The 51965-nt window shown below is 65.8% G+C and carries 50 protein-coding genes (1 of these 50 only partly in view); 26 read left to right on the top strand and 24 right to left on the bottom strand.

Going from position 1 to position 51965, the window contains the following annotated elements; genetic code table 11:
• A partial coding sequence (locus AC1DVM_RS02470; RefSeq protein WP_477251735.1) for an SLC13 family permease occupies positions 1-814 on the top strand: 814 nt, incomplete at its 5' end.
• A 52-nt stretch (positions 815-866) separates the two neighbouring features.
• Complete coding sequence (locus AC1DVM_RS02465) at positions 867-1067, top strand: hypothetical protein (RefSeq protein ID WP_477251733.1); 201 nt, start codon at positions 867-869, stop codon at positions 1065-1067.
• Between the two features lie 54 nt (positions 1068-1121).
• Here the strand turns inward: AC1DVM_RS02465 and AC1DVM_RS02460 are convergent, their stop codons facing one another.
• The 6 genes from AC1DVM_RS02460 to AC1DVM_RS02435 all read right to left on the bottom strand — a co-directional run bounded on the left by AC1DVM_RS02460 (position 1122) and on the right by AC1DVM_RS02435 (position 7959).
• Complete coding sequence (locus tag AC1DVM_RS02460) at positions 1122-1394, bottom strand: hypothetical protein (protein ID WP_477251731.1); 273 nt, start codon at positions 1392-1394, stop codon at positions 1122-1124.
• Between the two features lie 195 nt (positions 1395-1589).
• Entirely contained in the window at positions 1590-2759 is a 1170-nt protein-coding gene (locus AC1DVM_RS02455; protein WP_477251729.1) for a M20 aminoacylase family protein, read from the bottom strand.
• Positions 2760-2848: 89 nt separating this feature from the next.
• Entirely contained in the window at positions 2849-4054 is a 1206-nt protein-coding gene (locus AC1DVM_RS02450; protein WP_477251727.1) for a peptide ABC transporter permease, read from the bottom strand.
• A gap of 118 nt (positions 4055-4172) precedes the next feature.
• Positions 4173-5060 (bottom strand): 3-hydroxyisobutyrate dehydrogenase, encoded by an 888-nt coding sequence (gene mmsB / locus AC1DVM_RS02445; RefSeq protein ID WP_477251726.1) that lies wholly within the window; start codon positions 5058-5060, stop codon positions 4173-4175.
• A 168-nt stretch (positions 5061-5228) separates the two neighbouring features.
• A complete protein-coding gene (locus AC1DVM_RS02440) occupies positions 5229-6377 on the bottom strand; it encodes an isobutyryl-CoA dehydrogenase (protein WP_477251725.1) in 1149 nt (382 codons plus the stop codon).
• Between the two features lie 85 nt (positions 6378-6462).
• Positions 6463-7959 (bottom strand): CoA-acylating methylmalonate-semialdehyde dehydrogenase, encoded by a 1497-nt coding sequence (locus AC1DVM_RS02435; RefSeq protein ID WP_477251724.1) that lies wholly within the window; start codon positions 7957-7959, stop codon positions 6463-6465.
• Between the two features lie 129 nt (positions 7960-8088).
• On the opposite strand from AC1DVM_RS02435, the gene AC1DVM_RS02430 reads away from it, so the two are divergent.
• Both AC1DVM_RS02430 and tal read left to right on the top strand, forming a co-directional pair.
• Positions 8089-8979 carry a LysR family transcriptional regulator gene (locus AC1DVM_RS02430; protein WP_477251722.1) on the top strand — a complete coding sequence of 297 codons (891 nt, stop codon included), beginning with the start codon at positions 8089-8091 and terminating at the stop codon, positions 8977-8979.
• An 88-nt stretch (positions 8980-9067) separates the two neighbouring features.
• Positions 9068-10039, top strand: a complete 972-nt coding sequence (tal, locus tag AC1DVM_RS02425; RefSeq protein WP_477251720.1) for a transaldolase — start codon at positions 9068-9070, stop codon at positions 10037-10039.
• A 250-nt stretch (positions 10040-10289) separates the two neighbouring features.
• On the opposite strand, the gene AC1DVM_RS02420 is transcribed toward tal, so the two are convergent.
• From AC1DVM_RS02420 to AC1DVM_RS02410, 3 genes are all read right to left on the bottom strand, one after another.
• Complete coding sequence (locus AC1DVM_RS02420; protein WP_477251718.1) at positions 10290-11969, bottom strand: thiamine pyrophosphate-binding protein; 1680 nt, start codon at positions 11967-11969, stop codon at positions 10290-10292.
• A gap of 179 nt (positions 11970-12148) precedes the next feature.
• A complete protein-coding gene (gene amaB, locus AC1DVM_RS02415) occupies positions 12149-13711 on the bottom strand; it encodes an L-piperidine-6-carboxylate dehydrogenase (RefSeq protein WP_477251716.1) in 1563 nt (520 codons plus the stop codon).
• A 115-nt stretch (positions 13712-13826) separates the two neighbouring features.
• Positions 13827-14954 (bottom strand): saccharopine dehydrogenase family protein, encoded by a 1128-nt coding sequence (locus AC1DVM_RS02410; RefSeq protein ID WP_477251715.1) that lies wholly within the window; start codon positions 14952-14954, stop codon positions 13827-13829.
• A gap of 115 nt (positions 14955-15069) precedes the next feature.
• Here AC1DVM_RS02410 and AC1DVM_RS02405 point away from each other — a divergent pair, with 115 nt between their 5' ends.
• The 6 genes from AC1DVM_RS02405 to AC1DVM_RS02380 all read left to right on the top strand — a co-directional run bounded on the left by AC1DVM_RS02405 (position 15070) and on the right by AC1DVM_RS02380 (position 21241).
• Positions 15070-15498 carry an Lrp/AsnC family transcriptional regulator gene (locus AC1DVM_RS02405; protein ID WP_477251713.1) on the top strand — a complete coding sequence of 143 codons (429 nt, stop codon included), beginning with the start codon at positions 15070-15072 and terminating at the stop codon, positions 15496-15498.
• Complete coding sequence (locus AC1DVM_RS02400; protein ID WP_477251712.1) at positions 15495-16700, top strand: NAD(P)/FAD-dependent oxidoreductase; 1206 nt, start codon at positions 15495-15497, stop codon at positions 16698-16700. The genes AC1DVM_RS02405 and AC1DVM_RS02400 overlap by 4 nt, the downstream gene beginning before the upstream one ends.
• A gap of 193 nt (positions 16701-16893) precedes the next feature.
• Positions 16894-18204, top strand: coding sequence for a sn-glycerol-3-phosphate ABC transporter substrate-binding protein UgpB (gene ugpB, locus AC1DVM_RS02395; RefSeq protein ID WP_477251740.1), 1311 nt, complete (start codon positions 16894-16896; stop codon positions 18202-18204).
• Positions 18205-18328: 124 nt separating this feature from the next.
• Positions 18329-19210 (top strand): sn-glycerol-3-phosphate ABC transporter permease UgpA, encoded by an 882-nt coding sequence (gene ugpA / locus AC1DVM_RS02390; RefSeq protein ID WP_477251710.1) that lies wholly within the window; start codon positions 18329-18331, stop codon positions 19208-19210.
• A complete protein-coding gene (ugpE, locus tag AC1DVM_RS02385) occupies positions 19210-20055 on the top strand; it encodes a sn-glycerol-3-phosphate ABC transporter permease UgpE (protein ID WP_477251708.1) in 846 nt (281 codons plus the stop codon). Before ugpA ends, ugpE begins: the two co-directional genes overlap by 1 nt.
• A gap of 109 nt (positions 20056-20164) precedes the next feature.
• Positions 20165-21241, top strand: coding sequence for a sn-glycerol-3-phosphate import ATP-binding protein UgpC (locus AC1DVM_RS02380; protein ID WP_477251706.1), 1077 nt, complete (start codon positions 20165-20167; stop codon positions 21239-21241).
• A 25-nt stretch (positions 21242-21266) separates the two neighbouring features.
• On the opposite strand, the gene AC1DVM_RS02375 is transcribed toward AC1DVM_RS02380, so the two are convergent.
• Positions 21267-21794, bottom strand: coding sequence for a cupin domain-containing protein (locus tag AC1DVM_RS02375; protein WP_477251705.1), 528 nt, complete (start codon positions 21792-21794; stop codon positions 21267-21269).
• A 144-nt stretch (positions 21795-21938) separates the two neighbouring features.
• Here AC1DVM_RS02375 and AC1DVM_RS02370 point away from each other — a divergent pair, with 144 nt between their 5' ends.
• On the top strand, positions 21939-23570 hold the full coding sequence (locus AC1DVM_RS02370) for an HAL/PAL/TAL family ammonia-lyase (protein ID WP_477251703.1): 1632 nt from the start codon (positions 21939-21941) through the stop codon (positions 23568-23570).
• A gap of 54 nt (positions 23571-23624) precedes the next feature.
• Here the strand turns inward: AC1DVM_RS02370 and AC1DVM_RS02365 are convergent, their stop codons facing one another.
• Positions 23625-23924 carry a hypothetical protein gene (locus AC1DVM_RS02365; RefSeq protein ID WP_477251702.1) on the bottom strand — a complete coding sequence of 100 codons (300 nt, stop codon included), beginning with the start codon at positions 23922-23924 and terminating at the stop codon, positions 23625-23627.
• Positions 23925-24009: 85 nt separating this feature from the next.
• Here AC1DVM_RS02365 and AC1DVM_RS02360 point away from each other — a divergent pair, with 85 nt between their 5' ends.
• Entirely contained in the window at positions 24010-24531 is a 522-nt protein-coding gene (locus tag AC1DVM_RS02360; protein WP_477251701.1) for a GNAT family N-acetyltransferase, read from the top strand.
• On the opposite strand, the gene AC1DVM_RS02355 is transcribed toward AC1DVM_RS02360, so the two are convergent.
• The 8 genes from AC1DVM_RS02355 to AC1DVM_RS02320 all read right to left on the bottom strand — a co-directional run bounded on the left by AC1DVM_RS02355 (position 24528) and on the right by AC1DVM_RS02320 (position 32383).
• Positions 24528-24953: a GNAT family N-acetyltransferase gene (locus AC1DVM_RS02355; RefSeq protein WP_477251700.1), complete on the bottom strand. Its 426-nt coding sequence runs from the start codon at positions 24951-24953 to the stop codon at positions 24528-24530. The two genes, AC1DVM_RS02360 and AC1DVM_RS02355, sit on opposite strands and share 4 nt — an antisense overlap.
• Entirely contained in the window at positions 24950-26197 is a 1248-nt protein-coding gene (locus AC1DVM_RS02350; RefSeq protein ID WP_477251699.1) for an allantoate amidohydrolase, read from the bottom strand. Before AC1DVM_RS02350 ends, AC1DVM_RS02355 begins: the two co-directional genes overlap by 4 nt.
• A 56-nt stretch (positions 26198-26253) precedes the next feature.
• Positions 26254-27297: an NAD(P)/FAD-dependent oxidoreductase gene (locus AC1DVM_RS02345; protein ID WP_477251697.1), complete on the bottom strand. Its 1044-nt coding sequence runs from the start codon at positions 27295-27297 to the stop codon at positions 26254-26256.
• A gap of 85 nt (positions 27298-27382) precedes the next feature.
• Positions 27383-27697, bottom strand: coding sequence for a 2Fe-2S iron-sulfur cluster-binding protein (locus tag AC1DVM_RS02340; RefSeq protein WP_477251695.1), 315 nt, complete (start codon positions 27695-27697; stop codon positions 27383-27385).
• 107 nt (positions 27698-27804) lie between these two features.
• A complete protein-coding gene (locus AC1DVM_RS02335; RefSeq protein ID WP_477251693.1) occupies positions 27805-28515 on the bottom strand; it encodes an ABC transporter ATP-binding protein in 711 nt (236 codons plus the stop codon).
• Positions 28512-29285: an ABC transporter ATP-binding protein gene (locus tag AC1DVM_RS02330; protein ID WP_477251691.1), complete on the bottom strand. Its 774-nt coding sequence runs from the start codon at positions 29283-29285 to the stop codon at positions 28512-28514. The genes AC1DVM_RS02335 and AC1DVM_RS02330 overlap by 4 nt, the downstream gene beginning before the upstream one ends.
• On the bottom strand, positions 29282-31129 hold the full coding sequence (locus tag AC1DVM_RS02325) for an ABC transporter permease (protein ID WP_477251689.1): 1848 nt from the start codon (positions 31127-31129) through the stop codon (positions 29282-29284). The genes AC1DVM_RS02330 and AC1DVM_RS02325 overlap by 4 nt, the downstream gene beginning before the upstream one ends.
• A gap of 48 nt (positions 31130-31177) precedes the next feature.
• The gene (locus AC1DVM_RS02320; RefSeq protein WP_477251687.1) at positions 31178-32383 is read right to left on the bottom strand and encodes an ABC transporter substrate-binding protein; all 1206 of its coding nucleotides are present in this window, start codon (positions 32381-32383) and stop codon (positions 31178-31180) included.
• Positions 32384-32450: 67 nt separating this feature from the next.
• Here AC1DVM_RS02320 and AC1DVM_RS02315 point away from each other — a divergent pair, with 67 nt between their 5' ends.
• The 3 genes from AC1DVM_RS02315 (at position 32451) to AC1DVM_RS02305 (ending at position 35748) form a co-directional block, all read left to right on the top strand.
• Positions 32451-33770, top strand: coding sequence for an amidase (locus AC1DVM_RS02315; RefSeq protein ID WP_477251686.1), 1320 nt, complete (start codon positions 32451-32453; stop codon positions 33768-33770).
• 61 nt (positions 33771-33831) lie between these two features.
• On the top strand, positions 33832-34710 hold the full coding sequence (locus AC1DVM_RS02310) for an SMP-30/gluconolactonase/LRE family protein (RefSeq protein ID WP_477251685.1): 879 nt from the start codon (positions 33832-33834) through the stop codon (positions 34708-34710).
• A gap of 6 nt (positions 34711-34716) precedes the next feature.
• Positions 34717-35748 carry an aldose epimerase family protein gene (locus AC1DVM_RS02305; protein ID WP_477251683.1) on the top strand — a complete coding sequence of 344 codons (1032 nt, stop codon included), beginning with the start codon at positions 34717-34719 and terminating at the stop codon, positions 35746-35748.
• 212 nt (positions 35749-35960) lie between these two features.
• Here AC1DVM_RS02305 and AC1DVM_RS02300 read toward each other — a convergent pair whose 3' ends face one another.
• Complete coding sequence (locus AC1DVM_RS02300) at positions 35961-38039, bottom strand: M3 family metallopeptidase (protein ID WP_477251682.1); 2079 nt, start codon at positions 38037-38039, stop codon at positions 35961-35963.
• A gap of 173 nt (positions 38040-38212) precedes the next feature.
• On the opposite strand from AC1DVM_RS02300, the gene AC1DVM_RS02295 reads away from it, so the two are divergent.
• Positions 38213-40225: an AI-2E family transporter gene (locus AC1DVM_RS02295; RefSeq protein WP_477251680.1), complete on the top strand. Its 2013-nt coding sequence runs from the start codon at positions 38213-38215 to the stop codon at positions 40223-40225.
• A gap of 31 nt (positions 40226-40256) precedes the next feature.
• On the opposite strand, the gene AC1DVM_RS02290 is transcribed toward AC1DVM_RS02295, so the two are convergent.
• Positions 40257-40412 (bottom strand): hypothetical protein, encoded by a 156-nt coding sequence (locus AC1DVM_RS02290; RefSeq protein ID WP_477251679.1) that lies wholly within the window; start codon positions 40410-40412, stop codon positions 40257-40259.
• Positions 40413-40623: 211 nt separating this feature from the next.
• On the opposite strand from AC1DVM_RS02290, the gene AC1DVM_RS02285 reads away from it, so the two are divergent.
• The 8 genes from AC1DVM_RS02285 (at position 40624) to ptsN (ending at position 47138) form a co-directional block, all read left to right on the top strand.
• Positions 40624-41295 carry a hypothetical protein gene (locus tag AC1DVM_RS02285; protein WP_477251677.1) on the top strand — a complete coding sequence of 224 codons (672 nt, stop codon included), beginning with the start codon at positions 40624-40626 and terminating at the stop codon, positions 41293-41295.
• A gap of 89 nt (positions 41296-41384) precedes the next feature.
• Positions 41385-41999 carry a ribonuclease D gene (locus AC1DVM_RS02280; protein ID WP_477251675.1) on the top strand — a complete coding sequence of 205 codons (615 nt, stop codon included), beginning with the start codon at positions 41385-41387 and terminating at the stop codon, positions 41997-41999.
• Between the two features lie 65 nt (positions 42000-42064).
• Positions 42065-42850 carry an LPS export ABC transporter periplasmic protein LptC gene (gene lptC / locus AC1DVM_RS02275; protein WP_477251673.1) on the top strand — a complete coding sequence of 262 codons (786 nt, stop codon included), beginning with the start codon at positions 42065-42067 and terminating at the stop codon, positions 42848-42850.
• Positions 42847-43485, top strand: coding sequence for an LptA/OstA family protein (locus AC1DVM_RS02270; RefSeq protein WP_477251672.1), 639 nt, complete (start codon positions 42847-42849; stop codon positions 43483-43485). The genes lptC and AC1DVM_RS02270 overlap by 4 nt, the downstream gene beginning before the upstream one ends.
• A gap of 59 nt (positions 43486-43544) precedes the next feature.
• Positions 43545-44387: an LPS export ABC transporter ATP-binding protein gene (lptB, locus tag AC1DVM_RS02265; RefSeq protein WP_477251670.1), complete on the top strand. Its 843-nt coding sequence runs from the start codon at positions 43545-43547 to the stop codon at positions 44385-44387.
• A gap of 78 nt (positions 44388-44465) precedes the next feature.
• The gene (rpoN, locus tag AC1DVM_RS02260; protein ID WP_477251669.1) at positions 44466-45905 is read left to right on the top strand and encodes an RNA polymerase factor sigma-54; all 1440 of its coding nucleotides are present in this window, start codon (positions 44466-44468) and stop codon (positions 45903-45905) included.
• Between the two features lie 74 nt (positions 45906-45979).
• Complete coding sequence (gene hpf, locus AC1DVM_RS02255) at positions 45980-46555, top strand: ribosome hibernation-promoting factor, HPF/YfiA family (RefSeq protein ID WP_477251667.1); 576 nt, start codon at positions 45980-45982, stop codon at positions 46553-46555.
• Positions 46556-46679: 124 nt separating this feature from the next.
• Positions 46680-47138, top strand: coding sequence for a PTS IIA-like nitrogen regulatory protein PtsN (gene ptsN / locus AC1DVM_RS02250; protein WP_477251665.1), 459 nt, complete (start codon positions 46680-46682; stop codon positions 47136-47138).
• Here the strand turns inward: ptsN and AC1DVM_RS02245 are convergent.
• The 3 genes from AC1DVM_RS02245 to AC1DVM_RS02235 form a co-directional block, all read right to left on the bottom strand.
• Complete coding sequence (locus AC1DVM_RS02245) at positions 47135-47866, bottom strand: SIMPL domain-containing protein (RefSeq protein WP_477251664.1); 732 nt, start codon at positions 47864-47866, stop codon at positions 47135-47137. The two genes, ptsN and AC1DVM_RS02245, sit on opposite strands and share 4 nt — an antisense overlap.
• An 84-nt stretch (positions 47867-47950) precedes the next feature.
• Entirely contained in the window at positions 47951-49036 is a 1086-nt protein-coding gene (locus AC1DVM_RS02240; protein WP_477251662.1) for a polyamine ABC transporter substrate-binding protein, read from the bottom strand.
• Between the two features lie 105 nt (positions 49037-49141).
• Positions 49142-50296 carry an aminotransferase gene (locus tag AC1DVM_RS02235; RefSeq protein WP_477251661.1) on the bottom strand — a complete coding sequence of 385 codons (1155 nt, stop codon included), beginning with the start codon at positions 50294-50296 and terminating at the stop codon, positions 49142-49144.
• A gap of 355 nt (positions 50297-50651) precedes the next feature.
• On the opposite strand from AC1DVM_RS02235, the gene AC1DVM_RS02230 reads away from it, so the two are divergent.
• On the top strand, positions 50652-51650 hold the full coding sequence (locus AC1DVM_RS02230) for a FecCD family ABC transporter permease (RefSeq protein ID WP_477251659.1): 999 nt from the start codon (positions 50652-50654) through the stop codon (positions 51648-51650).
• Positions 51647-51965, top strand: the start of a protein-coding gene (locus AC1DVM_RS02225; protein WP_477251658.1) for an ABC transporter ATP-binding protein. It continues 464 nt past the right edge of the window; only the first 319 of its 783 coding nucleotides appear in the window; it begins with the start codon at positions 51647-51649; its stop codon lies beyond the right edge, outside the window. Before AC1DVM_RS02230 ends, AC1DVM_RS02225 begins: the two co-directional genes overlap by 4 nt.

The raw sequence follows: 51965 nt of genomic DNA, 5'->3' as shown, positions 1-51965 counted from the left end.
GAGCGGGGCATCCGCCGAGCGTTTTGCCCTGTACGAGCGCTATCAGGTCAACCTCATCGCCATCAGCCGCAGCGGCAAACGCTTCACCGAGCGGCTGCGGGACATCACGCTCGGAACCGGCGACGTCATCGTGCTGCAGGGCAATCTCACGCGCCTTCCCGACACCCTGAAGGATCTCGGTTGTCTCCCGCTGGCACACCGGGCGATCCGGTTGGGCAATGCCCGGCGCAGCCTCCTCCCCATCGCGGTGCTCGCCGTCGCGATGGCGCTGGTCGCGTTCAACGTGCTGCCGGTGGCCATCGCGTTCTTCGGCGCGGGCGTGCTCCTGATTTTGTTCGGCTCGCTGACGTTGCGCGAAGCCTACGCGACGATCGAATGGCCCATTCTGGTCATGCTCGGCGCGTTGATCCCGGTTTCGGAAGCGATCCGCACGACCGGCGGAACGGATCTCATCGCAGGTTGGCTTTCCGCCGCCGCCAATATGCTGCCGCCCGGCGGCGCGCTGGTGCTGATCATGGTGGCGGCCATGGCGGTGACGCCCTTTCTCAACAACGCCGCCACGGTGCTGGTCATGGCGCCCATCGCCGGAAGCTTCGCGACCCAGCTGGGCTTCAAACCGGACGCCTTCCTGATGGCGGTCGCCATCGGGGCTGCCTGCGATTTCCTCACGCCCATCGGGCATCAATGCAACACGCTGGTGATGGGACCTGGGGGGTATCGCTTTGGCGATTACTGGCGCCTCGGCCTGCCGCTTTCGATCATCGTGGTGGTCGTCGGCGCGCCCCTCATCATGCTGTTCTGGCCGCTGAGGTGAGGAACGGAGAGCGGGCGGTGCCGTTGAGAGCGGATAAGCAAGGAGAATCCGTATGACACGAGGCCCTGGCCCGTACGATCCCCAGCCCACTCCGCCGAGCCCTGCTCCCGATCCGGTTCTTCCCGGCCACAACCCTACCGAGGTCCCGGTCGAGCAGCCCTCGGAAATCCCCGCCACCGACCCCGACCGGGCGCCAGAGGGACCGCAGACCGATCCCAATCCGAGCCCTTCGCATCCGGGACCGCGGGCCTGAGCGCCCGAATCTCCCCCGAGAGAGCCCGGCTCGATGCCGGGCTCTTTCATGAGGTCAGTGGAAGATGGAGGTCAGCAGCAGCCCAAGCCCCGTCATCGACGAGCCCACCGCGACAATCATCGACCAGCAATGCAAACGGTCGCGCTCCTCCTGGTTGAGGAGGGGCCGCGTGCGGGCGTCCGAGCGTCCGAGAATGAAGGTCTGGTGCCGCGAAAGCTCTGCCGGCGGCGGCATGATCCCGAACCCCGCCCGCGGGGCGAGACGGGGCCGCTCGTAGCGCGAGGGGGCCGGCGTGAAGATCGGGTCGGGAGAAGTCTGCGGGCCCATATGCGTCATCGGTTGGAGAGATGCGTGATGGGGGCAGGTTCGGCCTCAACCGATGAACGGCCGGTAAAGCTCCGTCGCCGATCAAGTTCTTGGTAAACAATGCCTTTAGGGCCGGCGCGGGATGGCGCCGGCGCCGCTTTCCAGCGCCGAGCGCCAACGGCAGAGCCGAACCAACGGCCCTGCGCGATACGTTCTTCAGCGCGCGGGCATTCCCGACTCGATGATCTTCGCCCACAGCGACACGCCGTAGGGCGCCGCGGTGTCGTCGAAATTGTATTTCGGATGGTGCAAGCCCGCCGTATCGCCGTTGCCGACGAAGATGTAGGCGCCGGGTCGCTCGTTGAGCATGAACGAGAAATCCTCCGACCCCATCATCGGCTGCACGGCGGTGTCGACGCCGCTTTCTCCGGCGATTTCCTTCGCAACGCCGGCGACGAACGATGTCTTCTCGGCATCGTTCACCGTCACCGGATAACCGCGCCAATATTCGATGGTGGCGGTCGCGCCGAAGGCGGCGCAGACGTGGTCGAGAATGGCGCGGACGCGGCTCTCCGCCAGATCCTGCACGGCGGGCGAGAGGGTGCGCACGGTGCCGAGGATTTCGGCCGTCTGCGGGATCACGTTGAAGGTTTCGCCGGCCTTGATCATGCAGACGGAGACGACGGCCGATTCGAGCGGATCGACATTCCGCGATGCGATGGATTGCAGGGCCGTGATGACGTGGCTTGCCACGAGGATCGTGTCGATGCCGTCATGGGGACGGGCCGCATGGGCGCCCTTGCCCTCGATGGTGATGCTGAACCGATCCGCCGCCGCCATGATCGAACCGGGGCGGATGGCGAATTGGCCGACGGGAAGGCCCGGCATGTTGTGCATGCCATAGACCTCCTGCACGCCGAAGCGCTCCATCAATCCGTCCTTGACCATCGCGTCGCCGCCCGCGCCGCCTTCTTCGGCGGGCTGGAAGATCATCACGGCGGTGCCGTCGAAATTGCGCGTCTCGCTCAGATACTTGGCGGCCCCGAGCAGCATGGCGGTGTGGCCGTCATGGCCGCAGGCATGCATCTTGCCGGCCGCGCGCGACTTATAGGGCAGGTCGGACGCCTCCTGGATGGGAAGCGCGTCCATGTCGGCCCGAAGGCCAATGACTTTGCCCGAGCCCGACTGGCGCCCGCGGATGACGCCGACGACGCCCGTCTGACCGATCCCCGTCACGACCTCGTCGCAACCGAACGCCTTGAGCTTCTCGGCGACGATGCCGGCCGTGCGATGGACATCGTAGAGAAGCTCGGGGTTCTCATGAAAATCGCGACGCCAGGTGGCGATTTCATCGGACAGGTCGGCGACGCGGTTGATGATCGGCATGGAAGATCCCTGGAAAGTGACGTAAGGAAACACCCAAGCAGAGGAAGGCGCGGCCGGTCAATCGCAATCGCCCCGCGTCCGATGCCGCATCAATGGACCGGGCGGAGGATCGCCTTCGGGCGCGTGGTGCGGAACTGACCGCGTTCGATCGCGACGAAAATCAGCACCACCACGATCAGCGCCGTAAGCCACCAGATCTGCGCGGTGGCGACCCCGAGACAGCCCAGCGCATAGGCGCTGGCGAAGGCCGCCATGATGCCCGGCCCGAGCACCGGCCGCTCGCCGCGCGAGGCCGTGACGGCGGAATAAAGCAGGGTCGCACCCGCGACAGCTCCGACGAGACCGAGCTCGTACCAGATTTCGAACAGAAACGACCACGGCGCCGCGGGCGGCAACAGGCCGAACAGCCGGCCTCTCAGGGCCGTCTCGAGGCCATGGCCGGTGATCAGGCGCTGCGGCTCGGTCAGGATCACGTTCTTCCAGACCGCGAGGCTCGCCGCCGCGGGGGCCTTGGGGCCGAGGAACGCCGACGCCAGCGGTTCGAGAACGAAGGGCAGGAGGGGCGCGAGAAGCAGCAAGCCCGCCATGATGGCGGCCGTCAGCCGAGACCCCGTGACGGGCATGAAGGCCGTGACCGCGAAGGCCAGCGCGCCGATCAGGAGCGCTTGCAGCGCCAGGGTATCGGTGGCAAAGAGCGCACCCAGGGCCACGATGACGCCCAACAGCAGGGCCTCGAGGTTGCGGCCGCGGGAATGCAGCCACGTGATGGCGGGCCAGAGGAGGAGCACGAGCAGGATCATGCCGCGATCGAGGCTCTGCGTCTCGGCGACGGAGCCCTCCCGGAACAGCGCGACCATGCCCATCAGGGCCGCCATGCCGACGCCCACGGGCAGAATGTAGAGATTGGCCGAACGCATCCGGTCGGGAAGCGCCAGGTAGCCGACCATCGCCATGGCGGCCATGGCGAGAATGTTCAGAAGCCGCTCGGCGGCCTCCGCGACGAAGGGCGTCCAGAGAAGCGACAAGGCCGCCCAGAAAAACAGGATCCCGCCCGCGAGGCCGGCCGAGGAGAGCAGGACGGACAGGAGCTTGTCGAGGGGCCCGCGGGAGCCGCCATCGAGCAGCGCCGCCAGCAGGATCAGCGCCACGGCCACGGGCGCCACGATCACGAGGGCGCGCCGGGCGAAGAGGGCCGTCACCGGAACGGCGAAGAACAGAAGCGCGAAACCGACGCGGCGCAGCATGGCGGCCGCATCGGCGGAGGGGTTGGCCGTGGGGGCCTTGGAACGGACCATCGGTAACTCGCGCGCTCGCCAGTGAGCAATTCGGGAGCGCGGAGACTAGTAGAGGCCGGAAGCGAAAGCTGTAGGTGCAATGCAACACATGGCCGGCCATTTCGCCGGCAAGGTCGCGTCAGCCCCCCGAGCGTTCCCGGAGGAAATTGATGATCCCTGAGAAATCCACGCCTTCGTGGCCTGATTCATTGAAAAGCCCATAGAGCTTCTCGGCCTCGGCTCCCATGGGCGTCTCGGCGCCCGATGCGCGCGCGGCCTCCTGCGACAGGCGCAGGTCCTTCAACATCAGGGCCGCCGCGAAGCCGGGCTTGTAGGCGTTATTGGCCGGCGAGGTCGGCACCGGGCCCGGCACCGGGCAATATGTGGTGAGCGACCAGCACTGCCCGGACGAGGTCGAAGCGACATCGTAGAGCGCCTGATGCGACAGCCCGAGCTTCTCGGCCAGCACGAAGGCTTCCGCGACGCCGATCATCGACACGCCGAGAATCATGTTGTTGCAGATCTTCGCGGCCTGTCCGGCTCCGCCCTCCCCGCAATGGACCACCCGTTTGCCCATCTGCGCAAGGATCGGCTCGGCCCGGCCGAAAGCCTCCTTGGCCCCGCCCGCCATGAAGGTGAGGGTTCCGCCCTTCGCCCCGCCGACGCCGCCCGACACGGGGGCGTCCAGCGACTGGAGCCCCTTCTCCCGCGCCATCGCATGAGCCTTGCGGGCACTCTCCACATCGACGGTCGAGCAATCGATGACGAGCGCTCCCGCTTTGACGCCCGGCAGGATGTCGGACCAGACCGCGATCACATGCTTGCCCGCCGGCAGCATGGTGACGACCACATCGGCATCCGCGACCGAGTCCTTCGCCGAAGCAGCGATCGCCACCCCGTCGGCCCTGGCCTGCGCGCACGAGGCCTCGGAGAGATCGAAGCCCACGACCGCGTGCCCGGCCTTCGCGAGATTGGCCGCCATTGGGCCGCCCATGTTGCCGAGGCCGATGAATGCGATGGTGCTCATTGGTGTGCTCCGTTGTGGCGAGTGGTATGGGGCGAGTGGCGAATGGCGAATGGCGAATGGTAAACTGAGGGAAGCCAGGCTTTCAAACTGATCGGCCCGACCATCTATGCCTATTCCCTAGTCACCCCTCGCCCGGTCCCCCATTCGCCACTCGCCATTCGCCAAAACCTAATTTCCCCGCCCCACCAGATCCCGCGCCACGATCAGGCGCATCACCTCGTTGGTGCCTTCGAGAATCTGGTGGACGCGCAGGTCGCGGACGATTTTTTCGATGCCGTAATCCGCCAGGTAGCCGTAGCCGCCGTGGATCTGCAGCGCGTCGTTGGCGACGTTGAATCCGGTGTCGGTCGCGAGCCGCTTTGCCATCGCGCAGAGCTTGGGCGCATCGAGCGCTTTCGCGTCCAGCGCCGATGCGGCGCGCCACAGGAAGGTGCGCGCCGCTTCGAGGTCGGTCGCCATGTCGGCGAGCTTGAATTGCAGCGCCTGGAAATCCGCGATGCGTTTGCCGAAGGCCTTGCGGTCATTCGCGTAAGCCAGAGCCTTGTCGAGCGCGGATTGCGCGCCGCCGAGCGAGCACGCGCCGATGTTGATCCGACCGCCGTCGAGGCCCGACATGGCGATCTTGAACCCCACACCCTCGTCCGACAGAAGGTTCGTGACGGGCACGCGCACGTCCTCGAAGATCACCGCGCGGGTGGGTTGCGCGTTCCAGCCCATCTTCTTCTCAAGCGCGCCGAAGGACAGGCCGGGCGCATCCTTTTCGATCACCAGCGTGGAGATTCCGGAAGGCCCGGCTTCTCCCGTGCGCACCATCGTGACGTAGAGGTCGGACACGCCCGCGCCGGAGATGAACTGCTTGACGCCGTTGACCACGTAATGATCGCCGTCGCGAACCGCGCGGGTCTTCAGCGCAGCCGCATCCGAACCCGAGCCCGGTTCGGTCAGGCAATAGCTGCCGATGAAATCCATGGTGGCGAGCTTCGGGATGAAACGCCGGCGCTGCTCGTCGGAGCCGTAGCGGTCGATCATCCACGTGACCATGTTGTGGATCGACAGATAGGCCGAGATCGCCGGACAGCCCGTGGCGAGCGCCTCGAAGATCAGCGCCGCGTCGAGCCGCGTCATGCCAGATCCGCCCACATCGTCACGCGTATAGATCGCCGCCATCCCGAGCGCCGCCGCCTCGCGCATCACATCGACGGGAAAATGCTTGGTCTCATCCCATTCGAGCGCATGCGGCGCGAGGTTCTCCGCCGCGAAAGACAGCGCCATGTCGCGGATCGCGATCTGGTCGTCGGTCAGGGAGAACTGGTTCATGGCGATTTCTCATGCTCCCAGAGACGCGGGGCGGTCCAGACGACCTAGAGCGAAAACGGCCGGGTCCAAGCCCGGCCGTCCTGTCTCACTTCATCGTGGGAATCGAGAATTCCGCGCCTTCCTTCGTGCCCGAGGGCCAGCGCGACGTCACCGTCTTGGTCTTGGTGTAGAAGCGGATGGCATCCGGGCCGTGCTGGTTGAGATCGCCGAACCCTGAGCGCTTCCAGCCGCCGAAGGTGTAATAGGCGAGCGGCACGGGGATCGGCACGTTGATGCCGACCATGCCCACATTCACGCGGGACGCGAAATCGCGCGCTGCATCGCCGTCGCGGGTGTAGATCGCGACGCCGTTGCCGTATTCGTGCTCGCTCGGAAGCCTCAAGGCATCCTCGTAATCCTTGGCGCGCACCACCGACAGGACGGGGCCGAAGATTTCTTCCTTGTAGATGCGCATGTCCGGCGTCACGTCGTCGAACAGGCAGCCGCCCATATAGAAGCCGTTCTCGTAGCCCTGCATCTTGAAGTTCCGGCCGTCGACCACGAGTTTCGCGCCTTCCTTGACGCCGAGATCCACGTAGGACCGGACCTTTTCCATGTGGGCCTTGGTGACCATCGGGCCGAAATCCGCCGACGGGTCGGTGGAGGGGCCGACCTTGAGGCTCTCCACGCGCGGAACCAACCGGTCCATGAGCGCGTCCGCCGTGGCCTTGCCCACCGGCACCGCCACGGAGATCGCCATGCAGCGCTCGCCCGCCGAGCCGTAGCCCGCGCCGATGAGCGCGTCCGCCGCCTGATCGAGATCGGCATCCGGCATGATGATCATGTGGTTCTTGGCGCCGCCGAAGCATTGCGCGCGCTTTCCCTGCGCGGTGGCGCGCGAATAGACGTATTCGGCGATCGCCGAGGAGCCGACGAAGCCGACCGCCTTGATGTCCGGATCGTCGAGGATGCCGTCGACCGATTCCTTGTCGCCGTTGACCACGTTGAGGATGCCGGCAGGCAGGCCCGCTTCCATCATCAGTTCGGCGAGGCGCATGGGTACGCCGGGCGCCCGCTCGGAAGGCTTCAGGATAAAGGCGTTGCCGCAGGCGATCGCCGGCGCGAGCTTCCAGAGCGGGATCATGGCCGGGAAGTTGAACGGCGTGATGCCGGCCACCACGCCGAGCGCCTGACGGATCGAATACATGTCGATGCCGGGGCCCGCGCCTTCGGAGAAATCGCCCTTCATGAGGTGCGGGATGCCGGTGCAGAATTCCACCACCTCGACGCCGCGCTGGATGTCACCCTTGGCGTCCGGGATGGTTTTGCCATGCTCGCGGGCGAGCAACTCGGCCAGCGAATCGTTCTCTTTGGCGATGAGATCGAGGAACCGCATCATCACGCGGGCGCGCCGCTGCGGATTGGTGAAGGCCCAGGCGGGCTGCGCCGCCTTGGCGTTCTCGACGGCGTTGCGAAGTTCGTCCTTCGAAGCCAAGGCCACCTTGCCGATGACCTCCCCGGTCATGGGCTGGAAGATCTCGGCCGTCCGGCCGGAGGCGCCTGGGACGTGCTTGCCGCCGATGAAATGTCCAACCTCGCGCATGGCGTTTCCTTACCTGTTGGGGTTTTGAGATTTCCCTGACGCTATCATTGTCAAAATCGCAGCACTATGGGTGATTTGAGCGGAACCTTGTGCGAAAACACCAATATGACATGAAGGATCAAACCGGCTGTGGGCGCTTTCGACTGGAACGATCTCCGCTTCTTTCTCTCGGTCGCGCGGGCGGGGCGGCTCACCGTGGCGGCGCGCCAGCTCGAAGCCGACCACACGACGGTCTCGCGCCGGATCTCGGCTCTCGAACATGCGCTCAAAACCAAGCTGTTCGAGCGCCGCCCCCAGGGCTACGCGCTGACGGAGGCGGGCGAGCGGCTGCTGTCGAAGGCCGAGACCATGGAAAGCCAGGCGCTCGCGGTGTCCAGCGAGATCGGCGGCGCGGACCTTGCCCTCTCGGGCACCGTGCGGGTCGGCGCGCCGGACGGCTTCGGCACCTATTTCCTCGCGCCGGAGCTGGGAACGCTCGCGGAGCGCCATCCCGGCCTGACCCTCCAGCTCGTCGCCCTGCCGCGGACGTTCTCGCTGACGAAGCGGGAAGCCGACATCGCCATCACTCTGGAGCAGCCCACCGAAGGCCGTCTGGTGTCGCGCAAGCTCACGGATTATCGGCTGCGGCTTTATGCGTCGGAAAGCTACCTCGCCCGTCACGGGCCCATCGGCGAGCCGTCGGACCTCGCCGGCAAGACGCTGGTGACCTACGTGCCGGACCTGCTCTACAGCCCGGTCCTCGACTATTTCTCCAGCTTCGAGAAATACACGTCGCGGCGCTACGAATGCGCCAGCGTCGTGGCACAGGTGGAGGCCGTGCGGGCGGGCGCGGGCCTAGGCGTCCTGCACGATTACGCGCTCCGGTCGTTCCCGGAGCTGCGGGTGGTTCTCCCCGAAATCTCGTTCATGCGCACCTATTGGCTCGTCACCCACAGCGACGACCGGTCTCTGCGTCGGGTCGAGGAGGTCCATTCCTTCATCCTGAACCGCGTGAAGGCCCATCGCGGGCTGTTTTTCTAGGCGCCCCCCGCCTCTCTGCGGCGCTTCGGCCTTCACGACGGCGTCTCTTGGGTCTAAGGCTTGCCGCATCAGACATACGGAGCTTTCGATGCCCTCCAAACTCGATCAGTTGCGCGCCATGACGGTGGTGGTCGCCGATACGGGCGATCTCGACGCGGTGCGCCGCCTGAAACCGCAGGATTGCACCACGAACCCGACCCTGCTGCTGAAAGCCGTCGAGAATCCCGCCTATGCGCCGATCGTCGACGAGGCGCTGAGCTGGGGTCGCGGCCAGAGCGGTTCGCGAGAGGCTGTCGCCTCGGCCATCTGCGACCGCCTCGCGGTGGCGTTCGGGGCCGAACTCGCAGGCATCGTCCCCGGCCGCGTCTCGACCGAAGTGGACGCCGACCTGTCATTCGACACTGAAGCGACGCTCGCCAAGGCCCGCGCCCTCATCCGCGCCTACGAGGAACGCGGCATCGGCCGCGACCGCGTCCTCATCAAGATCGCGTCGACCTGGGAGGGCATCCGCGCCGCGGAGATCCTCCAGAAGGAAGGCATCGATTGCAATCTCACGCTGCTGTTCTGTGAGACCCAGGCGCAGGCCTGCGCGGAAGCCGGCGTGTTTCTGATCTCGCCCTTCGTGGGGCGCATTCTCGACTGGCATGTGAAGGCGGGCGGCGGTCCCTATACGGGCGAGACCGATCCGGGCGTCGTGTCGGTCCGCAACATCTACGCATCCTACAAGGCGCAGGGCGTCAAGACGGTGGTGATGGGCGCGTCCTTCCGCAACATGGGCGAGATCGAGGCGCTCGCCGGCTGCGACCGCCTGACCATTTCGCCGGCGTTGCTGGACGAACTGGCGAAGGCCGAGGGCGATCTTCCGCGCAAGCTGTCCGGCGACAACATCACCCGGATGCCGGCCCCGCGCGTTCTCGACGAAAAGGCGTTCCGCTTCGCGCTCAACGAGGACGCGATGGCGACCGAGAAACTCTCCGAGGGCATCCGCGCCTTCGTGAAGGATTTGCGCTCGCTGCGGGCATTGGTGGCGCAGCGACTGAACGAAGCGAAGGCGGCATAACGCCTTGCCGTCATGGCCGAGTCGAGCTCGCGCATGCCGGTGTGATGGATGATTGTCGCGGTTGATACCGGTCATTCCGGGGCCGCGAAAGCGGAACCCGGAACCCATAAACGCCGAGCGATCAAGGTGGGCTGACCGGTTACTCGTCTGGCATAGCAAAGCGCGTCTGGGTTCCGGGCTCGCGCAAAAGCGCGCCCCGGAATGACCGGGAGGGTCCAACCGCGACCCCTGACGGGTAGCGCTTACCCGATCACCTACTTCCCGCCAGCGCCTTCTCGCGAATCTGCGTCAGCGACATCGACGGCGTGATCGCCTCGGGATCGAGCATGCAATGGAGGATTGCGGGCTTGCCCGACGCCAGAGCGCGTTCCAGCGCGGGCGCGAATTCTTCCGTCCGCTCGACTCGCTCGCCATGGCCGCCGAACGCCTTGGCGTAGGCGGCGAAATCCGGGTTCTTCAGCAGCGTCGCCGAGACGCGGCCGGGATAATCGCGCTCCTGATGCATGCGGATGGTGCCGTACATGCCGTTATCGAGGAGGATCACGAGGATCGGCAGGTCGTATTGCACCGCGGTGGCGAATTCCTGCCCGTTCATGAGGAAATCGCCGTCGCCCGCGAACACCACAACGGGGCTTTCCGGCTGAACCCGCTTCGCGCCCACCGCCGCCGGAACGCCGTAGCCCATCGAGCCGGAGGTCGGCGCGAGCTGTGTACCGTATCCGGTGAACGGCCAGAAGCGATGCACCCAGGTGGCGAAATTGCCGGCGCCGTTGCAGAAGATGGTCTCGGCCGGCAGGACCTTGCGCAGATGCGTCATGACCTCGCCCATCTGCAGCGCGCCGGGATGGCGGATCGCCGACGGGTCGCTCCACGCGAGATAATCCGCATGGGCGGTCTTCGTGCCGTCGCTCCAGCCGGGCGTCCGGGATGGTTTGAGCGCCGCGAGGGCGGCCGCGAACGGCGCCGGTGACGCGTTGATGGCGAGGTGCGGGCTGTAGACGCGGCCGAGCTCGCCCGCATCCGCATGAACGTGAACGAGCTTCTGGGCCGAGGCCGGGATGCCCAGCAGCTTGTAGGATTGGCTGGCGATTTCCGACATGCGGGTGCCGACAGCCAGCACCAGATCCGAAGCCTTGATGCGCGCCAGAAGCTTCGGATTGACGCCGAGGCCGAGATCGCCCGCGTAAGACGGATGATCGGCCGAAAACAGCATCTGACGCCGGAACGTGCAGGCGACCGGAAGCTGGAAGGCTTGGGCGAAGCGCGCGAAATCCGCAACCGATTCCGGGGACCAGCGGCTGCCGCCGAGGAGGACGATCGGGTTTTTGGCGCTCTCGAGAAGCGTCTGCAATTCGCCGATCTGCTGCGCCGACGGCGCGGTCTCGATGGGCGCGTAGCGCGGCGCGTCGACGACCGCCGCCATGTCGGTGAGAACGTCCTCGGGAAGCGCGATCACCACCGGGCCGGGGCGGCCGGAGGTGGCGACGTGAAAGGCGCGGGAGACGATCTCCGGGAAACGCGCCGGATCGTCGACCTCCGTCGCCCATTTGACGATGGCGCCGAACGCCGCGCGGTAATCGAGTTCCTGAAACGCCTCGCGCTCGCGCATGCCGCGTTCGATCTGGCCGACGAACAGGATCATGGGCGTCGAATCCTGCTTGGCGATGTGCAGGCCGGGGGAGGCGTTGGTGGCCCCGGGACCGCGGGTCACGAAGCAGATCCCCGGACGGCCGGTGAGCTTGCCATGCGCCTCCGCCATCATGGCCGCGCCGCCTTCCTGGCGACAGACAGTCACGGCAATGTCGGCATCATGCAACGCGTCGAGCGCCGCCAGATAGCTCTCGCCGGGAACGCAGAAGATGTGATCGACCTCATGGACGAGAAGTTGATCGACAAGGATCTGGCCGCCGGTGCGGGAGGGCGCTGTCATGGGGGACGCTCGCGGAAGGAGGTGAAGGGTGAAAGAGGTGAAGGGGTGAAGAGTGAAGGGGTGAGGGGTGAAAGGGTGAAGGGGCGAAGTACCAGATGGAGAATGGGAAGAGTGGGTCATCGGTGGGAAGGCAGCTCGCGCAGCCTCACCCCTCACCCTTCACCCTTCACACTCACCTCTCATCCCACGTCGAAGGTCACGCCTTGCGCGAGTGGCAACGTCTTGCCGTAATTGATGGTGTTGGTGGCGCGGCGCATATAGGCCTTCCATGCATCCGAACCGGCCTCGCGACCGCCGCCGGTTTCCTTTTCGCCGCCGAACGCGCCGCCGATCTCGGCGCCCGAGGGGCCGATATTGACGTTGGCGATGCCGCAATCCGAGCCGATGACGGAGATGAAGGCCTCGGCCTCGCGCAGGTCGGTGGTGAAGATCGACGAGGACAGGCCCGCGCCGACCGCGTTATGCGCATCGAGCACCGTGTCGAAATCGGAATAGCGCATCACGTACAGGATCGGCGCGAAGGTTTCGCGCAGAACCGGTCCGACCTGGGACGGCATTTCGACGAGAGCGGGCTTCGCATAGAAGCCCTCGGCGCAGGCGCCCTCGGTGTAGCGGCCGCCGCCATGGACCTTGCCGCCGCCGGCGCGCGCCTCGTCGAGCGCCCGTTCCATGCCGTCGAAAGCCGACTTGTCGATCAGCGGCCCGACGAGGGTGCCCTCCGCGCGGGGATCGCCGATCTTGACGCTGCCATAGACCTTCACGAGACGCGGCACGAGCTTGTCGTAGACGCTGTCATGCACGAAGAGGCGGCGCAGGGTGGTGCAGCGCTGGCCGGCCGTTCCCATGGCGGCGAAGGCGATGCCGCGCAGGGCGAGATCGAGATCGGCCGAGGGCGCGACGACGGCGGCGTTGTTGCCGCCGAGTTCGAGGATCGCACGGGCAAAGCGGGAGGCGAGCTTCGGCCCGACCTGACGTCCCATGGCGGTGGAGCCGGTGGCGGACAGGATCGGCACGCGCTCGTCCTCGACCAGCACCTCGCCGACCTCGCGGCCGCCGAGCAGGACTTCGGAGAGGCCCTCGGGCACGCCGCCGAATTTTTTCGCCGCGCGTTCGACGATGGCCTGGACGCCCAAAGCCGTCAGCAAAGTCTTCTCCGACGGCTTCCACACCACGCTGTCGCCGCACACGAAGGCGAGGGCCGCGTTCCACGACCACACCGCGACGGGGAAGTTGAACGCCGAGATGACGCCGCAGACGCCCAGCGGATGCYAGGTTTCCATCATGCGGTGATCGGCGCGCTCGGTGGCGATGGTGAGCCCGTAGAGCTGGCGCGACAGGCCAACGGCGAAATCGCAGATGTCGATCATCTCCTGCACTTCGCCGAGGCCCTCCGACGTGACCTTGCCGGCCTCCAGCGTCACGAGGCGGCCGAGATCGTCCTTCGAGGCGCGCAGTTCCTCGCCGATCAGGCGCACGAATTCGCCGCGGCGGGGAGCCGGGACCTTGCGCCAGGCCTTGAAGGCCTCATGCGCGCGGCCGATGGCGGCTTTCGCCTCCTCGGGGCTCGTTTCCTTGACGTGGGTGATGACAGAGCCCGAGATGGGCGACGTGGCGGCGCGGCCGGAGGTGGCGAAAGCGCTGTCCGGAACGCCGAGACGCTTCAGGACGGCGCGGGCTTCGTCGGCCGCGGGGGCTGGCGCCGAAGCGACGGATTTGAGGGCGGCTTGGTCACGCGCGGACATGGAAAACTCCCGGTCGGTTTCTGGCGCCTCTGGCCCCCTTCCGAGAGCCACGCCCTTCAATGTGATTGAACAGCAAAACGGCGGCACGATGATGTGCCGCCGTCTTTAGATGAAATCAGGCGACCGCGTCGAGACGCTTCTTTCCCGCATGGTCGACATCTTCGAGCATTTCGCCCGCATAGACCCGGCCGAACCGGTTGGCGAGGAAGGTCTCGAGATTGACCTCCTCCTGCCGGACGAAGCCGGTCGCGGGAAGCGAGCCTGCGACCAGCAGGTCGAGCATGGCGCAGATGCCGGCCGCGGTGGTGACCTGGATGGCGGTGCGGAGCGTGCCCGCGACCTTCTGGCCGTAGATCTTGCGGGCGTAGGTTTCCTGCACGTGGCGGCCTTCGCGCTCGCCGGTGACGGTCACGAACACGATGACCATGTCCTGCATGGTGGCGGGCACGGCGTGCTCCAGGATGTCCTTCAGCACCTCGCGGCGGTGGCTGAGCTGCAGGTCGTTCAGGAGGACGCGCATGAGCGCGCAATGGCCCGGGTAGCGAATCGTCTTGTAGTTGAGGCTGCGCACCTTGCCATCGAGAGTTTCGCAAAGGGTGCCTAGACCGCCGGAGGTGTTGAACGCCTCGTAGCGGGTGCCGTCGAGGGAGAATTCCTCGAGCTCTTCCATGGCGGGCACTTCGCGCAGCTTGCCTTCGACCACCGCCTCGCAGCGTTCGATATATTCGTTGATGACGCCGTCGGTGCTCCAGGTCAGGTTATACGAGAGGGCGTTCGAGGGATATTGCGGCAGCGCGCCGACCCGCAGGCGAACGGTGTCGAGCTTGTCGAATCGGCTCGCGATGTCGTGCGCCGCGATCGAGATGAAGCCGGGGGCGAGGCCGCATTGCGGGACGAGCGCGGTCGTCGACCCCTCGGCCAGTTCCTTGACCATCCGGGTGGTCGCCACGTCCTCGGTGAGGTCGAAATAATTGACGCCGGTGAGGCGGGCGGCCTTGGCGACATGGCCGGTGAGGTGGAAGGGCGCGGCGCTCAGCACGGCGTAATGGCCCTTGAGGGCCGCCTGCAACGCCACCGCATCGGCGAAATCGAGCTGGACCGTCTTGATGCCCGGCGTGGCGACGGACTTCAGGGCCGCGGCCGAATTATCCGCCACCGTGACGGCGTAATCGCCGCTGTCGTGAAGCATGTCGGCGATGGTGGAGCCGATCTTGCCGGCGCCGATGACGAGGATTGAATGCATGGTGAGCCTCCCGAATGATGGCACACAAGAGCCCGGGCCCGTGCAGAACGCCATAGACAGGTTGACGGAAAGACGGGTAGGTTTCGGCGTATTGCCGTTCTAATTGGGCGAATCGATGCTTGATGCCACGGATCGCGCCTTGATCGCGCTCTTACGCGAAAACGCCCGCGTCAGCCATGCCCAGGCGGCGCGGCGCCTCCACCTGTCGCGCACGACCGTCCAGGCCCGGGTGGAAAACCTCGAAYGGCGGGGCGTGATCGTCGGCTACACGGTCCGGCTCGCCGAGGAGATCAGCCGCCGGATGGTGCGCGCGCAGGTGACCATCGTTGTGGCGCCGAAAGCCTCGGCCGGTGTCGTGACCGCCATGCAGAAAATGCCCGAATTGCGGGCGCTTCACTCTGTCGCCGGTGTCTTCGATCTGCTGGCGGTGGTAGAGGCTGAGGATGTTCCCTCGCTCGACGCGGCGATCGACCGGATCGGTGCCGTCGAGGGCGTGGAGCGCACGCAATCCTCCATCATCCTCTCAACGAAATTCGAACGATGACCGCCATTCAGACCAAAGCCGCCGATGTCGTGATCGTGGGCGGAGCCGTCATGGGCTCCTCCGTCGCCTATCATCTCCTGGCCGATCCCGATTTTGGCGGACGCGTGGTGGTGATCGAGAAGGACCCCACCTACCAGCTCTCCGCCTCCGCCCTCTCGGCGGCCTCGATCCGCCAGCAATATTCGAGCGCCGTGAACATCCGGATCTCCCTTTATGGAATCCAGTTCCTGCGCGCCATCGGCGACATTCTGGCGGTCGACGGCGAGCGGCCCGAGATCGATCTGAAAGAGGGCGGTTATCTCTATTGCGCGAGCGCGGCGGGCGCACAGATCCTGCGCGAGAACCACGCCCTGCAGACGACGGAGGGCGCCGATATCCTGCTCCTCGACCCGTCAGGCCTGAAGGCCCGCTTTCCCTGGCTGAACACCGAGGACCTCGAGGCCGGCACATGGGGCCGGACCGGCGAGGGATGGTTCGATGGCTGGGGCCTGCTGCAGGCCTTCCGCAGAAAGGCCCGCGCGCTCGGCGCCGAATACGTGAAGGGCGAGGTCGCCGAAATCGAGCGCGAGGGGGACACGATTTCGGCCGTCCGCCTGAAGGACGGCACGCGGATCGCCTGCGGCGCGCTCGTCAATTGCGCGGGCTCCGGCGGGCGCGAGATCGCCGACTTGGCGGGCGTGACGATTCCGGTCGAGGCCAAGCGCCGCTACGTGTTCACCTTCACGTGTCGGGACAAAATCGAGAATTGCCCGCTCCTGATCGACACCTCGGGTGCTTATGTGCGCCCCGAAGGCGAGGGCTTCATCTGCGGCGCTTCTCCGGACGCCGAGGCGGACGCCGACTGGCACGACGGCGACCCGGCGAGCCAGCAGATCGATTTCTCGTTCTTCGAGGAGTTCATCTGGCAGTCGCTCGCGCACCGGGTCCCGGCCTTCGAGGCGATCAAGCCCGGGCGGGCCTGGGCGGGGCCCTACGACATGTCGCTCCTCGACCACAACGCCATCGTGGGGCGGCCGGAGCCGCTCTCCAATTTCTACCTCTGCAACGGCTTCTCGGGACACGGCTTGCAGCAGGCGCCGGCGATCGGGCGGGGTCTTTCGGAATTGATCGTGCACGGCCGCTACCTTGCTCTCGACCTGTCCGATCTCGGCTACGAGCGGGTGCTGGCGAACCGCCCGCTGCTCGAACGCAACGTCATCTGAACAAAGTATCCACAGGACAATCCACAGGGCGCGCATTCCCGGCGCAGGCATTAATCCTGTGGGCGGAAAGGGCTTCCTTTTTGGAGCCGGCTATGGTTGTCATTATTCCGTCATTGAAACGTCATCCGGGCTTCGCGCGAGGGTGATGAACGACAAGAACATCCTCGACGGGATGACAAGGGAGAGACTCGACATGACCAACAAGACCTTCCTCGCCGCCTTGGCCCTCGGCCTCGCGACGAGCACATCGGCCTTTGCCCAGACCGAGATCCAGTGGTGGCACGCGATGACGGGCGCCAACAACGACGTCGTGAACCGCCTCGCCGAGGAGTTCAACGCCTCGCAGAAGGACTACAAGGTCGTCACCAGCTACAAAGGCCAGTACGCCGACAACATGAATGCCGGCATCGCGGCCTTCCGCGCCGGCAACGCGCCGCACATCCTGCAGGTCTTCGAAGTCGGCACCGCCACCATGATGGGCGCCAAGGGCGCCATCAAGCCGGTCGGCGAGATGATGAAGGAAGCCGGCGAGAAATTCGACCCGAAGGCGTACCTGCCGGCCATCACCGGCTATTACTCGACCGCGAAGGGCGAGATGCTTTCCTTCCCGTTCAACTCCTCCTCGATGGTCATGTGGATTAACAAGGACGAGCTGAAGAAGGCGGGCGTCAACGAGATTCCGAAGACCTGGCCGGAAGTGTTCGAAGCCGGCAAGAAGCTGAAGGCCGCCGGCCACAGCACCTGCGGCTTCTCGAACGCCTGGGCCCCCTGGGCCCTCGTCGAGCAGTTCTCGGCCTGGCACAACGTGCCGATGGCCACCAAGGCGAACGGCCTCGACGGCTTCGACACCGAGATGAAGTTCAACTCGCCGCTGCACGTGAAGTTCTTGCAGACGCTGGTCGATCTCCAGAAGGACAAGACCTACGATTACTCGGGCCGCGACAGCCGCTCGGAAGGTCGCTTCACCTCGGGCGAATGCGCGATCTTCCTGACCTCGTCGGGCTTCTACGGCAACGTGAAGGCGAACGCGAAGTTCGATTTCACCTCCGTGCCGATGCCCTATTTCCCGGACGTCAAGGGCGCTCCGCAGAACTCGATCATCGGCGGCGCTTCGCTGTGGGTGATGGGCGGCAAGAAGCCTGACGAATACAAGGGCGTCGCCAAGTTCTTCGCGTTCCTGTCCGATACCGACCGCCAGGCGAAGCTGCACCAGGAATCGGGCTACCTCCCGATCACCAAGGCAGCCTACGACAAGACCAAGGCTTCGGGCTTCTACGAGAAGAACCCGGTTCTCCAGACGGCGCTGATCGAGCTGACCAACAAGGAGCCGACCGAGAATTCCCGCGGTCTGCGCTTCGGCAACATGGTGCAGATCCGCGACGTGGTGTCCGAGGAAATCGAAGCCGCTCTTGCTGGCCAGAAGCCCGCCAAGGACGCTCTCGACTCGGCCGTCACGCGCAGCAATGCGATCCTGCGCCAGTTCGAGCGCACGGTCACCAAGTAGTCCCCTCACGTCTTGAACGACATGTCATCCCGGGCGGTCCAGGGCCGCCCGGGATGATCTTATAAAGAGCCTGCGGATCGGGACATCGCTCCCGTTGGCCGCCATCATCAGGTGCCCCGACGCGATGGAAAAACGAGCCCTCTTTTCAAACAAGCTGCTGCCCTATTTCCTGATCCTACCGCAGCTCGCCATTACGCTCATCTTCTTCTACTGGCCGGCCTCGCAGGCGGTATGGCAGTCGTTCCTGCTCGAGGATGCATTCGGCCTGTCGTCCGAATTCGTCGGCTTCGAGAATTACCGGACGCTCTTCCAGCAGCCCGAATATTACCGCGCGATGGTCACCACGGCGATATTCTCGAGCGCGGTGGCGGTGCTGTCGCTGTCCTGYGCGCTCTTGCTCGCCAGCCAGGCCGACAAGAACCTGAAAGGCGGACACGCCTTCAAGACATTGCTGATCTGGCCCTACGCGGTCGCACCCGCCATCGCGGGCGTTCTGTGGATCTTCATGTTCCATCCGACCCTCGGCACGCTGGCGCGACCCATCAAGGCGATTGGCGTCGACTGGAACCCGATGCTGAACGCCAACCACGCGATGCTGCTGCTCATCCTGTCGGCCACGTGGAAGCAGATCAGCTACAACTTCCTGTTCTTCCTCGCGGGCCTGCAGGCCATCCCCAAGAGCGTGATCGAGGCGGCGGCCATCGACGGGTCGGGCCCGATCCGGCGCTTCTGGACCATCATCTTCCCGCTGCTCTCGCCCACCACCTTCTTCCTCATCGTCGTCAACATCGTTTACGTGTTCTTCGACACGTTCGGCATCATCGACGCGGTGACGGGCGGTGGACCTGCCGGGCGGACCACGACCCTCGTCTACAAGGTCTATGCGGATGGTCGCCTCGGCGGCGATCTCGGCGGATCGGCGGCGCAATCGGTGATCCTGATGATCATCGTGATCGCGCTCACCGCCGTGCAGTTCAAATTCGTCGAGCGCAAGGTGCAATACTGATGGTCGAGAATAGCCGCTATCGCAACCTCATGGCGTTTCTGGTGCTCGGGATCGGCGTTCTCATCGTCGCCTTCCCGGTCTATCTCGCCATCGTGGCGTCGACCTTCGATGCCGCAACCATCGCCAACGGCAACATGCCGCTCGTACCCGGCGATCAAGCCGGCGAGAATTACTCCCGTGCGCTGTTTACGGGCGGACGCCTCGCGCGCGAGCCGGTCGGCATGATGATGACGAACTCGTTCATCATGGCGATGGGCATCGCGATCGGCAAAATCCTGATCTCGATCCTGTCGGCTTTCGCCGTGGTGTATTTCAGCTTCCCGTTCCGCAAGACCGCCTTCTGGGTGATCTTCATCACCTTGATGCTGCCCGTCGAAGTCCGCATCTATCCCACCTACAAGATCGTCGCCGATATGGGCCTTCTCGACACCTATTCGGGCCTGATCCTGCCGCTCATCGCGTCCGCCACCGGCACGTTGCTGTTCCGGCAGTTCTTCATGACGATCCCGGACGAATTGCTCGAAGCCTCCAAGATCGACGGCGCAGGGCCGTTCCGGTTCTTCAAGGACACGCTGCTGCCCCTGTCGATCACCACCATCGCGGCGCTTTTCGTCATCCAGTTCATCTATGGCTGGAACCAGTATCTCTGGCCGCTCCTGATCACCACGCAGAGCTCGATGCAGACCATCGTGATCGGCATCAAGAAGATGATCACCACGCAGGATGCGCTCACCGAGTGGCAGATCGCCATGACGACCGCGGTCCTCGCCATGGTGCCGCCCGTCATGGTGGTGATCTTCATGCAGAGGCTGTTCGTGAAAGGCCTCGTCGAAACAGAAAAGTGACGCGGCGCCCGCCACGTCTCCCTTCCCCGTCCGGGCAGGGATCAATAACAATTCGTTCCATCTCGCCTCGTGCCTTCGATGCACGAGCTGACGTCAAGGGGATAACACAATGGCAGGCGTGACGCTCGATAAGGTGCGGAAGGTCTATGCGGGCAACGTCGAGGCCGTGAAGGGCGTATCCCTCGGCATCGAGGACGGCTCTTTCTGCGTGCTGGTCGGACCGTCCGGTTGCGGCAAGTCCACGTTGCTGCGGATGATCGCCGGGCTCGAGACAATTTCGGGCGGCGAGGTGAAGATCGCCAATCGCGTCGTGAACGAGATCGAGCCCGCCGACCGCGACATCGCGATGGTGTTCCAGAACTACGCGCTCTACCCGCATATGAGCGTCTACGACAACATGGCGTATGGCCTGAAGAATCGCAAAACGCCCAAGGACGAGATCGAGAAGCGCGTCAACGAGGCGGCGCGCATCCTCGCGATCGAGCCGTTCCTGCAGCGCAAGCCGCGCCAGCTCTCCGGCGGCCAGCGCCAGCGCGTCGCCATGGGCCGCGCCATCGTGCGCAAGCCGCAGGTGTTCCTCTTCGACGAACCCCTGTCGAATCTCGACGCCAAGCTTCGCGTGCAGATGCGCGTCGAGATCAAGCGCCTGCAGCGGGCGCTCGGCGTCACGTCGATCTACGTCACGCACGATCAGGTCGAGGCGATGACGCTCTCCGACAAGCTCGTGGTGATGAGCGGCGGCCAGATCGAGCAGGTCGGAACGCCGTCGGAAGTCTATCGCCGTCCGGAGACCCGCTTCGTCGCCACCTTCATCGGCTCGCCGCCCATGAACATCCTTCCCGGTAAGGTGGAAGGCCCCGGCCTCGTTTCGGTCGGCGGCCAGATGATCAAGGTCACGGACATGCGGGCGGGCCTCACCCCCGGCTCCGCCATCGAGGTGGGGCTGCGCCCCGAGGACGTGCAGGCGGGCACCACCGGCACCAGCACGCTGACGCTCGACGTCGATTTCGTCGAGGAACTCGGCGCCACGCAGCTCTTCCACGGCAAGGTGGGCGGCGCCGAATTCGTCGTCCAGGCCTCGACCGGCCAGCTTGCGGCTGATACGCGGGAGCTGACCCTCTCGATTGATGCCCACAACGTGCACCTCTTCGACCCGCAGACGACGAAGCGGTTGGGCGTCGCTTGAGCCTGCATGCGCTTTGTCGCCTCCCTCAGGGGGCGCCGCGCCTGGCCTTTTCCAGACGAACGATGTCGGTTAGCCCGTCGTGGTCTCCCAAGGGTCGTGACGGCGGGTCTTCCCACCAATCGTCGCGGCCATCCTTCTGCTCCGGGTTGCGCGGATAGAAAACCCGGTTGTCGTCCTTTCGCGTGTCACCGACGACGAGAAGGCGGACTTCCCCGTCGGTGTTGTTGAGAAAGCTGTGGGACTGCCCGGTGCCCGGTGGAAACCCGACCCCGTCGCCCGGCCGAAGGCGATACAGGTGGCCGTCGAGCCACACATCCGGCGTTCCCTCGATCACGTAGACAAATTCCTCCTCGACGCTTTCGGCATGCGGAAACGACGTGCGCCGGCCGGGCGGCAGGCGCTGGTGATTGATGCCCAACCGATGAAGGCCGAAATGCCGGCCGAACCGCGCATCGATCGCCGATAATTCATCGTCGCCGTCGTAGCGATTGTCATCGGCGCCCTCGATCTGCGTCCAATGGACGATGCAAGGCGGCCGGTCCGTCAGCGTCATGGAAACCTCCGTGGGTCAAGTCCGTCGAATCTATGCCTGTTGCTGATCCGGGACCAGACCACGGGGTCGGCCGTCCAAGGGCATGGTGGGTTGCGCAAGGTGCGCTGCGCCCTTATCCCTCGTTCAACGCGCGAGGAAATGGCGATGACGGTCAGGGTCGACGGGGCGAAACTCAAGATCAGGGATGTGGTGCGAGCCTCGCGGCCGAACACCAAGGGCCGTTTCGAGAAAGCGGTTCTGGATCCGCAGGCGCGGGAGCGGATTGCCGCCACGCGCACCTATATCGACCAAAACTGGATGCACGACGACGCGCCGCTGATGTATGCGTTCAACACCGGCGTGGGATTGTTCAAGGACCAGCGCGTGCTGATCGCCGACATGGCGGCCTACCAGCAAAAGACCGTCTACGCGCACGCCACCGGGATCGGCGAGCCGTTCTCCGAGGATGTGACGCGCGCCATGATGCTGCTGCGCGCCAACGCCTTCGCGTCGAATTATTCCGGACCCCGGGTCGAATTGGTGGAGCGTCTCATCGCGTTTCTCAATGCGGGCCTGCACCCGGTCATTCCGCAGAAGGGTTCGGTCGGCGCCTCGGGCGATCTCGCTCCGCTCGCCCATATGGCGGGCGCGGTCTGCGGGTTTCATGAGGCCGAGATGATCTACCGGGGCCGGCGCATGCCCGCCCGCGACGCCATCGCGAAGGCCGGCTTCGAACCCGATTTCGACCTCGGCGCCAAGGACGCGTCGGCGCTCATCAACGGCTCGACGGCGTCGCTGGCGCTCGGGGCGCTGGCGACGAGCGATGCGCGGCGGCTTTTGAAGCACGCCGACATCGCCATGTGCCTGTCGCTCGAGGCGATGCGCGGGGAACTCGCGGCCTTCGATCCGCGCCTGCAGCGGGCGCGTCCGCATCCGGGCCAGCTTCGGGTTGCCCGCAACCTCCTGCGCATTCTGGAGGGATCTAAGCGCTGTTCGCAGGCCGCCCGCGACGTGGTGTTTCCCGATGAGGCGCGAAAGCCCGGCACGCCCGCTCCGCCCCGCGTGCAGGACGTGTATTCCCTGCGCTGCACGCCGCAGGTTCACGGACCGGCCGTGGAGGCTGTCGAATATGTGGAGCGCATCGTCGGCACGGAGATGAATTCGGCCACCGACAACCCGCTGATCTTCGACGACGGAAGAGGCGGCTACGAGTCGATCTCGGGCGGGCATTTCCACGGACAGTACGTGGCCCAGGCGATGGACGTGCTTGCCATCGCGCTGGCGGACCTCTCCTCCATCTCGGAGCGCCGTCTCGCCCGCCTCATCGACCCCACCATGTCGTATGGCCTGCCGCGCAACCTCTTGGCCGGCAAGCGCGGGCTCAATACCGGCTTTGCGACCGTGCAATGCTCCATGTCGGCGCTGGTCATGGAAAATCGCGGCCTGTCAATGCCTGGCTCGGTCGATTCCGTTCCCGGCAAGTCCAACGCCGAAGACCACGTGTCGAATTCGACATGGTGCGGCCGTAAGGCGCGCACCATCGTGGAAAATGCCGAGCAGGTGGTGGCCGTCGAATTGCTGATGGCCGCGCAGGCGCTCTCCCTCGTCGCGCCCGTGGCGAAGGATTATCCGCTGGGCAAGGGTTCGCGCGCCGCCATGGAGGCGATCCGGGACGTCATCGAGCCCGCGCTCGAGGGCGATCGCTGGTACGCCACCGAGATGGGTCAGGCGCTCGCTCTCGTGCGATCCGGCGCGGTGGTCGAGGCAGTCGAGAGCGCCGTCGGCGCGCTCGAATAGAATACGCGAAGGGCCCGGTCATGCCGGGCCCTTTTGAGTGTCGATGCGAAGCGGTTACCAGCGGCGGCCGCAACGCTGCACGTTGCGCACCACCACGCTGCCATTGGGGCGATAGACCCGCTCCCGGACCCAGCGGCAATGCGGACGGGCCCGGACGCCGCAATTGCGCACGGTGCGGTAGATGACGCGGCCGTTGGGGCGTACGGTCCGGACACGACGGGTGACGCAGGCGACGTCCTCGATGGAAGATGGGGCCTCAAGCTGCGTCGGATTGAATCGGGCCTGCGCCTCGGGCGCGGAGAAGAAGCCGATTCCGAGAGCAAAAGCAAAAGCCGGCATGATGATGGCGCGCATAAATCACAACCCTTCGACAATGATCCTAAAGACGGACGATAACCACGAATGACCGCCGGGGTTCCGGCACCGGGAGACCATCGCCATGTCGCAGCGCGTTACGATTAACGAAGTGTCACCGGACGACCGGCTCGATCTCGTGGCGGCCAACCTCGCCAGTATCGAACTGCACGAGCCGTGGGTTTCGCCCTTCCGCGACGACGCGGCTTTTCTCGCCTATCTGGCTCGCCATGCGGATGGCCGCTCGGAAGGGTTCGTGGCGCGGGAGTGGGAGACCGGGCGCGTGATCGGGGTGATCAACTTAAGCGAGATCGTGCGGGGATCGTTCCAGAACGCCTATATGGGCTATTACGGCGTCGCCGGGGCCCTGGGTCGCGGCCTGATGACCGAGGCCGTGGGCCTCGTGCTCGACCGCGCGTTCGGACGGCTCGGTCTGCATCGGGTGGAGGCGAATATCCAGCCGGCGAACATGCGCTCCATCGCCCTCGCGCGCCGCCTCGGATTTCGGCGCGAAGGCCTGTCACGCGCCTATCTGCTTGTCGCGGGCGAATGGCGCGATCACGAGCGTTGGGCGATCTTGAGCGACGAGTGGAACGAACGCGCCTAGAGAGACTTGCGCAGGAACGTGCGTGAATTCCCGTGGGGGAAATTCTCCAATTCACCGAACACCGCGAAGCCGAGCCGCTCATAGAGCGAGCGGGCACGGGGATTGAGCGTTTCGAGCCAGGCGGAATGGCACTTGCGCCGCAGGGCCTCTCCTTCCGCGACGGCGATGAGACGGCTGGCGATTTGGCGGCCGCGCAATGTCTCGGGCACGAAGATCAGCTCGATGGTCAACCACCCCATGCCGGTGCGGCCCCACAGGCCGCCGATCGCCGAACCGTCGGCCGGATCGCGGATCGCGACTGCGAGAGGCTCGATCTCGTGACCGGGTGCGACCGTGGTGAAATTGAAATCGCGCAGACCGTCGAGGATGACGGCGCGCAGGTGATCGTCCGGATCAGGCACGAGGGCGATGTGAGGATTCATGCGACGAGCGTCTTGACCGCTTGCARCAGCACGCGCGCCGCCACATCGGCATCCTCGACGGTGATCGATTCCGCCGGGTTGTGGCTGACGCCGCCCTTGCAGCGGACGAACAGCATCGCCGATGGACAGAGATGCGCCATCGCGACCGCATCGTGACCCGCGCCGGATGCGACGCGCATGGGTTCGCGACCGAGCGACGCGAAGGTGTCTTCGAAGACGCGCATGAGCCGCGCATCCATGGGCGTGGCGGGAGAATCCATGAAGGGCTCGAGAGACAGTTCCACGCCGCGCTTCTGCGCGATGGCTTCACACTCGGCCACGATGTCCGCCACCATGGTGCGACGCACCGCATCGTCGGGCGCGCGTGCATCGAGGGTGAAATCCACCCGCGCGGGAATCACGTTGATGGCGCCGGGCTGCACCTGCGCGACGCCGACGGTGGCGACCGTGTCGAGGCGGATGGCGCCCGTGCGCTCGATGGCCACCACCATCTCGGCGGTGGCGGCGAGCGCGTCGCGGCGCATCGTCATCGGCACGGTGCCCGCATGGCCGGCCTCGCCCGTCACGACGGCGCGGGCACGCGTGATTCCGTTGATGGCCGACACGATTCCGACCGCGTGGCCAGCGGCTTCGAGCTGCGGACCTTGCTCGATATGAACTTCGAGATAGCCGCGATAGCGTGCGGCATCGCGCTTGACCGTGGCGATGCCCGCCGGGTCGCCGCCGAAGGCCAGAAGCGCATCGCGCAAGGTGACGCCTTCCTGGTCGGTCCCATCGAGCCATGTGGGATCGTAACGGCCCGACAGCGCCTGCGAGGTCGAGAGGTTGGTGGGAAAGCGCGCATTCTCCTCGTCGCCGAACGCCACGATCTCGATCGGGCATGACGGCGCGACGCCCTGCCGCCTCAGCGCCTCGGCGACGACGATGCCGAGCACCACCCCGAGCGTACCGTCATAGCGGCCAGCATCCACCACCGTGTCGATATGCGACCCGATGAGCAGCGCCGGCGCGTCCGGATTCGTACCCTCGAGGCGTCCGACGACCGAGCCGAGCGGATCGATGTGACTCGCGAGCCCGGCATCGCGCATGAAGCCGAGCGTCGCCTCGGCGGCCCTGCGATGCGCCTGCGAGAGATAGAGCCGCGTCAGCCGCGTGGGCTCGTCGCTGTGCTGCGCGAGCGCGTCCAGAAGCACCATGGCGCGGCGGCCCAGGGCGAGGTCGGCGGAGGAAGATTCTTGCGTCATGGCCGGACAGTTTCAGGAACCCGCGCGCTTCGCAAGGGGGCGCGGCGCGGACCCGATCAGGCGACGACGCCGAGCTTCTTCTGCAGGCTTGTGGAGGAGGTCGTGTACTGGAACAGGAGCTTCTTTTCCGGATACACGTAGCGATGCACCTTCTGCGCCGCCAGCGCGGCCTCGTGAAAGCCCGAGAGGATAAGCTTCAGCTTGCCCGGATAGGTGTTGATATCGCCGATGGCGAAGATGCCCGGCACGTTGCTTTCGAACTTTTCCGTATCGACGGGGATCAGGTTCTCATGAAGGTTGAGGCCCCAATCGGCGATGGGCCCGAGCTTCATGGTGAGGCCGAAGAACGGCAGCACCACGTTGCAATCCACATCGACGACCGAACCGTCGTCCTTCTTGATCGACACGCCATCGAGAACCGGCGCCTTGCCCTTGAGGTGGATGATCTGTCCGAGATGAAGATCCATGTCGCCGGAGGCCACCAGCGCGCGCATCTTTTCCACCGTGTGGGGCGCGGCGCGGAAGGCATCGCGCCGGTGCAGCAGCGTCAGGCGCTTGGCGATGGGTTGCAGGTTGACGGTCCAGTCCAGAGCCGAATCGCCGCCGCCGACGATGAGCACGCGCTTGTTGCGGAACATCTGCATGTGGCGCACCGCGTAGAAGACGCCGGTCCCCTCATAGGCCTCGATGTTCTCGATCGGCGGCTTCTTGGGCTGGAACGAACCGCCGCCGGCCGCGATGATGAGGGCCTTGCACACGAAGGTGGTGCCGTTCTCCGCGGTCTTGACGCGAAAGAGCGGCGCCTCGGGCGTCCCGATCGGCTCGACGCTCTCAACCATTTCGTTGAAGTGGAAGGTCGGATGGAACGGTTCGATCTGCGCCAGCAGGTTGTCCACGAGACCCTGACCGGTCACCATGGGAAAGCCCGGAATGTCGTAGATCGGCTTCTCGGGATAGAGCTCGGCGCATTGCCCGCCGACCTTCGGCAGGATGTCGATGAGATGGCATTTGATGTCGAGGAGCCCGAGTTCGAAGACGGCAAACAGGCCTACGGGCCCCGCGCCGATCACGACGACGTCGGTTTCGATATTGTCGGTCATTTGAACAGGCTCCTTCGAGAGGCCCTCCGAAAAGCACGGAGTTCCGCTTTTGGCAATGATTCAGGTGTGGTTTCGAGGCCCTGGTTCAGGTTCCGACGGGTGCCAGCGTGACTTCGAGGCCGTCGAGTTCCGGCGTCCAGAGTATCTGGCAGGACAGGCGGGAGGTCGGCCGGGTGACGACGGTGTCGAGCTGGTCCTCTTCCTCTTCGGTCGGCGGATGAAGCCGGCCCATCCACTCCTCGCTGACGAAGACGTGGCAGGTGGCGCATTCGCAGGCGCCGCCGCAGAGGCCCTCCAGGGGCAGGCCCCAATCCCGGATGATCTCCATCACGCGCCAGCCCTCGATGCATTCGAGGGTGTGGCGCTGGCCTTCGCGGTCGATCACATGGATGACGCCCATGAAACGGGAATTCCCTAAGCACAACAAGGTTCTGGAGATGGCGCAGGTGGCCGCGGACGGGCTGGATATCGGGCTTTCGGGCCTCTCCGTCAATGGCGGAGGGCTCGTCAGACGCCGAGCGTCTCCGCGCGGAGTGCCTCGTCGGCGAGAAAATCCGCCATCGACCCGGTGAACCGGATGCTGCCCCGCTCGATGACGCAGGCCCGGTCGGCGATGGCGGCCGCGAAGGCCCAGTTCTGCTCGGAGAGGAGAACCGCCACACCCTCCTGCTTCATGGCCCGGATCGCCACCGCCATGGTCTGGACGATGACCGGCGCGATGCCCTCGGAGGGCTCGTCGAGGAGAATGGCGTCGGGATTGCCCATGAGGGTGCGGGCGATGGCGAGCATCTGCTGCTCGCCCCCCGACATCTGCCCGCCGCGCCGCCCGCGCATCTCGGCCAGATTGGGGAACAGCGCGAACAGGCGCTCCCGCGTCCAGGGTGAGCGCCCGGCCCGCGCCGCCTGGCGACCGACCTCGAGGTTTTCCTCGACCGTCAGGTCGGTGAAGATGCGCCGGTCCTCCGCCACGTAGCCGAGACCGAGGCGGGCGATCCGATAGGTTGGCTGGCCGGCGATCGACCGGCCCTTGAAGGCGAGACGATCCGCCCGTGCCGAGACGAGGCCCATGATGGCCTTCAGCGTCGTGGTCTTGCCCGCGCCGTTGCGCCCGATCAGCGCCACGACTTCGCCCGCCCGAAGCTCGAGCGCGACATCGAACAGCACCTGCGCGCGCCCATAGCTCGCCGTGAGACCCCGAACGTCGAGAAGCGGGCTCATGGGGTGCCCGCCATGGGCGCGACGCCCGTCGGCGCGTCGCCGAGATAAGCCCGCCGCACCTCGGCGTTCGCGCGGATTTCATCGGGACTGCCCGCCGCGATGACCTCGCCACGCAGCAGGACGAGGATTCGGGAGGCGTGGCCGAACACCACATCCATGTCGTGCTCGGTGAACAGCACGCCGATCCGGCGCGTGCGAGCGATGTCCTGCGTGAGTTCCATCAGGGCCGCCCGCTCGCGCAGGGCCATCCCGGCCGTCGGCTCGTCCATCAGCAAAAGCCTCGGGTCGCCCGCCAGCGCGACCGCGAGCTCGACCCGCTTCACATCCCCGTAGGCGAGCTCCGAACAGGGCCGGTCGGCCGCAGCCGCCATGCCCACCTGATCGAGAAGCGCCATCGCCAGTTCACGGTGCCGCTCCCGTGCGGGGTGCCACACCGACAGGATTTCGCCGCGATGGCTGATCAGCGCCATCTGGACGTTCTCGCAGACCGTCATGGAATGAAACGCCTGGGCGACCTGAAAAGTACGGCCGATGCCCCGGCGAAACCGCTCCTGCGCGGAGGCGAGGGAGATAACCTTGCCCTCGAACAGGACGACGCCGCGATCCGGCCGGAGCTGCCCGCCGATCATGTTGAAGATGGTGGATTTGCCGGCGCCGTTGGGGCCGATCAGCGCAACCATCTCGCCGCTCTCCACGGAAAAGCCGACCTCGCGCGCCGCGACGACGCCGCCGAAGGATTTGCTCAGCCGTTCCACCGACAGCAGGCTCATGCGCGGTCCTCGCGCCATTGCCGGATCGTCCCCACGAGACCGCGCGGGAAGACCAGCACCATGCCGATGATCGCAAGGCCGAGACCCAGCCGCCACAGGGACGTGAGGGGCATGAGCTGGTCGCGCAGGACATGCAGCACGGCGGAGCCCACGAGTGGGCCCGCGATGGTCTGAATGCCGCCGAGCAGCAGCATGGTGAGCGCATCCACCGAAGTCGGGATGCCGAGCAGGCTCGGGTCCACAGAACCCCGCGAGAACGCGTAGAGGCTGCCGGCGATTCCCGCCGAGGCCCCGGCGATCACGAAGGCGAGCCAGCGCTGGCGGCGGATCGCGATGCCGATCGCCTCCGCGCGGGGCTCCGAGTCCCGGGCCGCCCGCAGCGAATAGCCGAAGGGCGATTCGAACACCTGTTTGAGGCACAGGACCACGATGGCGGTCAGCGCCAGCGTCAGCAGGTAATAGGCGCTTCGACCGGAAACCCACGCCGACGGCCAGACGCCCACGATGCCGTTGTCGCCTCCCGTGACGGCCACCCACTGGAACGCCACCGCGTAGAGAATCTGCGCCGCCGCCAGCGTCATCATGGCGAGATAGATGCCCGACAGGCGCACCACGAAGGCGCCGATCAGCGCCGCGCCGAGACCGGCGAGAATAAGCCCCGCCGGAATGGCGGCTTCCATGGGAGCGCCGAGCCAGCGCACCGCCAGGGCGGAGCCGTAGGCGCCGAGGCCGAAGAACGCCGCATGGCCGAAGCTCACGAGACCGCCGATTCCGATGAGGAGTTGAAGACTGAAGGCGAATAGCGCGAAGATCAGAATTTCGGTGGCGACTTTGAGCAGATAGGCATCGCCGAACAGCGGCAGGCAGGCCAGGAGCGCGAGCCCGCCCACTGCCAACAGGTTTGCGCCGCGCATCGGACTGCGGCTGGCGATGCCGACCGCGTGCGTGCCGCCGATGATCTCGGGGCGCCCGAAGAACCCGTAAGGCCTGACGGCGAGCACCACGGCCATCAGCAGGAAAACCACCACCAGCGTGCTTTTCGGGAAGACCAGAATGCCGAAGGCCTGCAATTGCCCGATGATCAAGGCCGCCAGAAACGCACCCGGTACGCTGCCCATGCCGCCCACCACCGTGACGACGAAGCATTCGGCGATGATCGAGAGATCCATGCCCGTATTGGCGGCGACGCGCGGGATCTGCAGAGCGCCGCCGAGACCGGCGAGGAACGCGCCGACGAACAGCGTGCCGGTGAAGAGCAGCGCCTGGTTGACGCCAAGCGCCGCCACCATGTCGCGATCCTGCGTGGCGGCGCGGATGAGGATCCCGAAGCGGGTCTTGCGCAGCAGCAACCACACGAGCCCGAGCACCACGGGTCCGGCGGCGATCAGCACCAGTTCGTAGGACGGAAACCGCCGTCCGAGAATCTCCACCGGGGCGCGCAGGCCCGGCGCGCGGGGTCCGAGAATGTCCTGCGGGCCGAAAACCTGCACGACGAGATCCTGAAGCACCAGCACCACGCCGAAAGTCGCCAGAAGCTGGAACAATTCCGGCGCGCCGTAGATGCGCCGGAGCAGCAGCACCTCGATGAGGATTCCGATCACGCCGACGATGAGCGCCGAGAGCAGGATGCCGACCCAGAACGAGACCGGCCCGAACCATATTTCGAGCAGCCACGGCACCAGGGTCGCAGCCGTGAACGCCCCCACCATGTAGAGCGATCCATGGGCGAAATTGACGATCCGCGTGACGCCGAAGACCAGCGTCAGGCCGCAGGCGGTGATGAACAGCGAGGAAGCGCTGGCGAGCCCGTTCAGCGCCTGAACCGCCACGAAGGACAGATCCATCCGCGCCTACCCGCCGATCTGGAGAACGCGACGCGCGGCGCTCAATTCTCAGTCCTTTCGGACGGCCTTCACCTGGGCCTCCGACGGCATGTAGGCGGTGCCGTCATGATACTTCCAGTCGGACATGCCGCCGGACGCGCCCTTGAGCACCAGCTTGCCGACCCACGCGCCCATGCTGGACTGGTTATCGATCCCCCGCATGGTGACGGGTCCCGCGACGGTATCGAACTTCGCGTCTTCCAGGGCCTTGATGATGGCCTCGGTCTCGGTCGAACCGGCGCGCTCGATGGTGTCGCGGATCATGTAGAGGACCATGTAACCGAGCAGCGAGCCGAGCCGCGGCGTCTCGTTGTATTTCGCCCGGTACGCGTCGACGAAGGCCTTGTGCTTCGGCTCGGTGATCTCGTCCCACGGATAGCCCGTGACGGTCCAGCCCGCCGGAACCTCGTCCTTCAGCGGCAGAAGCCATTCGGGCTCGCCCGTCAGGAGCGACAGGACGCTCTTGCCCTCGAACAGCCCGCGCGTGTTGCCTTCGCGGACGAACTGCGTGAGGTCCGGGCCGAAGGTGACGTTGAAGATGCCGTCGGGCTTGGCCTGTTCGAGCGCCGAGACGGTGGCGCCCGCCTCGATCTTGCCGAGGGCCGGATATTGCTCGGCGACGATCTCGGCCCCGGGCACACGCTCCTTGATGAGGCGCTTGAACACCTCGGCGGCGGATTGGCCGTATTCGTAATTGGGCGCCACGATTGCCCAGCGCTTCGCACCGGAGGCCTTGGCCTGCTCGACCAGCATGCCGACCTGCATGAAATTGTTGGGGCGGATGCGGTAGGTGTAGCGGTTGCCCTGCGCCATCGTGACGGCGTCGCTCAAGGGTTCGGCCGCGATGTAGACGATCTTCTTCTGATTGGCGTAATCCGCCATGGCGACGCCGACATTCGACAGGAACGAGCCGAAGAGGAGCGACACGCCTTCGCGGGTGACCAGTTCGTCGGCGACGCGGGTGGCGTCACCGGTGGTCGAGCCGTCATCGCGGGACACGATTTCGATCTTGCGGCCGAGAACCCCGCCCTTGGCGTTGATCTCCTCGAGGGCGAGCCGCCACCCATCGCGGTAGGGCGCCGTGAAGGCCGCCCATTTGGCATAGGAGTTCAGTTCCCCGATCTTGATCGGCGCCGGCTGCGCCTGGGCGCCGGCGGCCCCGAGCGCGAACGCCAATCCAACGGCCAGCGAACGGATCATCGACGTCTTTGCCATCTCGAAATCCCTGCATTCGATCGGTTAGCGTGGGTGTAGGGCTAATCGCGCCGGGAAGAAAGCCCGAATGATCGGCAGGAAGGATTTCAACGCCGTGGCGCGATCCGGCCTTGCCTGTCGGGGAATCCCGACCACAATGCGCGCAACGCTTTCGCGGGCCCGCCCGCTCCATTCCACGGTGATATCCTTCATGCTGCTCGATCACGATCCCGCTCGCGCTTTCATGCCCTACCCCCCGGCCGCCGTGGCGAACGCGGCCGAGGGGCCGCTGGCGGGTCTGACCTTCGCCGCCAAGGATCTGTTCGACGTCGCGGGCTACCCCACCAGCGCCGGCTCGCCGCAGATGCTCGCCATGTCGGGGATCAAGACCCGGACGGCCCCCATCGTGCAGCGCCTGCTCGATTGCGGCGCCCGCTTCGTCGGCAAAACCATCACGGACGAACTCGCCTTCTCGATGTCGGGCAAGAACGCTCATTTCGGCACCCCCGTAAACGGCGGCGCGCCGGATCGCATACCCGGCGGCTCGTCCTGCGGGTCGGCTTCGGCAGTCTCCAACGATCTGTGCGATGTCGCTCTCGGCACCGATACGGGCGGCTCGGTCCGCGCGCCGGCGAGCCATTGCGGCCTGTTCGGCATCCGCCCCACCCATGGTCGGGTGAGCCTCGAGGGCTGCCATGACCTCGCGCCCTCCTTCGACACCTGCGGCTTTTTCGCCCGCGACGGCGAAACCTTCCTGCGGGTCGGCGAGGTGCTGCTCGGCGCCGACCGCGAGGCCCTGCCGGATCGTCCGCGGATGCTGCGCGCCAGAGATACGTTCGCGCTCCTCGACCGGCCCGTTCGCGACGCCCTCGCGCCGGCCATCCGCCTGATCGAAGCCTCCCTCGGAGCATCCTCCGACGTGGAGGCGGTCGGCGACGGCTATACGGCCCTCTATTGGGCCATGCGCTACATCCAGGGCTTTGAGGCCTGGAAGACCGACGGCCCGATGATCGAACTTTTGAAGCCCCCGATGGGCCCCGGCATCACCGACCGGTTCGAATTTTCGCGCGGCGTGACGGAGCGGCAGGTGAYGGAATCGCAAGCCATCCGCAGCGGCTTTCGCGAACGCCTCGCGACCTTGCTGGGGCGGGACGGCGTGCTCATCCTGCCGTCGATGCCGGATATCGCGCCGCTCCTGACGGAAAGCGACGATGCCCTGAACGATTACCGCAACAAGGCGCTGAACCTTCAGTGCCTCTCCGTGCTGTCGGGTTTCCCGCAGGTGTCGATCCCGCTGGCGACGCGGGAGAACGCGCCGCTCGGAATTTCGCTTCTCGGTCCCGCCGGATCGGATCTCAGCCTCGTCAGGCTGGCGGCCCGGGTAGCGGCGACATCATCGGCGGCCTGAACAAGCCGGCGCGTCAGGGCGTTACCGAGACGCCATCGCGTATGACAAAAGCGGGGATCAGATGACGCATCCTTCGGTTGATATGGAATCCCCCCGCGTCGCGGTCGCAAGCGCCTGCGTCCTTGGCGAAGGGCCGGTATGGGATCACCGCAACGACACGCTTCTCTGGGTCGACATCAAGGACCCGGCAATCTGGCGCTATCATCCGGCAACGGGCAAACATTCGCGCATGAGGGCGCCCGAGCGGGTCGGCTTCGTGGCGCTGACCCCGGACCCCGACATCGTGATCGCCGGGTTCAAGACCGGTCTCGTGCGGTTCAACCTGTGGGGCGGCGAGATCCAGCCGCTGGTCTCGCCCGAACCCGATAAGCCCCGCAACCGCATCAATGACGGTCATGTGGGGCCGGACGGCCACGTGTATTTCGGCACCATGGACGACGACGAGACCGACCCCACGGGGGCCTTCTGGCGCTGGGACGGCAAGGAGCTGCTGCGTTTCCGCGACGGCATCGTCATCACAAACGGCCCGGCTTTCAGCCCCGACGGCCGCACGATCTACACCATCGATACCCTCAAGCGGACGATCCATGCGCAGAACATGGGCCATAGCGGGCCGGGAGAGACGCGGCTCTTCGTCGAATTCGACCAGGCGTGCGGCAATCCCGACGGTCTCTGCGTCGACGCCGAAGGACATCTGTGGGTGTGCCATTGGGGCGGCTCGCGCATCACGCGCCTTGCGCCGGACGGGAAGGTCGAGCGGATCGTGCCGATCCACACCGCCCAGGTCACCAAATGCGCGTTCGGCGGCCCCGAGCTGACGACGCTTTACGTGACCACCGCCGCCATCGGGCGCGACCCCCATATCGATCCCATGGCGGGCCATCTCTACTCGTCGGAATGCGGCATTCGCGGATTGCGATCCAACATCTTTCAAGGATAGGCCGAGATGATCGCGCCCTTCGGCTCGTTCGACGGGGTCGACATATCCGAGGTCACGCTGGCGCTTCCGGACGGAACCGAGATGCGCGTCCTGACCTGGGGCGCGGTCATCCGCGATCTCGTCGTGCCCTCGTCGACAGGCCCGCGGCCGGTCGTGCTCGGCCTCGAGACGATCGACGATTACGCGGCTCATTCGCCCTATTTCGGCGCCGTGGTGGGGCGCTATGCCAACCGCATCGGCCGCGCTCGCTTCGTCCTCGACGGGGTGACCTATCTGCTCGCCGCGAACGAGGGCCGGAACCAGCTCCATGGCGGACCGCACGGCTTCGGCACGCGCCCCTGGACCATCATCGACCTGTCGCCCACGAGCGTCACGCTCGCGCTCGTGTCGGCGGAGGGCGACATGGGCTACCCGGGCAGGCTGCTGGCCACTTGCGCCTATACGCTTCTCGAACCCTCGACCGTGCGAATCGACCTCGAGGCCACGGCCGATCGGCGCACCCCCGTGAACCTCACCAATCACGCCTATTTCAACCTCGACGGCTCTCCCGATATCGGCACGCACCAACTCATGATCGCGTCCGATTTCATCACGCCCACGCTCCCCGACCTCATTCCCACCGGGGCGATCAAGAGCGTGGCCGACACCGCCTACGATTTCAGGACCCTGCGACCTGTCGGCGCACCGCAATTACTGCAGGGCCGCACCTCCTACGACGTGAACTACGTGCTGCGAGCGACCGGGGAATTGTCCCATGCGGCAACGCTCACATCGTTGCGAAACGGTCTTGCGATGGAGTTATGGACGACGGAGCCGGGCCTGCAATTCTACGACGGCCACATGATCGACATCCCGGTGCCGGGGCTGCGGGGCGCCCATTACGGCGCCCATGCAGGATTGTGCCTCGAACCGCAGCGCTTTCCCGACGGCCCCAATAAGGCCCACTTTCCCTCCACAATCCTGGAACCGGGAACGATCTCCCGGCAAAGCACCGAATATCGATTCGGGTCTGGAACGGGAATGCTGCGGGGCCGTTAACCATCGCGTCGGTCGCGGGAAAGTGAAGAGGATGCCGGTCTTGGATGCGAGGGCACTTGAGCGAGATCCGGACGGGATGGCGTTTCTGCTGACCGTCCTTCGGCAACAATCCTGCGCGTGCGCTCGATCGAACCCGGCCTCGCGAATCGTCTCCGCGGCGCGGCCTTCTGGAAGGCGCGAGCTCGTTCTCGCGCCGCCGAAACCGGCCTGCCTCATTCCGTAACGGGCGCGAGCAGCCCCCGCTTCGCCAGAAGCGCATCGGGGGTCGGCAGCTTGCCCCGAAACGCCGTGTAGGCCTCCGCCGGATCACGCAGATTCCCTGCCGAATAAACGTATTGCTTCAAACGCTCCGCCRTCGCGGGATCGAAGACGTCGCCGGTTTCCTCGAACGCCGTGAACGCATCCGCGTCGAGCACCTCCGACCACAGATAGCTGTAATAGCCCGATGAATAGCCGTCGCCCGAAAACACATGGGCGAAATGCGGCGTGCGATGCCGCATGACGATCTCGCGCGGCATGCCGATGGAGGACAGCGTCTCCTTCTCGAAAGCCGCCACATCGAGCGGCGCCACATCCCGGCGCTGGTGCAGCGCGATGTCGACGAGGGCGGAGGACAGGTATTCGACGGTGGCGAAACCCTGGTTGAAATTGCGGGCTGCCATGAGGCGCTGCAACAGCGGCTCGGGGATCGGCTCACCGGTCCGGTAATGGGTGGCGTAGCGACGCAGGATCTCGGGCTGTCCGAGCCAATGTTCGAAAAGCTGCGACGGCAATTCGACGAAGTCCGTCGAGACGCTCGTGCCGGCGAGCAGCGGATAGGTGACGTTCGATAACAACCCGTGCAGTGCATGCCCGAATTCGTGAAAGAGCGTGCGGGCGTCGTCGAAGCTCAGGAGCGACGGCTCGCCCTCGCCGGCTTTAGCGAAATTCATCACGTTGACGATGATGGGCCGGATGTCGCCAGCGAGTCTCTCCTGCGACCGGAAGGCGCTCATCCACGCGCCGCTGCGCTTCGACTCGCGGGCAAAGTAATCGCCGAGGAAAGTGCCGATCACCGCGCCGTTTGCGTCGAGCACGCGCCATGCGCGGACATCCGGATGGTAGCGCGGAAATTCCTTCAGCTCTTCGAAGCTGAGCCCAAACAGCCGGTGAGCCGTGTCGAACGCCGCCGCGATGATCCGGTCGAGCTGGAAATAGGTCTTGATGACCGCCTCGTCGAGATCGTGGCGGGCGAGGCGGACCTGTTCGGCATAGTGCCGCCAGTCCCACGGCTCGATGGCGATATTCTCGCCCTTGGCTTGCGCGAAACGCTGGAGATCGTCCCGTTCGGTCATGGCACGGGCGCGGGCCGGCTCCCAGACGGCATTGAGAAGACCCAGCACGGCGTTCGGCGTCTTCGCCATGGTGTCGGCGAGCTTGAAATCCGCGAAGGTCTCGTAGCCGAGCAGTTTCGCCCGCTCGGCGCGCAGCGCAATGGTCTCGGCGATGATCGCCTTGTTGTCGGTGGGGCCGCCCGTGTCGCCCCGCGCCGTCCACGCCTGGAAGGCCTGCTCGCGCAGGTCCCGGCGTTCGGAGAATTGCAGGAAGGGCTCGATGCTCGACCGCGACAGGGTGATGACGTGCTTTCCCTTCATCCCCGCATCCTCGGCGGCACGCGCCGCGGCTTCGCGCAGGAAGGGCGGAAGCCCCGCGAGATCGGCCTCCCCATCGAGCACCAGGCGATAGGATTTTTCGTCCGCCAGAACGTTCTGCGAAAACTGCGTGCCGAGGCTCGCGAGGCGCTCGACGATGGCAGCGAGCCGGGCCTTCTGCGTCCCGTCGAGCCGAGCGCCCGCGCGCAGGAAGATCGTGTGATAGCGGTCGAGGACGCGCATCTGCTCGGCGGTGAGCCCGAGGTTTTCGCGCGCGGCGTAGAGTTGCGCGACGCGGCGGTCGAGCGCCTCGTTCATGAAAATGGCGTTGCGGTGCTTGGCGAGCACCGGCGCCATCTCGCGCTCGATGGCCTGCATGGCATCGTTGGTGTGCGATCCCGAGAGATTGAAGAACACGCCGCCGACGCGTTTCAGCGTCGCGCCGCTGCGCTCCAACGCCTCGATGGTGTTGGCGAACGTGGGCGGCGCCTTCTCATCCGCGATGGCGGCGATTTCCCGGCGCTGCCGCTCCAGAGCCTCGTCGAAGGCCGGACGGTAGTGAGCGGGGGCGATCGCCTCGAAGGGCGGGATTCCCTGCGGATCGGGCCAGGTCTCGAGAAGCGGGTTGCGCTCCGCAGCGGAGAGGGTGCTTGAGGTCATGGCGGGCTCGCTTTTTCGTCGGCGGGGACCGACTCTTATCCGCCTTGGCAACGCGCCGGAAGAGCCCATTGGCTTGTCGTCTGGCGGAAGGCTTACGGCCAAGGATCGTTCCTGCCTCATCGGCGTTGATCTGCAGCCCGCGGGACCTCCCTCGCGAAATGGACACCCATACGATGCGAGCCTCCGCGACGCCTGTGCCCGCCGAAACCGAGATCGAGCCCCCCGCCGTACCCGGCATTTCGGGGCTCATGACCCTGATCGTCGCGGTTGTGGTGCTGGCGGCGCTCTATATCGGCCAGGACGTGTTTCTCCCCGTCGTGATGGCGATTCTGCTGGCCTTCGTTCTGGCACCGTTCGTGGATTGGATGCGGCGCTGGCATTTGGGGCGCGTGCCGTCGGTGATCATCGCCGTGATGCTTGCTTTGGGCATCATCGTGTCCCTCGGGGGTCTGATCGGCGTCCAGGTCGCAGGCCTTGCCACCGACCTGCCGCGCTACCAGGCCACCATCAAGGAGAAGGTCGGGTCCTTGCGCGCCGGAACCATCGGTCGGCTTCCCGCCATGCTGAAGGAATTCAACAAGGCGGTCGAGGAGGCGCCCAAGGAGCCCGACGCGGCCAACGCCCCCGCCGCGCAGCCCGCCCCGCCCGAGCCCGGCCCGCTTCCGGTCGAGGTGCACGAGCGCGAGGCGACGCCGCTTCAGCTCGCGCAGAGCATCGCGGTGCCGCTCCTGAAACCGCTCACCACAACCGGCATCGTGTTCGTGGTGCTGGTCTTCATCCTGCTGCAGCGGGAGGATCTGCGAGACCGCATGATCCGGCTGTTCGGGTCATCCGATCTTCACCGCACCACCGGCGCGATGGATGATGCCGCCCGTCGCCTGAGCCGCTATTTTCTCATCCAGCTCGGCCTCAATGCCGCTTTCGGCGTGCTGATCGGCCTTGGCCTGTGGGCTATCGGCATTCCCAGCCCTGCCCTGTGGGGCGTGTTCGCCGCGGTCATGCGGTTCGTGCCCTATATCGGCTCGTTCGTGGCGGCGGCCTTCCCCATCGTGCTCGCCTCCGCGGTCGATCCCGGCTGGTCGATGGTCGGCATGACGACTGCCCTGTTCCTGATCTCCGAACCCGTGATGGGCCACGTGATCGAGCCGCTCGTCTACGGCAAGAGCACCGGGCTTTCGCCTTTCGCGGTCGTGATCTCGGCGATCTTCTGGACCTGGATGTGGGGACCCGTCGGTCTGCTCATCGCCACGCCGCTGACGCTTTGCCTCGTGGTCCTCGGTCGCCATGTGGAGCGGCTGGAGTTCCTCGACGTGCTGCTGGGTGACAGGCCCGCCCTGACGCCGGCCGAAAATCTCTACCAGCGCATGCTGGTCGGCGATCCGGACGAGGCGCTGGAATCAGCCGAAATTCTGTTGAAGGACCGTTCGCTCACCTCCTATTACGACGAGGTCGCGGTGAGCGCCATTCAGCTTGCGGCGAACGATGCAAGGCGAGGCGTCATGACCTCTCAGCAGATCCAGCATATCAAGGACGTGGCGCATTCCCTCGTGCTCGACCTGAATAGTCATGACGACAATGAGCCCGACGCGGCCGACACGAAGGACGAGCCCGTGGCCCCGCCCGCGAGCGAGAAGCCCACCATCCCCGACCCGGCAACCCAGGATCTGTTGCCCCTCGAAGGGCGCATCCCGGCCGAATGGAGCACTGAAGGCGCGATCCTGTGCGTGGCCGGTCGCGGCGCGCTCGACGATGCGGCGGCCGAGATGTTCGGTCAGCTTCTCACCAAGCACGGCCTTGGCACCCGCGTGGTGCCGCACGAGGCCGTGGGACGCTCCACGATCGCCGATCTCGATGTGACCGGCGTTCGGATGATCGTGCTGTGCTATGTGGAGATCCTGGGCACTCCGGCGCATCTGCGCTACCTCATCCGCCGCCTGCGCACCCGGGCACGCGAGGCAAGCCTCATGGTAGGCCTCTGGCCGTCCGACCATCCCGTTTTCCGCGATGAGAGCATCCGGGCGGCGGTGGGTGCCGATTATTATGTGGGATCGCTCAGGGATGGGGTCGTGCGCTCTCTGCAGATCGCCACCGGCGAAGAGGTGCAGCAGCCGGAGGCCAGCGTGGTGACCCTGCGCGACCAGCGGGCGAATGGCGGCGCGAACCGAAGGATACGCGTTCCCGCATGAGGCGCGTGCGAGCGTCCCGCTCGGCTGGCCCCTAACTGATGCCCTCGGCTTTTTTCTCGCAGTCGTGCCGGGGGGTCTGCGGTGCGGATTTCTGTTGAGCCACCACTCCTTCATCGGGCGGCGTGTCTGTGGCGACTGCCGGTGTAACCAGCATCAGCGTCAGGGCGAGGGAGAATGCGCGCAGCATCGTCTGTCCTTTCCGTGAACTGCCGGATGGTAGCGGCTTGTGCGACGATTCACCAGCCGGCGAGTCGGCCCGTATTGCGCCGCTTCGCCGCAAGACAAAAGCGGAACGCCAAACCGAAGTTTGGGTTGAACCGCATGGCATAGCGGCGAAGCCTGAAGCGGGTTCGAGGTCGCATTGAACGCCCGCCGGCTCGACCGCTCGGAGACAGGCGATGTCGATGTTCCGCATGAGTTCGATTTCCCTCAAGGCCCTGGCGGTGGCGGTCTCTCTCTTGACGGCCGCGTCCGGCGTGACGATCCCCACGGTCGCGTCAGCCCAGGGCTTTCGCGGTGGGCATTTTCGCGGCGGAGCGGTGAGGTCGCCCGGCTTCAGGCCCATGGGGGCTTTCCGTCCGGCCCAGGGTTTCCGCGTAGCGCCCGGATTCCGAACCGGAGCCGCGTTCCGGCCCGGAGCGATGGGGCTTCGGCCAGCGTATGGGGCGGGATTCTACCGCAATGCGGGCATCCGACGCGCCTATCCGGGCGTCTACCGGCCAGCGTATGGCTACCGTCCGATCTATGGAGGTGGATATTACCGGCCGGCCTACCGTCGCGCCGTCTATGGCTACCCTAATTACGGCGGCTACTACCCTGTCGGGGGTTATTATGGCGGGTATTACCCCTATGGGGGCTACTATCCTTATGGCGGCTATTACAACGACAACGGTGGCGCGGTGGCGGCGGGGCTGATCGGGGCGATTGCCCTCGGGACCATCGCGGCCGCGTCGAGGCAGGCTGCCTACCGCCCGGCGGTGGCGTCCGGGCACCACTGCTTCTACGAGCGCCGCCGGGTCGCGACGCGGCACGGCACGGCGGTCATCCGCCGGGTCCGCAGCTGCTACTAGGTCCCGACCGCGAGGCCGGGAAAGTTGATACCGCGCAAGCGACGGGGTAGAGGCTTGGTGTCTCCCGCCCTCTCGCATCCGGATGTCCCATGACCACGCGTTTCCATCGCGGTGACCTGCCCGCCGATTATCAGCCGGGCCCCTCGCTCGCCATCGACACCGAGACGCTGGGGCTCAATCCCCATCGGGACAGGCTTTGCGTGGTCCAGATCTCCAAGGGCGACGGCACCGCCGACGTGGTGCAGATCCTGAAAGACGGGCCGCCGCCCGCCCGGCTGATCGAGGTCCTGGCGGATGAGAGCGTCCTCAAGATATTTCATTATGCGCGCTTCGATCTGGCGGTCCTTTTCCATGCCTTCGGCGTCATGCCCCGCCCGGTCTATTGCACCAAGATCGCCTCCCGGCTGGTGCGGACATATACGGACCGGCACGGCCTCAAAGACCTCTCGCGGGAATTGCTGGGAGTGGATATTTCCAAACAGCAGCAATCCTCCGACTGGGGCGCCGAGACCCTGACGCAGGCCCAGATCGATTACGCGGCCTCCGACGTGCTCCACCTGCACGCGCTGAAAGAGAAGCTCGACCGCAATCTCGCGCGCGAGAACCGGCTCGGCGTCGCCCATCAATGCTTCGCGTTCCTGCCGACCCGAGCGCAACTCGACCTGCTGGGCTGGCCCGAGACCGACATCTTCGCGCATTCTTGACGCGATCTTCAAACTTCTCAGGATATAACCTATATAAGGTCACAACTTCGCCACGGCGTCCGTCCATGGCAGGGGCCTGCCCGATCGACAGTCACGAAGAGGATTTGCGCCACGTGGTGAAACCCGGCGGCATGACGATGGATGGGCTGGCCACGACGCCGGCCGTGCGGACGCGCGGCTTTGCCAGCGCGCGCCGTCACTCGCGCTTCGTCAAGTTCGCCAAGCTCGCGATCCCCCTCGGTTCGCTTCTCGCCGTCACGCTGGTGGCCTTCTACGCCTATATCGATCCGTTCCGGCACATCCCGGGCCTGACCATCGGCAAGATCGGCGTCAGCGGCACGCAGGTCACCATGGAGAGCCCCAAACTCAACGGCTTCCGGAACGATTCCCGCCCCTACGAGGTCACCGCGAGCGCCGCCACCCAGGACATCCTCAAGCCCAATTTCGTCGAGCTGAAGGATCTGCGCGCCCGCATCGTCACGGACGACAAGGGCGGCGCGGCAAGGCTCGAGGCGGCCTTCGGCGTGCTGAACACCGAGAAGGAACAGATGAACCTGCGGCAGGACGTCAAGGTGCGCACGGATGCGGGCCAGGAGGTCAAGCTTTTGTCCGCCTTCATCGATTTCAAGGCCGGGACCGTGACGTCGGACGAACCTGTCAGCGTGATGCTCGGAAACGGCGTCATCGACGCGGCGGGCCTCGACGTCACCGATAACGGCAAGGTGATGCATTTCCGCGGTCGCGTCCGCGCGGTGTTCGAGAGCACCGAGAAACCCGCCCAATCGACTCCTCCTCCCGCGGGGCAATTCGTGCCAGCCAATCCCGCGCAACCGACAAGCTCCCGCCCATGATGACCTTCAGACACGCCGCATTCTGCGGCGCGCTTCTCCTCGGCCTGCCGGCGATGCTGTCGGCCGCCATGGCCCAGCCCACCACCAAGGAGCGTGCGGCGGGCTTTGGCAGCTTCGGCTCCAGCAAGGAGCCGATCAAGATCGATGCCGACCGCCTCGACGTCTACGACAAGGAAGGGCGGGCGGTGTTCGCCGGCAACGTGGTGGCGGTCCAGGGCGACAGCACCATGAACTGCACGCTGATGACGGTTCTGTACGAACAGAAGCGCGACGCCGCGCCCGGCGCTCCCGCGCCCGCGGGTCCCATGGGATCGGACGACAGCTCGATCAAGAAGATCGATTGCAAGGGCCCCGTCACCATCGTGTCGAAGACGCAAGTGGCGACCGGCAACGACGCCACCTTCGACCGCATCGCCAACAAGATCTTCCTGATCGGCAACGCGACCCTCAGCGACGGCCCGAACGTCACGCGCGGCGAGCGCGTGGTGTACGATCTCAATACCGGCATCGCCAATGTGGAAACCAAGCCCGGCGGCCGTGTCCGCGCGCTCTTCGTACCCGGCAGCAACGCGCCGACGACGCCGCCTCCGGCCAGCGGCGCCAAACCGAAGCCGCAGAAGCCCGCCACCAACTGACCCGTGGTGAAACCTGTCGTTCCCATCCGGGCGATGTTCTCTTTAGGCGATATGTTCCGTTGAAACCTCTTTTCAGCCGTTCCCCCACAGGCCGCGTCGCAACCCCGGTGCCCGAACCGGTCGGCACCGCGCGGGCGCAATCCTTCGACCGCTTCGAGGGTCAGGCAACCTTCGGCGCCGCCGGGGTGCTGGCCGTCAAGGGCCTGCAGAAGAGCTATGGCGGCCGCACCGTGGTGTACGACGCGGCCTTGAGCCTGCGCGCCGGCGAGGCGGTCGGCCTGCTGGGGCCCAACGGCGCGGGCAAGACCACCATCTTCTACATGATCACCGGGCTGGTTTCGGCCGATCGCGGCGTGATCAGCCTCGACGGGCACGACGTCACGCATCTGCCGATGTACCGGCGCGCGCGCCTCGGCATCGGATACCTGCCGCAGGAGGCCTCGATCTTTCGCGGCCTGAATGTGGAGGACAACATTCGCGCGGTGCTCGAAATCGTCGAGCCGAGCCGCAAGGAACGGGAGCGAAAGCTCGATTCGCTGTTGGAGGAATTCAACATCGAGCGCCTGCGAAAATCGCCCTCGATCGCGCTGTCGGGCGGCGAGCGGCGGCGCTGCGAAATCGCCCGGGCGCTCGCGGGCGATCCCACTTTCATGCTGCTCGACGAACCCTTCGCGGGCATCGACCCGATCGCGGTGGGGGACATCCAGAATCTCGTGCGACACCTGACCCGGCGCGGCATCGGGGTTCTCATCACCGACCACAACGTGCGCGAGACGCTGGGTCTCATCGACCGCGCCTACATCATCCATTCGGGCCGGGTCCTGACCGAGGGCCAGCCCGATGCGATCGTCGCCAACGAGGATGTGCGCCGGCTCTATCTCGGCGAGGATTTCAGGCTCTAGCGCGCTCCCGCGCATCCGGCGCTTTTGACGGGACTGCGGCGACGCTCTAAACCTGAGCGAAGGTTTGGTGGAACGCGCATGAGTTCATCGCAACGGCTGGAGCTGCGGCAGGGACAATCCCTGACCATGACTCCGCAATTGCTGCAATCGATCAAGCTGCTGCAATTGTCCCATCTCGAACTCGCGGCTTTCGTCGATGCCGAGCTCGAACGCAACCCGCTGCTGCAGCATGCCGACGAATCCCCCGATGCCGCCGCGCTCGATCCGAAAACCCTCGCGGCGCGCCAGTCCGACCGGATGATCCGCCGCATCTTCCCTTCCGCGGGCGCCCGGCATCCGCAAGGCCTCTCGGCGAAATCCGGACAGGCGGGCGGCTCGGTGGCAAGCGAGGGCAGCGCCGATCTGGACGCGACGAACGCGGGTCGGGTCAGTCTCGCCGGTCACCTGGAATCCCAGCTCGATCTGGCGACCGTTGACGCGCCGCTGCGGCAGGCTGGCCGGTACATCATCCACTCGCTCAGTGAAGCCGGGTATCTCGTCGAGGACACACAGGAGATCGCCGAGGCCCTGGGGCTCGACGTCGAGACCGTGCTCGCGGCCTTGCGCCTCGTCCAGAGCTTCGATCCCCCCGGCATCGCAGCGCGAGATCTCGCCGAATGCCTGAGAATTCAGCTCGTCGAGCGAGGCCGGCTCGACGCCGCCATGGACATCCTGCTGGCCCGCCTCGATCTCCTGGCACGACGCGACCACGCGGCTCTCTGCAGGCTTTGCGGCGTGGCCGAAAGCGGGTTGAACGCGATGATCGCCGAGATCCGCGGCCTCGATCCTAAACCGGGCCTTGCGTTCGGCGCCGCTCCCATCGACGCGCTGGTGCCCGACGTTTTCGTGCGGCCGGCGCCCGGCGGCGGTTTTGAGATCGAGCTCAACGCCACGACAGTTCCGCGTCTGTCGGTCGATCGCTCCTATCACGCCCAGATCGCCCAATCGGCGCGGAGCAAGGCCGATCAGGCCTTTCTGGGCGAATGTGCGCGAAGCGCCGCCTGGCTCTCCCGCGCCCTCGACCAGCGCGCCACCACCATCTTCAAGGTGGCAAGCGAGATCGTCCGCCAGCAGGAGGGCTTCTTCCACCACGGAGCGGGGCATCTGCGGCCGCTGACCCTGCGCTCGGTGGCGGAAGTCATCGGGATGCACGAATCCACCGTTTCGCGGGTCACCGCCAACAAGGCGCTGGGGTCGGATCGGGGCACGTTTCCGATGAAATATTTCTTCAGCACCAGCTTGAGCGGCGCCGACGGGACGGCGACCCATTCGTCCGAGGCGGTCCGCCATCGCATCAAGGCGCTCATCGCCGCCGAGAAGCGTGGCTTTGTGCTGTCGGACGATGCAATTGCCCAAAATTTGCAGGCATCCGGAATCGCCATCGCGCGGCGCACGGTCGCCAAATACCGCGAGGCCCTTCGCATTCCCCCCTCGTCGCAGCGACGGCGTATGCGTCAGGCGGCGACGCCGTCGCCGTGAGATGTTTCGGGCTTGTATTACCCATGGGAAGCCTCATCATCAAACCAAGAACGCTAATAACAATGGAGGACGATATGACGTTGAGGGTATCGGGCAAAAACCTCGACATTGGCGAGACGCTGCGGGCGCAGGTCGAGGAAAGGGTCGAAAGCGCTCTCTCGAAATATTACAGCGGCGGATATTCGGGGCACGTGACCGTCGCGCGGGATGGCATCGGATTCCGCACGGACTGCGTCCTCCATCTGAGCTCCGGCATGACCCTCGAAGCCTCGGGAAATGCGCCGGACGCCTATGCGAGCTTCGACCAGACCGCCGAACGGATCGAGAAGCGGCTGCGGCGATACAAGCGCCGCCTCAAAGAGCATTCGGCGTCGGCCGCCGCCCGGGCCAATGGCCGGCAGGCACCCTATCTGGTGTTCGAATCCCCCAGCGACGAATCCGTCGAGGAGGAGGGATTCCACCCCATCGTGGTGGCGGAAACCACCAAGCCACTGCACAGCTTGTCGGTCAGCGACGCCGTCATGCAGCTGGATTTCACAGGCTCGCCGGCGCTGGTTTTCATCCACGCTAGCACCCGCCGCATTAACGTCGTATACCGCCGCAGCGACGGGGCGATCGGTTGGGTCGATCCGCCGCTGGGCGAGCCTTGAGGGGCGGCCCCTCCTTTGGCCCGGGTTTTGCTCTTGAGTTGTGTTTGGCATCGGTTGCGTCTTGCAACGGCTGCCTGAAACCCCGCGAGGCCTCCAAGGCTTCAAAACGGACGTAGCTTGATCAATGCCCTTGCTGGATTTTCTCGATTCTCAGGCCGTACTGCCCGCGCTGCGGGTCAGCGGCAAAAAGCAAGCCTTGCAGGAATTGGCGGCCCATTCGGCAAGATTGCTCAATCTTGACGAGGGCATGATTTTTGAAGCGCTCCTGCAGCGCGAGCGGCTCGGCTCCACGGGGATCGGCGAAGGCGTCGCCATCCCCCACGGCAAGCTTCCGGGTCTCGACCGGATCTTCGGCCTCGTCGCGCGACTCGAAAAGCCCATCGATTTCGAGGCCCTGGACGGGGAGCACGTGGATATCCTGTTCCTGCTGCTGGCGCCCGAAGGGGCGGGGGCCGACCACCTCAAGGCCCTGGCCCGGGTCGCCCGCGTGCTGCGCGAACCCGGTCTCGTGGACCGCATCCGCGCGACCCGCGAGGCTGCGGCCCTCTACGCGGTGATGACCGAGATCCCCCGCGCGGCCTAGGGCTGGGCCACCATCTCCCACACCATCTGCACCCCCGCATTGTAGCGGATGGTCGCCGGCGGGACGATCGGCACCTCATCGGCGCCCTTCGCCATGGCCATGCGCATGCGCATTTCCGGCTGCGGCTGATAGGGCTGGGCCGAGCCGTCGCGGATCTCGATCAGGYGACCGAGGGTCACGCCGGCCGCCTTGGCGTAGATTCCGGCCTGGCGGCGCGCGTCGGCGACCGCGGCCTCCCGCGCCTTGTCGGCGCCCGCATCCTGCCGGTCGAGGCCGAACGAGACGGATTGGAACGTCATGTCGCCGCTGGCGAGGATTTCGCCCGCGAGCTTGCCGAGCCCCGGCAGGTCCCGGGTGGTGACCTGAATCTGGTGATTGGCGGTGAATTTCGGCGTCGGGCGGGCCGGCTTCTCGACCTGTGGGCTCTGGAAGACCTGGAAATTCACCGTCCGGATATCGTCTTTCTTGATGCCGAGGGACTGGATGCGCTCCAGCACCCGTTCGCTCGCCGCGTTATTGGCCGAAGAGGCCTGCGCCAGCGTATCGGCCTGCGTCTCGACCGATACGAGGATGCGGGCGAAATCGGGCTTCAGTTCGGCCTCGCCGGTGCCCATGACGCTGATGGTGGGGACGATTGGAGCCTTCTGCTCCTGCGCGAAAGCGGGGGCGGCGGCGACCCACACGAGGCAGGCCGCGACGCGGACGATGCGGGCGGGAAAAACGGACATGGCGACCCTCTCGAAACGAAAGCTCCGCCCGGAGGCGGAGCAAATCAGGCGGCTCATGATTGAAAACCGAACCTGAGCGTCGGATTAACGACCGGTTTTCACCCGCGTCCAGAGCCGCGTGACCSTTCGCTGCGAACGCTCGTCGTAGGCCGTATTGGTGAACAGACGCTTGAAGGTCGCGTCATCCGGATAAATCCCCGGATCCTTGAGGATCGCCTCGTCGACGAATTTCTTCGCTGCGAGATTGCCCGACGCGTAGGAGACGAAATTCGTGTTCGCGGCGGCGATTTCCGGCCGCAACATGAAGTTGATGAATTCGTGCGCCTCGGCGACGTTCTTGGCGTCGGCCGGGATCGCGAAGCTGTCGAACCACATGAGCGCGCCCTCGCGCGGAATCACATAGGCGATCTCGACGCCGTTCTTGGCCTCGGTGGCGCGGTTGCGGGCCTGGATCATGTCGCCCGAATAGCCGATTGCGACGCAGATATCGCCGTTCGCCAGGGCGTTGATGTATTCCGACGAGTGGAACTTCTGGATGTTGCCGCGCACGCGGAACAAGGCGTCGCCGGCTTTCGTCAGATCCTCGTTACGCTTGGAATCGGGGTTGAGCCCCAGATAGGCGAGGACGCCGGGAAACAGGTCCTCGGGCGAATCGAGCATGTAGATGCCGCAGGCCTTCAGCTTGGAGACGACCTCGGGCTTGAGCACCAGGTCCCAGGTGTTGAGCGGAATATCGCCCAGGATGTCGCGCACCTTCTTGAGGTTGAGGCCGATGCCGGTGGTGCCCCACATGTAATTGACGGCGTATTGATTGCCCGGATCGAAGACCGCGAGACGCTGGGTCACCTCGGGCCATTGATTGGCGAGATTGGGCAGCTTCGCCTTGTCGAGCTTCTGGAAAACCTTCGCGCCGATCAGGCGCTGCAGGAACGGGCCGGAGGGGACCACGAGATCGTAGCCCGATTTGCCGGCCAAAAGCTTGGTCTCGACGATCTCGTTGTTGTCGTAGGTATCGTACACGACCTTGATGCCGGTGGTCTTCGTGAACTCATCCAGAGCCTTCGGGTCCACGTAATCGGACCAGTTATAGACGTTGACGACACGCTCCTGCGCGTGAGCGACGGTGGCAAGGGCGAACGCCAGGGCAAGCGAGGCGAGAAAACGGATCATCGAGGGCGGCACTCCAAAGGTTGTCGTGACCGGGAGGCTAGGAGGTTCCGCGACAGGAAACAACGCCCCGCCGCACTATCTCGACCCCCTCGTTGGTCCAATCGGTCACCTGCCTTTGCGGACGAGCCCGGCGAGGCGCTCCAGTCCCGTATCGAGGGTCGCGTCCTTCTTGGCGAAACAGAACCGCACGACGTTCCTGACCGCGCCTTCGGCATAGAAGGCGGAGACGGGAATCGCCGCCACCCCGTGTTCCACCACGAGGCGCCGGCAAAACGCCACGTCGTCGGTTTCGCCCAACGGCGCAATGTCGATATTGAGGAAATACGTGCCCTGGCTCGGGATCACCGAAAAGCCGAGGGTTTCGAGGCCCGCCGTGAAGCGGTCGCGGCTGCGGGCGAAGTCGCGCCGCATCGTGTCGAAATAGCTGTCGTCCTTGCCGAGGCCATAGGCCACGGCCGTCTGGAGGTTAGGGGGCGTCGTAAAGGTGAGGAACTGGTGCGATTTCGCCAGCACCTTCAGGATGTGCGGCGCCGCGCACACGAAACCGACCTTCCAGCCGGTAAGGCTGAAGATCTTGCCCGCCGAGCCGATCTTGACGCTGCGCTCGCGCATGCCATCGAGCCCCAGCACCGGCTGATGGCGGCGACCGTCGAACGACACATGCTCCCAGACCTCGTCAGAGATCGCGATGGCGTCGAACCGCCGGCAGAAATCCGCCAGCAGGGCGAGATCCTCGGGCGAGAAGATCGTCGCCGTGGGATTGAGCGGATTGTTGAACAACACCGCCTTGGTCTTCGGCGAGAATGCCTTCGCGAGCGCTTCCTCGGTGAGGCGGAAATGCGGCGGCTGGAGGGTCACGAAACGCGGGATTCCGCCCGCCAGACGCACCAGCGGCAGATAGGCGTCGTACATCGGCTCGAACAGCACCACCTCGTCGCCGGGCTCGACCAGCCCGAGGATCGCGCCTGCGAGGGCTTCGGTCGCTCCCGAGGTCACCATGACCTCGGTGTCGGCATTGAGATCGAGACCCTGCCAATGGGCGTAATGCGCCGCGATCGCGCTGCGCAATTCCGGCAGGCCCATCATGGAGGGGTATTGGTTATAGCCGTTGAGCACCGCATCGGCGGCCTTCCGGCGCACATCCTCTGGGCCCGGATCGTCCGGAAACCCCTGTCCCAGGTTGATCGCCCCGGTGTCGCGGGCGAGGCCCGACATCACCTCGAAGATGGTGGTGGGGATATTGGCGAAAAGCGGGTTCATGCAGCGGCTCGCGAGGACGGAGGATCAGCCGGTTGGTAGCATGGTCCCGGGCGAGTGGCACGTACGAACGCTGTCGCGATCGCCAGCCAGGTGGGCCGGGGGCGCGTCACCTTTCCCTGAGGGAGAGGTCGGACCGCAAGGGCCGGGTGAGGGGTCGCGCGGCGCCCGGATAGGCTCACCCCCTCACCCTCGCTTCGCTCGACCTCTCCCCGCCGGGGAGAGGTGCGGTCCCCTGCGGGTTGGGTGGGCCGAAAGGTCGTATGTCGACATTGTCTCGCCCGCGCCCTGTCGTGCTAGGACTTTTCGAGCCCCACCCCTCGACCCCTCGCCGGAAGGCGGCGGGAGAAGCGCCCTCATGCCCCGCACCCTCCTGATCCCCGGCCTCCTGATCCTGCTCACCGCCCTCGCCATTGCGTCGCTCGCCATCGGGCCGGCGCCTATCGGCCCTCTCGCGGCCTTGCGCGCCCTGTTCGTCGATCTCGGCAGCGCCACCATCGTGGTGCGGGACATTCGCCTGCCCCGCACCCTGCTGGCGCTGATGATCGGAGGAATCTTCGGCCTCACCGGCGCTGCCCTGCAGGGATTGCTGCGCAACCCGCTGGCCGACACCGCCGTGTTCGGCGCGCCGCAGGCGGCGGCGCTCGGGGCCGTGACCGTGCTCTATTTCGGCCTCGTCGGAGCGCTGTCGTGGATGCTGCCGGTGGCGGCGATCCTCGGGGCGCTGGCCTCCATCGCGCTGGTGGTGATGGTCGCCGGGCGCAACGCCACCATCGTGGTGCTGGTCTTAGCGGGCCTCGCCATCGGCAGCCTCGCGGGGGCCGGCACGTCGCTCGCCATCAGCCTGTCGCCGAATCCCTTCGCGGTGACCGAGATCGTGTTCTGGCTGCTGGGGTCCTTCGAGGACCGCTCTATGGCGCATGTGGGGTTGGCTACTCCCTTCATCGTCGTGGCGACGCTCATGCTGCTTGCCGCCATGCCCGGCCTGCGGGCCCTGTCGCTGGGCGACGAGACGGCGCGCAGCCTCGGAATCGACACCAATCGCCTGCGGCTTCTCATCGTCGGGGGCGCCGCCATCGGCACCGGCGCGTCGGTGGCGGTCGCCGGTTCGATTGGTTTCGTCGGGCTGGTGGCGCCGCACCTCATTCGGCCTTTCGTGGGCTACGATCCGGCCCGGACCATGATTCCATCCGGTCTGGCCGGCGCGGCGCTGCTGCTCGCCGCCGATTGCGCCGTGCGGCTGATTCCCTCCGCGGCGGAAATCAAGATCGGCGTCCTGACGGCCTTGCTCGGCGTGCCGTTCTTCCTCTGGGTGATCGCCCGGCGGAAAGCCGAGCTGTCGGAGGTTCCCGCATGAGCCGCCTCGTCGCAGTGGGACTCACCGTGCGCCTCGGCAACCGCGATGCGCTGCGCGGGATCGATCTCGCGCTGTCGCCGGGCCGCTTCACGGTGGTGGTCGGTCCCAACGGCGCCGGCAAGACGACCTTGCTGCGAAGCCTCGCCGGCCTGCTCTCGCCCGGCGAAGGCAAGGTGACGCTGGACGGCCGGGACCTAGCGCATCTCGGCGGACGCGAGCGCGCGAGGGCCGTCTCGTATCTGGCGCAGAACGGCTCCGTGGCGTGGCCGATCCCCGTCGAGAGCGTGGTGGCCTTGGGACGCCTGCCCCATCGCG

It is taken from the genome of Microvirga sp. P4_A5, from assembly GCF_056402495.1.
Note: the sequence above shows the minus strand (reverse complement) of the source record. Positions and strands in the feature narration are given on the sequence as shown.

Excerpts from the sequence above, each read along its gene's own strand:
- AC1DVM_RS02280 (WP_477251675.1), top strand. The coding sequence starts at position 41,385 with ATGACCACGCGTTTCCATCGCGGTGACCTGCCCGCCGATTATCAGCCG.
- hpf (WP_477251667.1), top strand. The coding sequence starts at position 45,980 with ATGACGTTGAGGGTATCGGGCAAAAACCTCGACATTGGCGAGACGCTG.
- AC1DVM_RS02375 (WP_477251705.1), bottom strand. The coding sequence starts at position 21,794 with ATGACGCTGACGGACCGGCCGCCTTGCATCGTCCATTGGACGCAGATC.
- lptC (WP_477251673.1), top strand. The coding sequence starts at position 42,065 with ATGGCAGGGGCCTGCCCGATCGACAGTCACGAAGAGGATTTGCGCCAC.
- AC1DVM_RS02370 (WP_477251703.1), top strand. The coding sequence starts at position 21,939 with ATGACGGTCAGGGTCGACGGGGCGAAACTCAAGATCAGGGATGTGGTG.
- AC1DVM_RS02340 (WP_477251695.1), bottom strand. The coding sequence starts at position 27,697 with ATGGGCGTCATCCATGTGATCGACCGCGAAGGCCAGCGCCACACCCTC.
- AC1DVM_RS02355 (WP_477251700.1), bottom strand. The coding sequence starts at position 24,953 with ATGAATCCTCACATCGCCCTCGTGCCTGATCCGGACGATCACCTGCGC.
- AC1DVM_RS02305 (WP_477251683.1), top strand. The coding sequence starts at position 34,717 with ATGATCGCGCCCTTCGGCTCGTTCGACGGGGTCGACATATCCGAGGTC.
- AC1DVM_RS02410 (WP_477251715.1), bottom strand. The coding sequence starts at position 14,954 with ATGCATTCAATCCTCGTCATCGGCGCCGGCAAGATCGGCTCCACCATC.
- AC1DVM_RS02460 (WP_477251731.1), bottom strand. The coding sequence starts at position 1,394 with ATGGGCCCGCAGACTTCTCCCGACCCGATCTTCACGCCGGCCCCCTCG.
- ptsN (WP_477251665.1), top strand. The coding sequence starts at position 46,680 with ATGCCCTTGCTGGATTTTCTCGATTCTCAGGCCGTACTGCCCGCGCTG.
- ugpE (WP_477251708.1), top strand. The coding sequence starts at position 19,210 with ATGGTCGAGAATAGCCGCTATCGCAACCTCATGGCGTTTCTGGTGCTC.
- tal (WP_477251720.1), top strand. The coding sequence starts at position 9,068 with ATGCCCTCCAAACTCGATCAGTTGCGCGCCATGACGGTGGTGGTCGCC.
- AC1DVM_RS02450 (WP_477251727.1), bottom strand. The coding sequence starts at position 4,054 with ATGGTCCGTTCCAAGGCCCCCACGGCCAACCCCTCCGCCGATGCGGCC.
- mmsB (WP_477251726.1), bottom strand. The coding sequence starts at position 5,060 with ATGAGCACCATCGCATTCATCGGCCTCGGCAACATGGGCGGCCCAATG.
- AC1DVM_RS02230 (WP_477251659.1), top strand. The coding sequence starts at position 50,652 with ATGCCCCGCACCCTCCTGATCCCCGGCCTCCTGATCCTGCTCACCGCC.
- AC1DVM_RS02235 (WP_477251661.1), bottom strand. The coding sequence starts at position 50,296 with ATGAACCCGCTTTTCGCCAATATCCCCACCACCATCTTCGAGGTGATG.
- AC1DVM_RS02420 (WP_477251718.1), bottom strand. The coding sequence starts at position 11,969 with ATGACAGCGCCCTCCCGCACCGGCGGCCAGATCCTTGTCGATCAACTT.
- AC1DVM_RS02455 (WP_477251729.1), bottom strand. The coding sequence starts at position 2,759 with ATGCCGATCATCAACCGCGTCGCCGACCTGTCCGATGAAATCGCCACC.
- AC1DVM_RS02295 (WP_477251680.1), top strand. The coding sequence starts at position 38,213 with ATGCGAGCCTCCGCGACGCCTGTGCCCGCCGAAACCGAGATCGAGCCC.
- AC1DVM_RS02310 (WP_477251685.1), top strand. The coding sequence starts at position 33,832 with ATGACGCATCCTTCGGTTGATATGGAATCCCCCCGCGTCGCGGTCGCA.
- AC1DVM_RS02440 (WP_477251725.1), bottom strand. The coding sequence starts at position 6,377 with ATGAACCAGTTCTCCCTGACCGACGACCAGATCGCGATCCGCGACATG.
- AC1DVM_RS02285 (WP_477251677.1), top strand. The coding sequence starts at position 40,624 with ATGTCGATGTTCCGCATGAGTTCGATTTCCCTCAAGGCCCTGGCGGTG.
- AC1DVM_RS02345 (WP_477251697.1), bottom strand. The coding sequence starts at position 27,297 with ATGACCGACAATATCGAAACCGACGTCGTCGTGATCGGCGCGGGGCCC.
- AC1DVM_RS02365 (WP_477251702.1), bottom strand. The coding sequence starts at position 23,924 with ATGCGCGCCATCATCATGCCGGCTTTTGCTTTTGCTCTCGGAATCGGC.
- AC1DVM_RS02380 (WP_477251706.1), top strand. The coding sequence starts at position 20,165 with ATGGCAGGCGTGACGCTCGATAAGGTGCGGAAGGTCTATGCGGGCAAC.
- AC1DVM_RS02290 (WP_477251679.1), bottom strand. The coding sequence starts at position 40,412 with ATGCTGCGCGCATTCTCCCTCGCCCTGACGCTGATGCTGGTTACACCG.
- AC1DVM_RS02330 (WP_477251691.1), bottom strand. The coding sequence starts at position 29,285 with ATGAGCCTGCTGTCGGTGGAACGGCTGAGCAAATCCTTCGGCGGCGTC.
- AC1DVM_RS02360 (WP_477251701.1), top strand. The coding sequence starts at position 24,010 with ATGTCGCAGCGCGTTACGATTAACGAAGTGTCACCGGACGACCGGCTC.
- AC1DVM_RS02270 (WP_477251672.1), top strand. The coding sequence starts at position 42,847 with ATGATGACCTTCAGACACGCCGCATTCTGCGGCGCGCTTCTCCTCGGC.
- rpoN (WP_477251669.1), top strand. The coding sequence starts at position 44,466 with ATGAGTTCATCGCAACGGCTGGAGCTGCGGCAGGGACAATCCCTGACC.
- AC1DVM_RS02435 (WP_477251724.1), bottom strand. The coding sequence starts at position 7,959 with ATGCGCGAGGTTGGACATTTCATCGGCGGCAAGCACGTCCCAGGCGCC.
- AC1DVM_RS02320 (WP_477251687.1), bottom strand. The coding sequence starts at position 32,383 with ATGGCAAAGACGTCGATGATCCGTTCGCTGGCCGTTGGATTGGCGTTC.
- AC1DVM_RS02400 (WP_477251712.1), top strand. The coding sequence starts at position 15,495 with ATGACCGCCATTCAGACCAAAGCCGCCGATGTCGTGATCGTGGGCGGA.
- AC1DVM_RS02465 (WP_477251733.1), top strand. The coding sequence starts at position 867 with ATGACACGAGGCCCTGGCCCGTACGATCCCCAGCCCACTCCGCCGAGC.
- AC1DVM_RS02335 (WP_477251693.1), bottom strand. The coding sequence starts at position 28,515 with ATGAGCCCGCTTCTCGACGTTCGGGGTCTCACGGCGAGCTATGGGCGC.
- ugpB (WP_477251740.1), top strand. The coding sequence starts at position 16,894 with ATGACCAACAAGACCTTCCTCGCCGCCTTGGCCCTCGGCCTCGCGACG.
- AC1DVM_RS02325 (WP_477251689.1), bottom strand. The coding sequence starts at position 31,129 with ATGGATCTGTCCTTCGTGGCGGTTCAGGCGCTGAACGGGCTCGCCAGC.